We start from the raw sequence: 56,142 nt of genomic DNA, 5'->3' as shown, positions 1-56,142 counted from the left end.
AACCTGCGTTGTCGGCAAAGAATCGTAGTTTTTTAAATCCCAGTTCCAACCAGTTCTAAAAGACTTTTCACAAAGGAGTGATCATGCAAGCTTTCATCGCCAACATCCAGGGTCTGACCGCCATCGGTATCGGCATCATCATCGGCCTGGGTGCTATCGGCGCCTGTATCGGTATCGGTCTGATGGGCGGCAAGTACATCGAAGCATGTGCCCGTCAGCCGGAACTAATGAACCCGCTGCAAACCAAGATGTTCCTGCTGGCTGGTCTGATCGATGCGGCGTTCCTAATTGGCGTTGGTGTGGCAATGCTGTTTGCGTTCGCGAACCCGCTGCTCTCGAAGCTGGCAGGCTGAGGTTCCTCGGAGGTTTGCGCCTGAGCTATAACAGGTAAAGGCGCAGGGCGGAACGGGTACTGGGGCGCTGATCGAGCAGAATCGATGAGCGCCTTGCCGTTTCACTTTCCGAACAAGCAACGTTTAAGGAAACACCGTGAATCTCAACGCAACCCTGTTTGCGCAAATGGTCGTGTTCCTGATCCTCGCGTGGTTCACGATGAAATTCGTGTGGCCGCCGCTGATCAACGCTCTCGACGAGCGCGCGAAGAAGATCGCCGACGGTCTGTCCGCCGCGGAAAAGGGCAAGCAGGAACTCGAAGCCGCTCATAAGCGCGTCGACCAGGAATTGGCTCAGGCTCGCAACGATGGCCAGCAACGCATCGCGGACGCTGAAAAGCGCGCTGTCGCAGTCGCCGACGAAATCAAGGCTCAGGCTCAGGTGGAAGCCGCCCGCATCATCGCGCAGGCGAAGGCCGACGCGGAGCAGCAAGTCGTGAAGGCGCGCGAAGCGCTGCGTGGCGAAGTCGCTGCACTCGCTGTGAAGGGCGCTGAACAGATCCTGAAGCGCGAAGTCGACCAGGCAGCCCACGCTGACCTGCTGAATCAACTGAAAGCCGAGCTCTGATCATGGCCGAACTTGCAACCATCGCCCGTCCGTACGCGGAAGCGCTGTTTGGCGTGGCCGAAGCTGGTGACATCGCCGCCTGGTCCACGCTCGTGCAGGAGCTGGCACAGGTTGCGCGTCTGCCCGATGTGCTGTCGATCGCATCGAGCCCGAAAGTGAGCCGCGCCCAGGTTAGCGATCTGCTGCTGGCCGCGGTCAAGTCGCCGCTCAAGGACAACGCGCAAGCGAAGAATCTGGTGCAGATGCTGGTGGACAACCATCGCCTGCAGCTGCTGCCGGAAATCGCCTCGCAGTTCGAAGAGTTGAAGAACGCCCGCGAAGGGGCGGCGGATGTGCTGGTCGTCAGCGCATTCCCGCTCGAAGGTGCGCAGTTGAACGAACTCGTCGCAAGCCTCGAACGCAAGTTCAAGCGCAAGCTGAAGCCGACGGTCGAAGTCGATCAGTCGCTGATCGGCGGCGTACGCGTGACGGTCGGCGACGAAGTGCTCGATACCTCGGTCCGCGCGCGGCTCGCCAGGATGCAAACGGCCCTGACGGCCTGAAGCGCTTCGCGCTTTAGCGGCTGGCACGCAACAGAATTGACTATCAGGAGCGAATAATGCAACTCAATCCCTCTGAGATCAGCGAGCTGATCAAGAGCCGGATCCAGGGCCTTGAAGCGAGCGCAGACGTTCGCAACCAGGGAACCGTGATCTCCGTGACCGACGGTATCGTGCGTATTCACGGTCTGTCGGAAGTGATGCAGGGCGAAATGCTCGAATTCCCGGGCAACACCTTCGGTCTCGCACTGAACCTCGAGCGCGACTCGGTCGGCGCCGTGATTCTGGGTGAATACGAACACATTTCGGAAGGCGACATCGTCAAGACGACGGGCCGCATTCTCGAGGTGCCGGTGGGTCCGGAACTGCTCGGCCGCGTGGTCGACGCGCTCGGCAACCCGATCGACGGCAAGGGCCCGCTCAATGCGAAGATGACCGACGCAATCGAAAAGATTGCACCGGGCGTGATTTGGCGTAAGTCGGTTTCGGAACCGGTCCAAACCGGTCTGAAGTCGATCGACTCGATGGTGCCGATCGGCCGTGGCCAGCGTGAGCTGATCATCGGCGACCGTCAGTGCGGCAAGACCGCAGTCGCCGTCGACGCGATCATCAACCAGAAGGGCAAGAACCTCGTTTGTATCTACGTCGCGATCGGCCAGAAGGCTTCGTCGATCATGAACGTGGTGCGCAAGCTCGAAGAATCGGGCGCGCTCGAATATACGATCGTCGTCGCCGCTTCGGCTTCGGATTCGGCCGCGATGCAATACCTCGCGCCGTACGCCGGCTGCACGATGGGCGAGTACTTCCGCGATCGCGGCCAGGACGCGCTGATCGTTTACGACGACTTGACCAAGCAGGCTTGGGCATACCGTCAGATCTCCCTGCTGCTGCGCCGCCCGCCGGGCCGTGAAGCTTACCCGGGTGACGTGTTCTATCTGCACTCGCGTCTGCTCGAGCGTGCTGCTCGCGTCTCGGAAGAGTACGTCGAGAAGTTCACCAACGGCGAAGTGAAGGGCAAGAGCGGTTCGCTGACGGCGCTGCCGGTCATCGAAACGCAGGCAGGCGACGTGACCGCATTCGTTCCGACGAACGTGATCTCGATTACGGACGGCCAGATCTTCCTTGAAACCGACCTCTTCAACGCAGGTATCCGTCCGGCAATTAACGCTGGCGTGTCGGTGTCGCGCGTGGGTGGCGCGGCTCAGACGAAGGTCGTGAAGAAGCTGTCGGGCGGTATCCGTACCGACCTCGCGCAGTACCGTGAACTCGCAGCGTTCGCGCAGTTCGCATCGGACCTCGATGAAGCGACCCGCAAGCAGCTCGAGCGCGGCCGCCGCGTGACCGAACTGCTGAAGCAGCCGCAGTATCAGCCGCTGCAAGTGTGGGAACTGGCTGTATCGCTGTTCGCGGCGAACAACGGCTATCTCGACGACCTCGAAGTTGCTCAAGTCCTGCCGTTCGAGAAGGGCCTGCGCGATCACCTGAAGTCGAGCCATGCTGACCTGGTCAAGCGTATCGAAGATACCAAGGAACTCTCGAAGGACGACGAAGGCCTGCTGCACACGGCCGTCAAAGACTTCAAGAAGTCCGGCGCTTATTGATCCGCGAGTGATCCGCAAGGCATAAACGGACCTTGAAGCGGCGCGGGCCGCATGCGAATGCTCCCGCGCTGCTTCGATCAAGGAGCAAGCAATGGCTGGAATGAAGGAAATTCGCGGCAAGATCAAGAGCGTGCAAAACACGCGCAAGATCACAAAAGCGATGGAGATGGTGGCCGCATCGAAGATGCGCCGCGCTCAGGAGCGCATGCGCGCTGCTCGCCCGTATGCCGACAAGGTCCGCGACATCGCCGCGCACATGAGCCGTGCGAACCCGGAGTATCGTCACCCGTTCATGGTGTCGAACGAAGGCGCGAAGGCGGCCGGCATCATCCTCGTCACGACCGATAAAGGTCTGTGCGGCGGGATGAACACCAACGTGCTGCGCGCGTCGCTGCAGAAGTTCAAGGAACTGGAAAGCCAGGGCAAGACGATCGAGGCAACCGCGATTGGCAGCAAGGGTCTGGGCTTCCTGAACCGTCTGCAGGCGAAGGTCGTGTCGAACGTCGTGCAACTGGGCGATACGCCGCATCTGGAAAAGCTGATCGGCGCGGTGAAGGTCCAGCTCGACCTGTTCTCGGAAGGCAAGATTTCGGCGGTGTACCTCGCGTACACGCGCTTCGTCAACACGATGAAGCAGGAGCCGGTGATCGAGCAGCTGCTGCCGTTGTCGGCGGACCAGTTCGAGCGCACGGAAGAAGACGGTACGACGCCGAGCACGCAGTGGGACTACATCTACGAGCCGGATGCGCAAGCAGTGGTGGACGAACTGCTGGTGCGTTATGTCGAAGCGCTGGTCTATCAGGCCGTCGCGGAAAACATGGCATCGGAGCAGTCGGCCCGCATGGTCGCGATGAAAGCCGCTTCGGACAACGCAAAGACGGTCATCAGCGATCTGCAGCTCGTCTACAACAAGAGCCGCCAGGCCGCGATCACGAAAGAACTGTCGGAAATCGTCGGTGGAGCGGCGGCCGTCTGACCTCGGTCAGGGTCGTTGCGAGTGCGCCCGAGCGGCGCGCCCATCGGAGAAACTGCGCCTTTGCGCGAGTGAAGAATTGAGTATCTAAAGGAAAAGCGATGAGTACTACTGCTTTGGTAGAAGGCAAGATCGTACAGTGCATCGGCGCGGTGATCGACGTGGAATTTCCGCGTGAATCCATGCCGAAGATTTACGACGCGCTCATTCTCGAAGGTTCGGAGCTGACGCTCGAAGTCCAGCAGCAGCTGGGCGACGGCGTGGTCCGTACCATCTGTCTGGGCGCCTCGGACGGTCTGCGCCGTGGCACGATCGTGAAGAACACGGGCAACCCGATCAGCGTGCCGGTCGGCAAGCCGACCCTCGGCCGTATCATGGACGTGCTGGGTCGTCCGATCGACGAAGCGGGCCCGATCTCGAGCGAAACCACGCGCGCGATCCACCAGAAGGCTCCGGCATTCGACCAACTGTCGCCGTCGACCGAGCTGCTCGAAACCGGCATCAAGGTTATCGACCTGATCTGCCCGTTCGCGAAGGGCGGCAAGGTGGGTCTGTTCGGTGGCGCCGGTGTGGGCAAGACCGTGAACATGATGGAACTGATCAACAACATCGCGAAGGAGCACGGCGGTTACTCCGTGTTCGCCGGTGTGGGCGAGCGTACCCGCGAAGGGAACGACTTCTATCATGAAATGAAGGACTCGAACGTTCTCGACAAGGTCGCGCTGGTGTACGGCCAGATGAACGAGCCGCCGGGCAACCGTCTGCGCGTTGCGCTGACCGGCCTGACGATGGCCGAGCACTTCCGTGACGAAGGCCTCGACGTGCTGTTCTTCGTCGACAACATCTACCGCTTCACGCTGGCCGGTACCGAAGTGTCGGCACTGCTCGGCCGTATGCCGTCGGCAGTGGGCTATCAGCCGACGCTGGCTGAAGAAATGGGTAAGCTGCAAGAGCGTATTACGTCGACCAAGACTGGCTCGATCACGTCGGTTCAGGCCGTGTACGTCCCTGCGGACGACTTGACCGACCCGTCGCCGGCGACGACCTTTGGCCACCTGGACGCAACCGTCGTGCTGTCGCGTGACATCGCTTCGCTCGGTATCTACCCCGCGGTGGACCCGCTCGATTCGACCTCGCGTCAGATCGACCCGCACGTGATCGGCGAAGAGCACTACTCGATCACCCGCGGCGTGCAGCAAACGCTGCAACGCTACAAGGAACTGCGCGACATTATCGCGATTCTGGGCATGGACGAACTCGCACCGGAAGACAAGCTCGCCGTCGCGCGCGCTCGTAAGATCCAGCGTTTCCTGTCGCAGCCGTTCCACGTCGCTGAAGTGTTTACGGGTTCGCCGGGCAAGTACGTGCCGCTGAAGGAAACGATCCGTGGCTTCAAGATGATCGTTGAAGGCGAGTGCGATCACCTGCCGGAGCAAGCGTTCTACATGGTCGGCACGATCGACGAAGCCTTCGAAAAGGCCAAGAAGATCCAGTAAAGGTCGGGTGTAACGAAGCGGGCGCGGGCCTCGAGCATCACAACTACCAAGACGGTAGTGTTGCGCAAAGCCGGCGTCTCTGATTACGCTCAACCCGCCTTGCATGGGACGGGAGTCAGCACTAAAGCGCTAACTCTCGTCGACAGGAGTCGACACATATGGCAACCATTAAAGTAGACGTCGTCAGCGCGGAAGAGGAAATCTTCTCGGGCCAGGCGAAGTTCGTCGCGCTGCCAGGCGAAGCGGGTGAACTCGGCATTCTGCCGGGCCACACGCCGCTCATCACGCGGATCCGTCCGGGTGCGGTGCGCATCGAAGTTGAAAATGGCGAGGAAGAGTTTGTCTTCGTCGCCGGCGGCATCCTCGAAGTTCAGCCGGGCGCAGTGACGGTTCTCGCCGACACCGCGATCCGCGGCAAGGATCTCGACGAAGCTAAGGCCGAAGACGCACGCAAGCGTGCGGAAGAGGCGCTGCAGAACACGGGCTCGAACCTCGAGTACGCGACCGCACAGGCGGAGCTCGCATACGCGACGGCGCAGCTCGCGGCAATCCAGCGTCTGCGCAAGCTGCGCGGCCAGCACTAAAGCAGCACGTAGAAGAAGAAAGCAGCCCGCGCGGCTGCTTTTTTTTGATATCTGGTTGACGTTTACGTAAAGGTCGGCAAAATCCACGAGGTTGGAGACATAGGTGCCGGTCGGCGCGCTGCGGTGCGGGTAAGACTTGATGCCGGCCCGGTACTCGCGGGTGCACAATCGATTTCAAATTCATTTCAATAGAGCGCGCTTGCGCTCACGGAGACAACACCATGGCAACGCATAGCTCGGGTGAAGGTGCGCTCATCGAACCCGCGGATGGACTGTCGTATGTGCGCGGGTCGACTGAAAATCCGTTGAGCGAAGCGACCGTCGGCGAGTTTCTGCGCGACACCGCCGCGCGCTTTTCCGATCGACCGGCCGTGGTGTTTCGCGAGCAGCGCATTCGCTGGACGTGGAGCGAATTCGCGCAAGAAGTGGACGTGCTCGCGTCCGGGCTGCTTGCGCTCGGAATCGCGAAGGGCGATCGTGTCGGCATCTGGTCACCGAACCGCGTCGAGTGGCTGTTGACGCAGTTCGCGACCGCGCGTATCGGCGCGATCCTCGTCAATATCAATCCGGCGTACCGCCTCGCGGAGCTCGAATATGCGCTGAACAAGGTCGGTTGCAAGGCAATCATCACCGCCGAGCGCTTCAAGACGTCGATGTACCTCGAGATGCTGCAGGAGCTTGCGCCCGAACTCGCGACGCAGCCGCCGGGCGAATTGCATGCCGCGCGGCTGCCGGAGCTGCGCTACGTGATCCGCATGTGCGACACGGAGACGCCAGGCATGCTGAGCTTTTCCGACGTGATCGAGCGTGGCCGTGCGTCGTTCGACGCCGCCCGGCTCGATGCGATCGGCGCGACGCTGTCGTGCCGTGAACCAATCAACATCCAATTCACCAGCGGCACGACGGGCAATCCGAAGGGCGCGACGCTGACGCACCGCAACGTCGTGAACAACGCGCGCTATATCGCGATGGCGATGCGGCTCGGCGAGCAGGACGGCCTGTGCATTCCAGTGCCGTTGTACCACTGCTTCGGGATGGTGCTAGCGGTGCTCGCATGCGTGTCGGTCGGGGCGAACATGGTGTTCCCGGGCGAGGGCTTCGATCCGGCCGCGACGCTCGCCGCGACTGCCGAGGAAAAATGCACCGCGCTGCACGGCGTGCCGACGATGTTCATCGCCGAACTCGACCATCCGACCTTCGCCTCGTACGACTTCTCGCGGCTCCGCACCGGCATCATGGCGGGCTCGCCGTGTCCGATCGAGACGATGAAGAAGGTCGTCTCGAAGATGCACCTGAGCGAGATCACCATCGCCTATGGCATGACGGAAACCAGCCCGGTCTCGTTCCAAAGCTCGACGACCGATCCGCTCGACAAGCGCACGACGACGGTCGGGCGCATCCAGCCGCACCTCGAAGTGAAAATCGTCGATCCGCTCGGCAATATCGTCCCGGTTGGCGAAACCGGCGAGCTGTGCACGCGCGGCTACTCGGTGATGCTCGGTTACTGGGGCGACGAAGCGAAGACGCATGAGAGCATCGTCGACGGCTGGATGCATACGGGCGACCTGGCGACGCTCGACGCGGAAGGCTATTGCAACATCGTCGGCCGGCTGAAGGACATGCTGATTCGCGGCGGCGAAAACATCTATCCGCGCGAGATCGAGGAGTTTCTGTTCCGCCACCCGAAGATCCAGAGCGTGCAGGTCTTCGGCGTGCCGGATACCAGGTACGGCGAAGAAGTATGCGCGTGGATCGTGCTGCGGACGGGCGAACAGGCAACGGCAGAAGAGATCCAGCAGTTTTGCCAGGGACAGATTGCGCACTACAAGGTGCCGCGCTATATCCGCTTCGTCGACGAACTGCCCATGACCGTGACCGGCAAGGTACAAAAATTCGTGATGCGTGAAAGCATGATCAGCGAATTGAAACTCAGGGAGGACAAGACGGCATGACGCTGCCGCGGCACGCTTCGCAGCCAACACCAGCAACAGGTGAGGAGTAGGACTGTGGTTGCGCGGCGAGGATTCGTCGCGCGCAAACGTTTGAGCAGACGAAAAAAAAGCGGGCCTGGAGCCCGCTAAAAACCACACGCTACGGGGTTAGCGCGAGGAGACCAATGATGGGACGGTCATGCCGACGACCCTGCGTCGGTTACGGCCCCAGCAGGGATGCCCCCTTCACAGGGCTTCGGCAACCGCCGACCGGCAAGTGCATCGTATCCGCTCACACCACGCACACAGCCACATCCGTGTTGAAACCGTTGAGGGCATTGTGGGCGAATTAACTTACGAAGGCGGTAACAAAGTGTTTCAGGTTGTAACGCCCGCCGGATAAGGCGTTGCGGGATTTATTGCCAAAATAAAGCGGTTGAAAGGTAGTATTTACCGATACCTGCGACGCAATTCAAGCCGCAGGTTTGATGCCACTCGTGGCGTACATCGCAGTAGAAATTCGGTCACTCATCCGCGCGAAATGGTTGCATCTGCAGCTTTTGACCGACGGACTTCTTGTGAAGCAGGTACTGCGACCCTGCCCCGAAATATCTCGCAAGTCGGCGAAAATCAACGCTGCAATGCAGCGACGCGATGGCGCTTCCGCCACTAATAAAAAGGGGCGCATGTCAGCCTTATAGCGCTGATCCGGCAGTTATTACAGCCGCACAACGTCGCCCCTCGTTACATCTCGCCGATGCGACACCTTCAGCCCTGCACAAGCCGCCCTTGCCGCAACCAATTAGCAGTTGACGGCTTGCCACGGACACGGTCGGCTTACTTCAACCACTTGTCCGCAATGGCCTGATACTCGCCGGTCGCTCGAGCGAGGTGCAGCCATTGATCGACGTATTGCTGGAACGCGACGTCGCCGCGCGGCAGCAGCCATGCCTTCTCGCCGTACTGGAACGGCTTGTCCGGATGCACCGAGCATAGGCCGGGATTGAGCTTCTGCTGCAGCAGCGTTTCCGACGCATCCGTCACCATCACGTCCGCCTTGCCGGCGAGAATCTGCTTGAAGATTGTCACGTTGTCCGGATAAACCGTCACGTTCGCGTGCGTGAAGTATTGCTTCGCGAACTTGTCGTTGGTGCCGCCCGGGTTGACGATCACTCGCGTGGACGGTTGATCGATCTGCGCGACCGTCTGATATTTGTTGACATCGTCGCAACGGACGATCGGCGTCTTGCCGTCGACCATGTAAGCCTGAGTGAAGAACGCATGCTTCTGGCGCTCGAGCGTCGGCGACACACCGCCGATGCCGATGTCGCACTTCGCGACGAAGTCGTTCATCAGGTTCGACCACGACGTCTTGACGAACTCGACCTTCACGCCTAGCGACTTCGCGAGCGACTCAGCCATGTCGATATCGATGCCCTCGAACTGGCCATCGCCTTTGTAGAACGAGTACGGCTTGTAGTCGCCGGTAGTGCAGGCGCGTATCGTGCCGCGGCTGATGATGTCGTCGAGCCGGGACGGCGCGGCCGCGGCGCTTTGGGCGTTGGCCATGCCGACATGCATCAGGACGCCGGCGAGCGCGCCGAGCATTGCGAGTGCTGCCTTCTTCATCCAGTCTCCTATGGTGTGTAGTGTGTAATTCATCGGGAAAGCTGTGGGATAGTAGCTTGGCAGCGCGGGCTTGAACATCGGCCGTTCAGCCAGGGCGAGCCGGGCAGCAGAAGACAACGAGCCCGTAGCAGTGCACGCAGTGGCGCACGGCAGCTGGTGAGGTGCGCCCGAGCTGCACTCCGCCCGCTTCCCACGACGCGCCGTCGCAACATCGATTGCCCCGCGATGCGCGATGTCCGAGGCCGCCTCCGGTAAAATGCTCCTTTGCCCTCAGCTCTCCAGTCGCACGCAACGTGGCCCATCAACTCCTGAACGACACTTTCCTGCGCGCGCTGCTGCGCCAGCCCACCGACTACACGCCGATCTGGCTGATGCGGCAAGCTGGCCGCTATCTGCCGGAATACAACGCCACGCGTGGGCGCGCGGGCAGTTTCCTCGGTCTTGCGAAGAATCCGGCTTTCGCGACGGAAGTCACGCTGCAGCCGCTCGATCGGTATCCGCTCGACGCCGCGATCCTGTTCTCCGACATCCTGACCGTGCCTGACGCGATGGGCCTCGGCCTCGATTTCGTCAACGGTGAGGGGCCGAAATTTGCCCGTCCGGTGCGCACTGAAGACGACGTCGCGCGCCTCGCGGTGCCCGACATCGACGCCACACTGCGCTACGTGACCGACGCCGTGCGCGAAATCCGCACGGCGCTGAAGGACGCCCAAGGCCGGCAGCGCGTACCGTTGATCGGCTTCTCGGGCAGTCCGTGGACGCTCGCGTGCTACATGGTCGAAGGCGGCGGCTCGGCGGACTTTCGCACGGTCAAATCGATGCTGTACGCGCGTCCCGATCTGCTTCAGCGGATTCTCGACATCAACGCGCGCTCGGTCGCGGCATATCTGAACGCGCAGATCGAAGCCGGCGCGCAGGCAGTGATGATCTTCGACACATGGGGCGGAGCGCTCGCCGATGGCATCTATCAGCGCTTTTCGCTGCGCTACATCGAGCAGGGGGTCAGTCAACTGAAGCGCGAGCACGATGGCGAAAAAGTGCCCGTGATCGCCTTCACGAAGGGCGGTGGCCTGTGGCTTGACGACATCGCCGCGAGCGGTGTGGACGCGGTGGGCCTCGACTGGACCGTGAACCTCGGCAAGGCGCGCGAGCGTGTTGGTGGCAAGGTGGCTCTTCAGGGCAACATCGATCCGTCGGTGCTGTTTGCACCGCCTGCCGCGATCCGCATGGAAGCGCGCGCGGTGCTCGACAGCTTCGGCAATCATCCCGGCCACGTTTTCAATCTGGGTCACGGCATTTCGCAGTTCACACCACCGGAGCATGTTGCCGAGCTGGTCGACGAAGTGCATCGTCACAGCCGCGCTATCCGTAGTGGTGCACATACGCCCGCATGAGACTGTAATCGTTACCGTTTCGTGTTGCGTTGCAGCGAATTGGGCTCTGGGTCTAAGGACCGCAGTTCCGCGAAGAGGCCGTCAGATGGTGGTCTTACGAAAGTCAAGAGTTGACTTATGCACACTTCGCACGCTGCGGCGCAGTAGAGGGTTGAATCGTGGCCCGACCCTTGCCCATACTCGGTTCATTTGATCTGAGCCTTGTCGGGCAAGGCTTTGCGGGGAGCGGGACGAAATGTGCGGAATCCCACACAAGGCCGTCGCCACGCCGTTTGCGGCCCGTCGAAGCGAAGTTCTCAACAAAGTTATCCACAGGGCCACGAGCCGAGCGCAATTGTTCAGCCGAATCCAAAACTTAGCGGTGAAATTAAGGTTTTACTTTAACTTCGACGGGTTCGTGTCCCGCGCGAGCCACCCCGCGCCGCGATATGGCATCGTGCCCGCTCGTCCGCAGCGCCCCGCCGAGTGAACGAAGTGTTCGTCCGCGTCGCCCTCGATCATCCGCTGCCGACCCTGTTCGACTATCGCTGCGGCACATCCGAGGCGCCTGTCGTGGGCACGCTCGTCAGCGTTCCGTTCGGCAAACGGCACGTGGTGGGGCTGATCTGCGAAGTGGCCGCCCACAGCGAGGTGCCCGCCGAACGCCTGCGGGATGTGGATAAGGTCTGCTCGTCGTGTCCGCCGGTGTCGGCACATTGGCTTGCACTCGCCGCGTTCGCCGCGGACTACTATCAACGCGGTCTCGGCGAAGTGGCATTGCCCGCGCTGCCGCAGGCGCTGCGCGACGCGTCGCGCTGGTCGCGGCTGTTCGCGCCGGAAGAGCGCTATCGGTTGACGGCCGAGGGCCGCACGGCGTTGCCTGACGCGTTGCCGGCCCGCGCGACGGCGCTCCGAGCGCTCGCGCAAGCACTCGCGCAAGCCGACTTCCTGCTCGCCGCCGACGCCCGCGCGCTGCATCCGAAGGCGCTGGCGACACTCGACACATGGCAGACCGCTGGCTGGGTGACGCTCGACGCGATCGATGCCGCCGCTGTGCCCGCCGCGGCGGCGCTGCCGGACGCACCCGCGCCGGTCCTGCCGACCCTCACCGACGAGCAGGCGAGTGCCGTCGAAGCGATCCGCGACGCCGGCGGCTTCGCGCCGTTCCTGCTGCACGGCGTGACGGGCAGCGGCAAGACGGAGGTGTACCTGCGCGCGCTTGCCGCGATTCTGGCCGCCAAGCCTGATGCGCAAGCGCTCGTGCTAGTGCCGGAGATCAACCTGACGCCGCAGTTCGAGGCGGCGTTCCGCGCCCGCTTCGCCGCGCTCGACGCCAGCGCGATCGTCACGCTGCATAGCGGCCTCGCCGAAGGCGAGCGCGCCCGCAACTGGTTTGCCGCGCACACCGGCCGAGCGCGCATCGTGCTCGGCACGCGGCTCGCGGTGCTCGCGTCGCTGCCGCGGCTGGCGATCATCGTCGTCGACGAAGAGCACGATCCCGCCTACAAGCAGCAGGAGGGCTTGCGCTATTCGGCGCGCGATCTCGCAATCTATCGGGCGAAGCAGCTCGGCGTGCCGGTCGTGCTCGGCTCGGCGACGCCGTCGCTCGAGAGCTGGTGGCAGGCCGATCAGGGCCGCTACAAGCGGCTCACGCTGTCGCGCCGGGCCGTCGCCGACGCCGCGCTGCCGGCCGTGCGCCTGATCGATCTCGAAGACGAGCGCCGCCGCGGGCGGGCGTCGATCGAAGGCTTGTCGGGTCCGTTGATCGCCGCGATGAAGGCGCGGCTCGAACGCGGCGAACAGAGCCTTGTGTTCCTGAACCGTCGCGGCTACGCGCCGCAACTCGCCTGCGACGCGTGCGGCTGGGTGGCCGGTTGTCCGCGCTGCAGCGCCTACGTCGTGCTGCACAAGCCCGAGCGCGCGCTGCGCTGCCATCACTGCGGCTGGGAGTCTCGTATCCCGCGTTCGTGCCCGGAGTGCGGCAACGTCGATATCGCACCGCTCGGGCGCGGCACGCAGCGCGTCGAGGAAACGCTCGCGAGCGCGGTTCCGGGCGCCCGCGTGCTGCGTATCGATGCCGACAGCACGCGCCGCAAGGGCAGCGCGCAGGCGTTATTCTCGGACGTGCACGCGGGCGAGGTCGATATTCTGGTCGGTACCCAGATGATCGCGAAAGGACACGATTTCCAGCGCGTGTCGCTGGTAGGCGTGCTGAATGCCGATACCGCGCTGTTTTCGCATGATTTCCGCGCGAGCGAGCGCCTGTTCGCGCAGCTGATGCAGGTGAGCGGCCGCGCGGGCCGTGCCGGCCTGCCGGGCGAAGTGCTGGTGCAGACGCGCTATCCGCGTCACGCGCTGTATCACGCGCTTGGCCGTCACGACTACGTCGGCTTCGCCAACTCGACGCTCGCGGAGCGACGTGACGCGCACCTGCCGCCGTTCGTCTACCAGGCGCTGCTGCGCGCCGAAGGCCGCACGCTCGAAGCGGCGCTCGCGTTTCTGCAGCAGGCCGCCGCCGAGCTTGCGCAGATTCCGGCCGCCGAGCGCGTCACCGTCTACGACGCTGTGCCGCTCACGATCGTCAAGGTGATGCATGTGCATCGCGCGCAACTGCTGATCGAAAGCGCGTCGCGCGCTGCGCTGCAGGCCACGTTGCGCGCGTGGCAGCCCCTGTTGCGCGCGCTCAAGGGCGTGCTGCGCTGGAATCTCGAAGTCGATCCGCTCGACATCTGACGCCACGGCCCAGGTTACGCCGGCCTTACTTCTTTGAGTCATATCCATAGAGCGAATGATCGTTTCGCTTTGTGATAGCGCTGGCCTATATTCGCCAAATCGGCGCATTTTGCGGCTAAACAACAACTACTTCTCGCCGACACCACTCAACTTTCTCGGGGCATCTGCAATGAGCGACACCCATCATCCCGCACCGGCGGGCGCCGCACCGGGTCATCGGCAAGGTACACAAGATGCGCAAACCGCACGAGGCAGCGGCTTTTCGCTGACCGAAGATTGGCTCGCTGCTGGCGTTGGCCTCCTCGTGATCGTGATTGCGTGGGCGCTGTTCGCGTCGGGCAGCAGCATCAAGTGGCTCGCCGTCGCGCCGGCCAAATGGTCGAGCGTCTCACAGGCTGCGCAGGACATTGGCAAACATTTACCTAACTACCTCGCGCTGTTCGCGACCTTCGCGGTGCTGTTCGGCGCGAGCGTCGCTCTGCTCAGGCAGCGCGTCGGCGCTTTTCTCGCGGCGTTCGTCGTCGTATTCGTCGCTTCCGCGCTGATCCTGACGCTCGGCGCGTGGGTCGACGCGTCGAGGTACAACCTCGAACCGCCGCTGGTTGCGCTCGCCTTGGGGCTGCTCGTGTCGAACCTTTTCACGCTGCCGCAGTGGCTCGGGGCGGGGTTGCGCGTCGAGTTTTACATCAAGGTCGGGATCGTGCTGCTCGGCGCGACGCTACCATTCACGCTGCTCGTGTGGGCCGGGCCGGTTGCGGTCGTACAGGCGAGCATCGTGTCGTTGGTGACGTTCTTCGTGATCTTCCTCGTTGCGCGGGCGTTCGGGCTCGATCGGCGCTTTGCCGCCGTGCTCGGTGTCGGCGGCGCAGTGTGCGGCGTGTCGGCAGCTATCGCGATTGCCGGCGCGGTACGGGCGAAGCGCGAGCAGGCGTCGGTCGCGATCACGCTGGTCGTGCTGTGGGCAGTCGTGATGATCTTCGTGCTGCCGTTCGTGTCGCGCTCGCTCGGACTGTCGACGGCCGTCGCCGGCGCCTGGATCGGCACGTCCGAATTCGCCGACGCCGCTGGCATCGCCGCCGCCCAGGCCTATGGCGATTTCGCGCGACACGCGGGAGGCGCGATCGCCGGCGCGCCGGAAGCGTCGTTGCAGGCGTTCACGCTGATGAAGGTGGTCGGCCGCGACATCTGGATCGGCATCTGGGCGTTCGTGCTCGCCATCGTCGCGACAACGCGTTGGGAAGCGCAGGACAGCGGCGTCACCGCGCGCGCGAATGCCGGTGAGATCTGGGCGCGTTTCCCGAAGTTCGTGATCGGTTTCGTGATCGCGTCGGCATTGGTCACGTGGATCGCGAGCCATTATTCGCTCGCCGATTACCGCAAGGTCGTCACGCCGGAGTTCGTCGCGCCGATCACGGTGCTGCGCACGTGGGCGTTCACCTTCTGCTTCCTGAGCATCGGTCTGACGACGCGCTTCCGCTCGCTTGCCGCGACCGGTCTGAAGCCGTTCCTCGCGTTCACGGCGGGTGTCGTGGTCAATATCGCGATCGGCTATGCGCTGTCCGCGCACGTGTTCGCGTCGTACTGGAACAGCCTCGGATAACGCCCGTGAAGATTTCAATGGCTCGTGGAGTCGGCGCAAACCCATGCGCGGGCGCCGTAGAGCGCCGCGGCGCGGCGGACGTGCCATGCTGTGCCGGATGCCGGCATCGCGTGAGCGACCGGGATGCGCTCGAGCAGCGTATTCCCGGGCTTGTCGCGTTCAGTTCGGGGTTCGGCGCGAGCGTTGCCGATAGCAGGCTGTGTCGTCTGCACGACCAGCTGGTTTCACCCGGTGACGTCTGTGCGCAGTTCGAGTCGGCTGCGCCGTCACTGGGGCCGCGCTGACCCAACGGCGATCTTCAGGCGCCAAGCGCCCCGCGCGCCAATCGGATCGCAAATTCCCACATCCGCGCGCTTCCGGCTCTATGAGCCGTCGCGCGGGCTCCCCTGCCTCTCAGTCGTTCAGCGCGTTTCGCGTGTCGCCCGTCGATCCACGCGAGGCCGCGCTTGCCTGTTTGCGCTCCTCTTCGCGCTGATTCGAGCTTCTGGTCGCGCCTCGAATGAAAAATACCGCACAGGCCGCGCACATCACCCAGATGCCCAGTATTACCAGCCACTTTTCCATCACACCAACCCTCGGGAACCCCGTTTATCTTTTCTGCGCGCCCTGAAACCGACGTTTCGGGCCGTCCATCGTCGTGCTTCTGTATATCGGCGCGCGAAGTCGTTTGATAAGGCTTATTTCAAAAAGAATCACGCCAGGGAAAGTACCGATCGAAAACACGCCGCCCCGGCTCTCGCTCAGCTCCCGGAAACCCCCGCCGCATAAGGCTCGCGACGCGGTGCAACCGAGCTGTCGGATTGGTTGCACCTTTTTATTTGTAGGCGTACGATTCGCCCAACTTTTAGTCTTTCGCCAGGCTCACGCCCGGTATCAAAGAAGGAAACATGGCTAGCACCACCCTTGGCGTCAAGGTCGACGACCTCCTGCGTTCCCGGCTCAAAGATGCCGCCACCCGCCTCGAGCGCACCCCGCACTGGTTGATCAAGCAGGCGATTTTCGCCTACCTCGAAAAGATCGAGCACGGTCAGTTGCCGGCCGAACTGTCGGGCGCAACCGGCACGGCCGATCTCGCCGACGGCGCGGCGGTCGAGAACGAGGAAGATGGCGCGTCGCATCCGTTCCTCGATTTCGCGCAGAACGTGCAGCCGCAGTCGGTGCTGCGCGCGGCGATCACCGCCGCGTATCGCCGCCCGGAACCCGAGTGCGTGCCCTTCCTGCTCGGCCAGGCGCGTCTGCCGGCCAACCTAGCGGGCGACGTGCAGGCGATGGCCGGCAAGCTCGTCGAAACGCTGCGCACGAAGAGCAAGGGCGGCGGCGTCGAGGGGCTGATTCACGAATTTTCGCTGTCAAGCCAGGAAGGCGTCGCGCTGATGTGCCTCGCCGAGGCGCTGCTGCGCATTCCCGACCGGGCGACCCGCGACGCGCTGATCCGCGACAAGATCAGCAAGGGTGACTGGAAATCGCATGTCGGCCAGGCGCCGTCGCTGTTCGTCAACGCGGCGACCTGGGGTCTGATGATCACCGGCAAGCTGGTGACGACCAATAGCGAGACGAGCCTGTCGTCGGCGCTGACGCGGCTGATCGGCAAGGGCGGCGAGCCGCTGATCCGCAAGGGCGTCGACATGGCGATGCGCCTGATGGGCGAGCAGTTCGTCACCGGCGAGAACATTTCCGAAGCGCTCGCGAACAGCCGCAAGTACGAGGCGCGCGGTTTCCGCTATTCGTACGACATGCTCGGCGAAGCGGCCACCACCGAGGCCGACGCGCAGCGCTACTACGCGTCGTACGAGCAGGCGATCCACGCGATCGGCAAGGCCGCCGGCGGCCGCGGCATCTATGAAGGCCCCGGCATCTCGATCAAGCTGTCGGCGCTGCATCCGCGCTACTCGCGCGCGCAACAGGAACGCACGATGAGCGAGTTGCTGCCGCGCGTGCGTTCGCTCGCGATCCTCGCTCGCCGCTACGACATCGGCCTCAATATCGACGCCGAAGAAGCCGACCGCCTCGAACTGTCGCTCGATCTGCTCGAAGCGCTGTGCTTCGATCCGGAGCTGCAAGGCTGGAACGGCATCGGCTTCGTCGTGCAGGCGTATCAGAAGCGCTGCCCGTTCGTGATCGACTACATCGTCGATCTGGCTCGCCGCAGCCGTCACCGCATCATGGTGCGGCTCGTGAAGGGCGCGTACTGGGATACGGAAATCAAGCGCGCGCAGGTCGATGGCCTCGAAGGCTATCCGGTCTATACGCGCAAGGTCTATACCGACGTGTCGTACCTCGCCTGCGCGAAAAAACTGCTCGGCGCGCCCGATGCTGTCTATCCGCAGTTCGCGACGCACAACGCGCACACGCTGTCGGCGATCTATCACCTCGCCGGCAACAACTACTACCCCGGCCAGTACGAGTTCCAGTGCCTGCACGGCATGGGCGAACCGCTGTACGAAGAAGTCACCGGCCGCGACAAGCTGAACCGCCCGTGCCGCGTGTACGCGCCGGTCGGCACGCATGAGACGCTGCTCGCGTACCTCGTGCGCCGGCTGCTCGAGAACGGCGCGAATACCTCGTTCGTGAATCGGATCGCCGACGAATCCGTCGCGATCAAGGACCTGGTCGCCGATCCGGTCGAGGAAGCGTCGAAGATTGTGCCGCTCGGCGCGCCGCACGCGCGCATTCCGTTGCCGCGCAATCTGTACGGCGCCGAGCGGCTCAATTCGATGGGCCTGGATCTGTCGAACGAGCATCGGCTCGCGTCGCTGTCATCGGCGCTGCTCGCGAGCGCGCATCATCCATGGCGCGCCGCGCCGATGCTCGAAGACAACCAGATCGCCGTCGGTGCTGGGCGTGACGTGCGCAACCCGGCCGACCATCGTGATCTCGTCGGCACCGTCGTCGAAGCGACGCCGGAGCACGTGAGCGCAGCGCTCGGCCATGCGGTGGCCGCCGCGCCGATCTGGCAGGCGACGCCGGTCGAGGCGCGCGCCGATTGCCTCGCGCGTGCCGCCGATCTGCTCGAAGCGCAGATGCACACGCTGATGGGTCTCGTGGTGCGCGAAGCGGGCAAATCGCTCGCCAACGCGGTCGCGGAAATCCGCGAGGCGATCGACTTCCTGCGCTACTACTCGACGCAGATCCGCGACGAGTTTTCGAACGACACGCATCGGCCGCTCGGTCCGGTGGTCTGTATCAGCCCGTGGAATTTCCCGCTGGCGATTTTCATGGGCCAGGTGGCCGCCGCGCTCGCGGCCGGCAACACGGTGCTCGCGAAGCCAGCCGAGCAGACGCCGCTGATCGCGGCTCAAGCGGTGCGGATTCTGCGCGAAGCGGGCGTGCCGGCGGGCGCGGTGCAGCTGCTGCCGGGCAATGGCGAGACGGTCGGCGCCGCGCTGGTCGCCGATCCGCGCACGCGGGCGGTGATGTTCACCGGTTCGACCGAAGTCGCGCGTCTGATCAACAAGACGCTGTCCGGCCGGCTCGATCCGGATGGCAAACCGATCCCCCTGATCGCCGAAACCGGCGGCCAGAACGCGATGATCGTCGACTCGTCGGCGCTCGCCGAGCAGGTCGTCGCCGACGTGCTGCAATCGTCTTTCGACTCCGCTGGTCAACGGTGTTCGGCGTTGCGCGTTCTATGTCTGCAGGACGATGTTGCGGACCGCACGCTCGAAATGCTGACCGGCGCGATGCGCGAACTCGCGCTCGGCAACCCGGACCGGCTGTCGACCGACGTCGGCCCGGTGATCGACCTCGACGCCAAGCGCGGCATAGACGCCCACATCGCGGCGATGCGCGACAAAGGCCGCAAGGTCGAGCAACTGCCGCTGCCGGAAGGCGCGACGCAAGGCACGTTCGTGCCGCCGACGCTGATCGAACTCGACAGCATCGACGAGCTGAAGCGCGAAGTGTTCGGCCCGGTGCTGCACGTGGTGCGCTATCGCCGTAGCCAGCTCGACAAGCTGCTCGAACAGATTCGCGCGACCGGTTACGGTTTGACGCTCGGCATTCACACGCGCATCGACGAAACGATCGCGCACGTGATCAGCCGCGCACACGTGGGCAACATCTACGTGAACCGCAACGTGATCGGCGCGGTGGTCGGGGTGCAGCCGTTCGGCGGCGAAGGGCTGTCGGGTACGGGGCCGAAGGCCGGCGGCGCGCTGTATCTGCAGCGCCTGCTCGCGACCCGTCCGGCTGGTTTGCCGAAGTCGCTCGCGCAGGCGCTGGTGGTCGAAGTGCCGCAGGCGGCGCAGGCAGCAGAAAAGGGCGACAATCCGGCGGCCGCGTTGACCGCATTCCGCGATTGGCTGATCGACGAGCGCGAGCCGCAGCTTGCCGCGCGTTGTGACGGCTATCTGTCGCATGTGCCAGCGGGCGCAACCGCGGTACTGTCTGGGCCGACCGGCGAGCGCAATACCTACACGCTGGGCCCGCGCGGCACGGTGCTGTGCATCGCATCGACGGCGAGCGGCGCACGCGTGCAGTTCGCGGCGGTGCTGGCTACGGGAAATCGTGCGTTGTTCGAAGGCGCGGCGGGGGAACAATTGGTCTCGCAATTGCCGGCGTCGCTGAAGGCGCATGCGAGCGTGAAGAAGAGCGCCGACGCGCCATTCGACGCCGTGCTGTTCGAAGGTGACAGCGACGAACTGCTCACGCTCGTGAAAGAGGTCGCGAAGCGCGCGGGGCCGATCGTGTCGGTGCAGGGCGTCGCGGCCCGGGCGCTCGCGAGCGGCGACGAGGACTACGCGCTCGAGCGTCTGCTGACCGAGCGCTCGGTCAGCGTGAATACCGCGGCGGCAGGCGGTAATGCGAATTTGATGACGATCGGTTGAGCGAACCTCGGCGATTTCTTCAATAGAAAGGAAGCGGGCACGGCGACCCCGACACCGCTTCATCCACACCTGGTATCAAGGAGAAGCTATGCAACACAAAATGAAACAGCTGGCAGGCGCAGCTCTGGTTGCCGCTATGTCGCTGGCGGGGACGGCCAACGCTCAATCGACGGAAGACGTGAAGGTCGGCTTCGCCGGTCCGATGACGGGCGCACAGGCGCACTACGGCAAGGACTTCCAGAACGGCATCACGCTCGCGGTCGAAGAGTTCAACGCGACCAAGCCGGTGATCGGCGGCAAGCCGGTTCGCATCGTGCTCGACTCGGCCGACGACCAGGCCGACCCGCGTACCGGCACGACGGTCGCGCAGAAGCTCGTGGATGACGGCATCAAGGGCATGCTCGGCCACTTCAACTCGGGCACGACGATTCCGGCCTCGCGCATCTACGCGAACGCGGGCATTCCGCAGATCGCGATGGCGACCGCGCCGGAATACACGCAGCAGGGCTTCAAGACCACCTTCCGCATGATGACGTCCGACACGCAGCAAGGCTCGGTCGCTGGCACGTTCGCGGTGAAGAACCTCGGCATGAAGAAGATCGCGATCGTCGACGATCGCACCGCTTACGGCCAGGGTCTTGCGGATCAGTTCGAAAAGGCAGCGAAGGCGGCCGGCGCGACGATCGTCGATCGTGAATACACGAACGACAAGGCCGTCGACTTCAAGTCGATCCTGACCAAGCTGAAGTCGTCGAACCCGGATCTGATCTATTACGGCGGCGCGGATTCGCAAGCGGCACCGATGGTGAAGCAGATGAAGCAGCTCGGCGTGAAGGCGCCGCTGATGGGCGGCGAAATGGTCCACACGCCGACCTTCATCAAGCTCGCCGGCGACGCGGCGAACGGCACGGTGGCTTCGCTCGCCGGTCTGCCGCTCGAAGAAATGCCGGGCGGCAAGGCGTACGTCGAAAAGTACAAGGCGCGCTTCAACGAAGACGTGCAAACGTACTCGCCGTACGCGTTCGATGGCGCGATGGCGATGTTCACCGCGATGAAGAGCGCGAACTCGACCGATCCGGCCAAGTACCTGCCGGTGCTCGCCAAGACGTCGAAGCCGGCCGTCACGACGGCCAACCTCGCGTACGACGAGCGCGGCGATCTGAAGAACGGCGGTATTACGCTGTACAAGGTCGTCGACGGCAAGTGGACGACGCTGCAAAGCGTGGGCGGCAAGTAAGTTTCTTGCTGAACCACGTAAGCCACAAAAAACCCCGCTTGTGCGGGGTTTTTTGATTGACGGCGGCGCAATTTCACTCCCCCCGCATCTTCCTCCCCTGCTCACGAATCATTTCGAGCGTCGCCGCGGGCGTGCTCGCCTCCTGCGGCATCCGGATCTCGATCACGGCCGGCAGCTGCGATTCGATCGCGCGCTGCAACGCCGGCAGAAAATCCCCGGTACGTTCAACGGTCTCGCCATGCGCACCGAACGAACGGGCGAATGCCGCGAAGTCCGGATTCGTGAGACCGGTGCCATGCACGCGATGCGGATAGTGCCGCTCCTGATGCATGCGGATCGTGCCGAAATGGCTGTTGTTGACGACGATGAACAGCACGCGCAGGTCATACTGCATCGCGGTTGCCAGCTCCTGCGCGGCCATCATGAAGCAGCCGTCGCCGGCGAGCGCGACCACCGCGCGTTGCGGATACAGCGACTTTGCCGCGAGCGCCGCCGGCACGCCGTAGCCCATCGCGCCGCTCGTCGGTGCGAGCTGCGAACGGAAGTGTCGATATGAGAAATGCCGATGCAGCCACGTCGCGTAATTGCCCGCGCCGTTGGTGACGATCGCGTCCTCGGGCAAATGTGCGCGCAACTGCTGGATCACTTCACCCATCTGCACGTCGCCGGGAACCGGACGCGGCTTGCGCCATTCCAGATACGCGCGATGCGCTTCTTCAGCGGCACCCGCCCAGGCGAGCTTGCCGGACGACGACGGTTCCAGCTCTGCGAGCATCGCCGCGAGTTCAGGCATGCCGGAGACGATCGGCAGATCGGCCGCATAGACGCGCCCCAGTTCTTCCGCGCCCTGATGCACATGCACCAGCGTCTGTTTCGTCTTCGGGATATCGAGCAGCGTGTAGCCGTTGGTCGTCGCTTCGCCGAGGCGCGGACCGAGCGTGAGCAGCAGGTCCGCATCGCGAATGCGCTGAGCGAGCGCGGGATTGATGCCGAGACCGACGTCGCCCGCATAGTGCGGATGCTCGTTGTCGAAGGTGTCCTGGAAGCGGAACGCGAGGCCGATCGGCAGCTGCCAGTTTTCGATGAATCGCCGCAGGTCCGCGCATGCGGTCGCTGTCCAGCCGCTGCCGCCGGCGATCACCATTGGACGTTGCGCGCCTTCGAGCAACTCGCGCAGCTTCGTGATCTGCGCTGCCGATGGCGACGCCGCCACGCGTTGATAAGCGGGCGCGCCAGGCACCGCGTCGCAGGCATCGCTCAGCACGTCTTCGGGCAATGCCAGCACTACAGGCCCCGGCCGCCCCGAGGTGGCCGTATGAAACGCGTGGCTCAGATATTCGGGGATGCGCTTCGGGTCGTCGATCTGCGCGACCCACTTCGCCATCTGACCGAACATGCGCCGGTAGTCGATCTCCTGGAACGCCTCGCGATCGAGATGTTCGCGCGCGCACTGGCCGATCAGCAGGATCATCGGCGTGGAGTCCTGAAACGCGGTGTGCACGCCGATCGACGCATGCGTCGCGCCCGGCCCGCGCGTGACCAGCGCGACACCCGGGCGGCCGGTCAGCTTGCCGACCGCTTCGGCCATGTTCGCGGCCGCGGCTTCGTGACGGCAGACGATCGTCTGGATGCGTCCGGTTTCGTCATGCAGCGAATCGAGCACGGCGAGAAAGCTTTCGCCGGGAACGCAGAAAACACGTTCGACGCCGTGCGTGAGCAACGCATTGACGACGAGGCGCGCGCCGGTCGTGCGTGCGGTATGGGAAGCGGAATGGGCAGCGGGAGCATTCGGCAGCGACATTGCGAAGAAGCCTCCTGGCAGTGCGTGAGTGCGTTGGAATGGAGCCGCATCGGCGGAACCTGCAACAGCGGCCGATGGGCGATTCGACAGCTTACGCCGAGCACGTGGGCGTTGTCATGGCGCAGCGCAACTGTTCGACGGCGTAGGCGCAACGCGGTTGCCCAAATGAAAAACGCGGGCCACAGGGCCCGCGCTTTTCCGATTCCATCGCATGCAATTGGATGCCGCGCTCAACGCCTCAACACTCGACGATATTCACCGCGAGGCCGCCGCGCGACGTTTCCTTGTACTTGGTCTTCATGTCCGCGCCGGTTTCGCGCATCGTCTTGATCACCGAATCGAGCGACACGTAGTGGCTGCCGTCGCCGCGCAACGCCATGCGCGCGGCATTGACCGCCTTCACCGATGCCATCGCATTGCGCTCGATGCACGGAATCTGCACCATGCCGCCAACCGGATCGCAGGTGAGCCCGAGGTTGTGCTCCATGCCGATTTCCGCGGCGTTCTCGACCTGCTTCGGCGTGCCGCCCATCACGGCGGCCAGCGCGCCCGCGGCCATCGAGCAGGCGACGCCGACTTCGCCCTGACAGCCCACCTCCGCGCCGGAAGTCGACGCGTTCAGCTTGTACAGAATGCCGATCGCGGCGGCCGTCATCAGGAAGTCGATCACGCCCTGCTCGTTCGCGCCCGGCATGAAGCGCGTGTAGTAATGCAGCACCGCCGGAATGATGCCGGCCGCGCCATTAGTCGGCGCGGTGACTACGCGCCCGCCCGCGGCGTTCTCTTCGTTCACAGCGATCGCGTACAGATTGATCCAGTCGACCATCGACAGCGGATCCTGCAACGCGCGCTCAGGGTTGCCCGTCAACGCGCGATACAGCTGCGGCGCGCGCCGCTTCACCTGGAAGGGGCCGGGCAAGTGACCATCGGCGTCGGGATTGTTGATGCCGCAGCCGCGCGCGACGCATGATTGCATCACGTCCCAGATCTTCAGCAGACCCGCGCGCGTTTCCCCCTCGCTGTGCCAGACTCGTTCGTTTTCCCACATCAGCTGCGCGATGCTCTTGCCGCTCGACGCGCACAGCGCGAGCAACTCATTGGCGGTACGAAACGAGTGCGGAAGCTGATCGACGGCGCTCAGCACCTTCGTGTTCGGCGCGCCAGCCGTCACGACGAAGCCGCCGCCGACCGACAGATAGGTCGACTCGCGCAGCGTCGCGCCTTGCGCATCGAACGCGAACAGCTTCAGGCCGTTCGGATGCTCGGGCAATGCCTGGCGATAGAACGCGATCTGCTCTTTCTGCACGAAAGGCACCTCGTGCGTGCCGAGCAGCGCGAGTTTGCGCGACGTGCGCACCGCTTCCAGCCGTTGCGCGATCGTGTCGGGATTCACGGTGTCGGGCGCATCGCCCATCAGACCTAGCATCACGCCGCGATCGGTGCCGTGCCCCTTGCCGGTCGCGCCGAGCGAGCCGTACAGCTCTGCTTTCACCGCTGCTGTGGAATCGAGCAGCCCGTCGCGCTCGAGCCCCTGGACGAACATCAGCGCCGCGCGCATCGGCCCGACCGTATGCGAGCTCGACGGACCAATGCCGATTTTGAAGAGATCGAAGACGCTGACTGCCATGTACTGCTCCCTGCGTATAGATAAGAGTTTTAGCGCGCCGCCAGCGGCAGGCACACGGCGAGCCACGCGGGCGGCGTCGGTGCGAGCTGCAGCGCGACTGGCGTAAAGCGTCCATCGAGACGCGCCGCCAGGTGAAACAGTTCCGCCGCGTTCTTCGGATCCCACCGACCCGAATAACCGGGCAAGCCGGCCTCGCGACGTTTTGCATCGAACGCGACGTTCGAATGCACGAATTCCTCATGCGTCTGGGCGCCCATCGCAAAGGGCACGAGCCAGTTCAGCGCGGCGAGCAGCGTCGCGCCGTTCGCGCCCTTTTCCTGTAGCCAGTTGCGGTTGTGGCGGCGCGCGGCGAGCGCGGCCGTCACCAGCGGTTGCAGATCGTAGGTGACGTAGTGCAGTGCATCACGCTCGCCGAAGTCGATCGTCGAGCCGTCCGGCGCGATGTTGTCGCCGATATGCTCGACGAACAGCCGCTGCGCCGCGTTGATCATCTTGCGATTGTCGAGCGTGAACGCGGCCATCGCGATCAGCTTGATACGGTGGCTTTGCCAATTGTTGCGGAACGTGCCGGTGAGCGGCCGCGGCTGCGCGTCGATCTGTGCGATATAGCCGTTGGCGAACTTCGTCAGAAACGCCATCGCCGCGTTGCGCGTTTTGACGGGCAGCGCACTCGCGGTCATGTCATACGCGAGGATCAGCCCTTCGAAACCCGTTTCGTCGATCGGATTGAAGCTCGGCTGATAGGTCGTGACCCATACATACAGCAGACGATCGACGAGCTTCAGGAAGCGGTCGTCGCTGGTCGCGCGCCACGCGAGCGCGGCGTCGCGCAGCAGGTCGAGATCCTTCTGCGCTTCGACGCTCTGATCGTAGATGCCCTCGTGCGGCAGCGTGCCTTCGGTGTGCAGTTTCGCGAGCGCATGCGGCTGCTCGTTCAGATGCGCCTGCACGTTGGCGACGAGCGCCTTGACGCCGGGATCGGCATTGGTGCGCTCGCTCGTTTGCAGCGCCGGCGCCGCGCAAAAATTCATCGCGGCTTGCGCTTCGCGCAGCGGCAACAGCACGGCCGCACCGGCCAGCAGCACAGCGTAAGCCGGTCGCCACGGACGGACACCCGCCGCCTCGTCCCGGCTTTGCATCAATCGCACCTTTCGCGCCATGCGAAACTCCTCGTTAGGCTGATTCGGTGTGTGATGTTAGCCGGTTGCGGCTTTCAACAACAGGATCGCGCGCGCACGCTGATGGACCTTCGCAGCGCCGCGCGTGACGTGCGGCCGACTCGCTCTTACTCGTAATCGGCGATCGGCACGCAGGAGCAGAACAGGTTGCGATCGCCGTACACGTTGTCCGCGCGACCGACCGGCGGCCAGTACTTGTTCGCGATCAGCGTCTTCAGCGGATACGCAGCGGTCTCGCGCGCATACGCATGCTTCCAGTCGTCGGCGATCACGACCGCCGCCGTGTGCGGCGCGTGCTTCAGCGGATTGTCCTCGCGGTCCGAGCGGCCTTCCTCGACCGCGCGGATTTCCTCGCGGATCGCGATCATCGCCTCGATGAAGCGGTCGAGCTCTTCCTTCGACTCCGACTCGGTCGGTTCGACCATCAGCGTGCCCGGCACCGGGAAGCTCATCGTCGGCGCGTGGAAGCCGTAGTCGGCGAGGCGCTTGGCGACGTCGTCGACGGTGATGCCGCTCGTGTCCTTGATCGGACGCAGATCGAGAATGCACTCGTGCGCGACGAGGCCGCCGGGGCCCGAATACAGCACCGGATAGTGCGGCGCGAGCTTGTTCGCGACGTAGTTCGCGTTGAGGATTGCGGTTTCGGTCGCGGCCGTCAGGTTTTTCGCGCCCATCATCGCGATGTACATCCACGAGATCGGCAGGATCGACGCCGAGCCGTACGGCGCGCCCGACACCGCGCCGATGCCGTTCTCCGCGCGCTGATAGCCCGACGAAGTCTGGTTCGGCAGGAACTGCGCGAGGTGAGCGCCGACCGCGACCGGACCGACGCCTGGTCCGCCGCCGCCGTGCGGAATGCAGAAGGTCTTGTGCAGGTTCAGGTGCGAGACGTCGCCGCCGAACTGGCCCGGCGCGCACAGGCCGACCATCGCGTTCATGTTCGCGCCGTCCACGTACACCTGGCCGCCGTGCGCATGCACGATCTCGCAGATTTCGCGGACGTTCTGTTCGAACACGCCGTGCGTCGACGGGTACGTGATCATGATCGCCGCGAGCTTATCGGCGTGCTGCGCGGCCTTCTTCTTCAGGTCTTCGATATCGACGTTGCCCTGCGCGTCGCATGCGACGACCACGACCTGCATGCCGGCCATCTGCGCCGACGCCGGGTTCGTGCCGTGCGCCGACGCGGGAATCAGACAGACGTTGCGATGCGCTTCGCCGCGCGACGCGTGATATGCGTGGATGATCAACAGACCCGCGTACTCGCCCTGTGAGCCCGCGTTCGGTTGCAGCGACACGGCCGCATAGCCTGTCGCGGCGACCAGCATCTCTTCGAGCTGATCGATCATCTCGCGGTAGCCGACGGTCTGTTCGGCCGGTGCGAACGGATGAATATGGCCGAACTCGGGCCACGTGACCGGCAGCATTTCCGACGTCGCGTTCAGCTTCATCGTGCACGAGCCGAGCGGGATCATCGAGCGATCGAGCGCGAGGTCCTTATCCGACAGGCTGCGCAGGTAGCGCAGCATTTCCGTTTCCGAGTGATGACGGTTGAACACGCGATGCGTGAGGTACGCGCTCGTACGTTCGAGCGCGGCCGGCACCGACGCGGTCTTCGATGCGCTCAGCGCGGCGTCGAGCGCGTCGACTTGCGGCACGTCGCTCTTGAAGGCCGCTTGCGCGAACACCGCGAGCAGGTCGGCCAGATCCCGGCGCGTGGTGGTTTCGTCGATCGACAGGCCGACTTGTGTCGCGCTCACGTGGCGCAGGTTGATGCGTCTCGCCGTGGCCGCGTCGTGCAGCGCTTGCGTGCGTGCGCCGGTGTCGAACGTGAGCGTGTCGAAGAAAGTTTCGTTGACGAGCTTGTAGCCGAGTTGCTTCGCGCCTTCGGCGAGCAGCGTGGCGATGCGGTTCACGCGCAGCGCGATCGTCTTCAGGCCGCGCGGCCCGTGATAGACCGCGTACATGCTCGCCATGATCGCGAGGAGCGCCTGTGCGGTACACACGTTCGAGGTCGCCTTCTCGCGGCGGATGTGCTGCTCGCGCGTTTGCAGCGCGAGCCGCAGCGCCGGGTTGCCTTGCGCGTCGACGGTCACGCCGACCAGCCGTCCCGGCATCTGCCGCTTGAATTCATCGCGCACCGCGAGGTATGCGGCATGCGGGCCGCCGAAGCCGACCGGCACGCCGAACCGCTGCGTATTGCCGACGGCCACGTCCGCGCCCCATTCGCCCGGCGGCGTCAGCACCGTCAGCGCGAGCAGGTCGGCGGCGACGACCACATGGCCACCCGCCGCGTGGATCGCTTCGGTCAGTGCGCGGTAGTCGCGCACGTCGCCGTTCACGCCCGGGTATTGCAGCAGCACGCCGAAGGCGTTGGCGTTGGCGGCTTCGGCGGCCGGGCCGACCTTCACTTCGATGCCGACCGGCGTCGCGCGCGTCTTCACGACTTCGATGGTTTGCGGCAATACGTCGTCGGCGACGAAGAATACGTTCGACTTCGGTTTGCCGACACGCTGCAGCAGCGTCATCGCTTCGGCGGCGGCGGTCGCTTCGTCGAGCAGCGATGCATTCGAGATCGCGAGACCGGTCAGGTCGGTGACCATCTGCTGGAAGTTCAGCAGCGCTTCCAGACGGCCTTGGGAAATTTCAGGCTGATACGGCGTGTACGCGGTGTACCACGCCGGATTTTCCAGCACGTTGCGCAGGATCACCGTCGGCGTATGGGCGTTGTAATAGCCCTGGCCGATGTAGGAGCGGAACACCTGGTTCTTGTCCGCGAGTTCGCGCAAGGCCGCGAGCGCTTCGGCTTCGCTCTTCGGTTGCGCGAAGGGGCCGAGCGGCAGCGCTTCGGTGCGGCGGATCGTCTTCGGGATGACGGCGTCGATCAATGCCGCGCGCGACGCGAAGCCGATTGCTTCGAGCATCGCTTGCTGGTCGGCCGCATCCGGGCCGATATGCCGTTCGGCGAAGGCGTCGTGCACTTCGAGCGCGGCGAGCGAGAGAGGAGTGCGGTTCATCAGACGATCCGGGTGTTCGAGCTTCATGGGTGTTCCTGGCGGCGCGGCGCGCGCCGTGGTGCGAGCGCCGCGCCTGACGGTTAAAACGAAAACTGAATCAGGCAGTGAGTCAGGTCGTAACTCAGGCGCCGATCGACTTCGCGTACGCGTCGGCGTCGAGCAGACGCTCGAGCGACGCGTCGGCGGCCGGCTTGATCTTGAACAGCCAGCTGTCGTACGGCGTGCTGTTGACGGTGTCCGGCGAGTCGCCGACGGTCGTGTTCGCTTCGATGACTTCGCCCGAAACCGGCGCGTAGATATCGGAAGCGGCCTTCACCGATTCGATCACGGCGACGGTGTCGCCCGCGGTCACGGACTTGCCGAGTTGCTGGACTTCGAAGAAGACGATGTCGCCGAGCGCTTCCTGCGCGTGGTCGGTGATGCCGACCGTCAGCGTGCCGTCCGCTTCGGTGCGGACCCATTCGTGCGATTCGGTGTATTTCAGATCGGCCGGGATGCTCATTGGATGCTCCTGAACGGTATGTTCGGTAGTGGTTTGAATGTAGGGGCGTGCGCCGGCCGCTTAAACCGCCAGCACCTTGCCGTTGCGCACGAACGGCAGTTTTACCACGCTTGCGGGGCAGGCTTTGTCGCGAATCTGGACATGCACAGTGTCGCCCGGCTGCACGCCTTTCGGCACGCGCGCGAAGGCGATCGATTCCTGCATGGTGGGCGAGAACGTGCCGCTGGTGATTTCGCCGTCGCCGTGCGGCGTGATGACCTTCTGATGCGCGCGCAGCACACCGGCGGCCTTGCCGTTTTCTTTCAGCAGGATCAGGCCGACGAACGCGGCGCGCGAGCCGCCGGCTTCGAGGCTGCTTTTGCCGATGAAGTCGCGCGGCGAGGTGAGGTCCACGGTCCATGCGAGACCGGCGTCGAGCGGCGAGACATTGTCGTCCATGTCCTGGCCGTAAAGATTCATGCCGGCTTCGAGGCGCAGCGTGTCGCGTGCGCCGAGACCGGCCGGGCGCACGCCTTGGGCGGCGAGCGCATTCCACAGCGCTTCGACATGCTTAGCGGGCACGATGATCTCGAAGCCGTCTTCGCCGGTGTAGCCGGTGCGCGCGACGGTCAGCTCGCCGAACGGCGTGCCGTCGACGCGCGCGGCGTTGAACGGCTTCAGCGCTTCGGTCGCGGCGCGCGCGGCCGGCACGGTTTGCCAGGCTTTTTCGCGCGCGTTCGGGCCTTGCACGGCGACGATCGCCAGATCGCGGCGCGGCGTGATGGTGAGGCCGAAACCACCTTCGGCGTTGAGCTGGCCGAACCAGGCGATGTCTTTGTCGGCGGTGCCGGCGTTGACGACCACGCGGAAGTGGTCTTCGCCGAAGTAATAGACGATCAGGTCGTCGATCACGCCGCCGTTCGGATTCAGCATGCAGGAGTAGAGCGCGCGACCCGGGGTTTGCAGCTTCGCGACGTTGTTCGCGAGCGCGTATTCGAAGAACGCGCGGACGCGCTCGCCGGTGAAGTCGACCACGCACATGTGGGACACGTCGAACATGCCGGCGTCGGTGCGCACCGCGCGATGTTCCTCGATCTGCGAGCCGTAGTTGACGGGCATGTCCCAGCCGCCGAAGTCGACCATGCGGGCATTGAGCGCACGGTGAGCGGCGTGGAGCGGGGTGTGTTTGAGTTCGGTCATGGGGCCTCGGGCGTCTCGCGGAACAAAAAAGGCCATGCGGCGCACTGCCTCGCGGCCGTGTGCCTGCGAGCGTGGTTCTGCATGACCCCTCTGTCCTCGATACCTGAGAGATTGCGCCGCCGCGACGGGCTCAATGAGCTCGATTCGTCGCGGTGAAACGCGCGCCCCTTCGGTGGGCAGCCTGCCTGCGGTGCACGACGTGCGACGCGGATGGCTACTGCCGCTCTCCAGAGTGCGAAAAAGCCGCCGGAAGACGGGTTTTTCGACGCGGTCGGTCCTTTTGCCTGAGAGTTTGCGGGTGTGCCCCTTCGGCGGCGCGGCCTGCGATTTTTCGCTTGCCAGCACGCTCTCCCGACGCGTGCGGCGAATGTACGCGACGGGCCGGGGCTTGTCAAATAAAGGGCCGGGAGCGCAGTGAGGGCGACTGCGACTGTTTCGGGGTGTCAAAAAGAAAAGCGCGGAGCGTATGCCCGCGCTTTTCAGTTGCTCGTCCCGGCGCTATCCGTCACCGCACCATGAGTGGTAGTGGGTGCTCACCCGCTGCTCGCTTGCCAACTCGGTTTGCCGGCTTGCTCGCCGACTCACTCGCCGATCGCGTGAGCCGCATTGTCCAGCTCCTGGTTCAGCACGCGCTGTTCTTCCGCGGACAAACCGCCGCCATGCTGCGTGGCCATGTCGTGCGCTTCCTGGCGGATCGTCTCGAGGCGGTGATGCAGCGCGGCGCCTTGCGGCGGCGGGTAATAGCCCTGATTCACGCGAGTGTCGATACGGCGCGCGAGATTGTCGATGCGGCCCTCGACCTGATGCAGGCGCTGGTCCGCGATCTGCTGCGGAGTGGGGCTCGGGCGCGGGGCCGGCGGCGGCGTTACCACGCAGGCGGCGACGGAGCCGAGCAGCGCGCATGCAACAAGGGCACGGATGATTCGAGACATGGATTCTCCCGGAGTCGTTGTCGTATCGATTACTACCTCGCTAGCAACGGATGACGAGGAACGCCCGCTGACTCGGCAGCGGGCGAATTTGTAACGTTATGTTCCTTTCTGGAACGTCAGGAAAGCCCCCCGCCGACGGCCTGCGCGGCGCGAAAGGTCATCCCGTTTTCGGTACACAGACCGCGCGAGCACGGTGCGACGCACAGCGATGCAAGGCTCAGCGAATGCGCTCGAACGGCAGCCGCACGCCCTGCTCGGAGCTGCGCGCGGCCAGTTCGATGATCGTCATGACGTCGACCGCGTCGCGCGTGCTGACCGGGAATGCGACGCCGTTCTGGATCGCGTCGGCCAACGCAATATAGAAGCCTGCGTACTCGCCGTTGCGGGTCGGCAATTCGCGCTCGACTTCCTGGTCGCCTTCGAGCACGCGCAGCACGCCTGGCGTGTTGCCGGCGCCGAAGCCTGCGTCGCCGGGGCGCAGGCCGGCTTTCAGCTGATCTTCCTGGGTGTCGAGGCCGTGCTTCACATAGCTGCCGCGCGTGCCATGGATCGCAAAGCGCGGTCCCGGCAATGCGGTCAACGCGCTTGCATGCAGCACGACCTCGAACTCCCCATAGCCGAGCTGGATGTGCACGTAGTCGGGGGCGCTTGCGTCGTCGCGATGCGTGCGCACCGTCGCCGAGACGGTCTGCGGTGCGCCGAAGAGGGCGAGCGCCTGGTCGATCAGATGCGGACCGAGATCGAACAGCAGACCGCCGCCGCGCGTCGCGTCCTCGCGCCAGCGCTGACGCACGCCCGGCCGGAAGCGGTCGAAATGCGATTCGTAGTGCGTGACGCGACCGAGCTCCACGCGCGCGAGCAGATCGCGCACGGTCAGAAAATCGCCGTCCCAGCGGCGGTTGTGAAAGGGTGCGAACAGCTTGCTGCGGGCGAGCGCGATATTCGCGAGAGTGTGGGCGTCGGCGGCGCTCAGCGTGACAGGCTTGTCGACGACCACGTGCTTGCCGGCTTCGAGCGTGCGGCGCGCGAGGTCGAAGTGGGTGTCGTTGGGCGTCGCGATCACGACGCAGTCGATGTCGTCGAGCGCGAGCAGCGCGTCGAGATCGGCGACGATCTTCGCGTGCGGATAGTCGGCGTGCGCGCGCTCGGATTGCCCGGTCGCAATCGCGGCGACGCTCGCGCGTCCGCAATGTTCGATCACCGGTGCGTGAAACGTCGCGCCGGCGAAGCCGTAGCCCATCAATCCAACCTTCAGCGATGCGGACATGCGATTCTTCCTGGAGGAACGGCGCGCCGCCTTGCCACCGCGGCAGCGGCGCGCAATCACATCATTGTGGCATTTGCGGGCTGGACCGGGGGCTGAGCATCACCCCATTGCGGGGTCCATCGCGGTTGTCCATGTTAACATCGCACCTCTCGCGCGCATCGAGCCGCGCAGCATGCCCCGGGCCTTCGGCCGGCGCTTCCCGCCAGTCCGACCTCAGCGGCCCTCAACCGTATTACCCATCCACAAACGATGTCCGCAGGCCTGAACCCCGCTCAAAGTGAAGCGGTCCGTTATCTCGACGGTCCCTGTCTCGTGCTCGCCGGCGCCGGCAGCGGCAAGACACGCGTGATCACGCAGAAAATCGCGCACCTGATCGAAGCGAAGGGCTTCGAGCCACGCCACATCGCCGCCGTCACGTTCACGAACAAGGCCGCGGCGGAAATGCGCGAGCGCGTCGGCAAGCTGCTCGAGGGCAAGACGCTGACCGCCCCGGGCAAGGAAGGCCGCAAGGTGCCCGTGAACCAGCTGACGGTGTGTACCTTCCACTCGCTCGGCGTGCAGATTTTGCGGCAGGAGGCGGAACACGTCGGCCTGAAGCCGCAGTTCTCGATCATGGATTCCGACGACTGCTTCGGCATGATCCAGGAACAGGTCGGCTCGACGGACAAGGGCTTCATCCGCAAAATCCAGTCGATCATCTCGTTGTGGAAGAACGGCCTGATCATGCCCGAGCAGGCGATCGCGACCGCATCGACCGAGGACGAGCACCAGGCGGCGATCGTCTATCGCAACCACGTGGCGACGCTGCATGCGTATCAGGCGGTCGATTTCGACGATCTGATCCGCCTGCCCGCCGAACTGTTCGCGAGCAACGAGCAGGTGCGCGACCGCTGGCAGAACAAGCTGCGCTATCTGCTGATCGACGAGTATCAGGACACCAATGCGTGCCAGTACGAACTGGTGAAGCTGCTGGCCGGCAAGCGCGCGGCGTTCACGGCGGTCGGCGACGACGACCAGGCGATCTACGGCTGGCGCGGCGCGACCCTCGAAAACCTCGGCCAGCTCGGCAAGGATTTTCCGAATCTGCACCTGATCAAGCTCGAGCAGAATTACCGCTCGACGGTGCGCATCCTGACCGCCGCGAACAACGTGATCGCGAACAACCCGAAGCTGTTCGAGAAGAAGCTGTGGTCCGAGCACGGCATGGGCGACACGATCACGGTGACGGGCTGCAACGACGAGGAGCACGAGGCCGAGTCGGTGGTGTTTCGGCTGTCCGCGCACAAATTCGAGCGGCGCGCGAATTTCCGTGACTACGCGATCCTGTATCGCGGCAACTTCCAGGCGCGCATCTTCGAGCAGGTGCTGCGCCGTGAACGGATTCCGTACGTGCTGTCGGGTGGCCAGTCGTTCTTCGACAAGGCCGAGATCAAGGACATCTGCGCGTACCTGCGTCTGATCGCCAATGCGAACGACGACCCCGCGTTCATCCGCGCGATCACGACACCGCGTCGCGGCGTCGGCAATACGACGCTGGAGGCGCTCGGCGCGTTCGCGGGCCAGGCGAAGGTGTCGCTGTTCGAGGCGGTCTACATGGGCGGCATCGAAGCGCGGCTGTCGCCGCGTCAGATCGAGCCGATGCGCGCGTTCTGCGACTTCATGCAGCGCCTGACCGACCGCGCGGAGAAGGACGCGGCAGGCACGCTGCTCGACGAGCTGATGGAAGCGATCCACTACGAAGCGTATCTGTACGACGCGTTCGATGAACGCCAGGCGCAGGCGAAGTGGCAGAACGTGCTCGAGTTCATCGAGTGGCTGAAGCGCAAGGGCACGAAGGAGGAGCCGGCGGCCGGCAGCGAGGCGACCGGCTACGACACCGCCGACGGCCTCGGCGACACCGGCAAGAACCTGCTCGGCCTGATCCAGACGGTCGCGCTGATGTCGATGCTCGAAGGCCGCGAGGAAGATCCGGATGCGGTGCGGCTGTCGACCGTGCATGCGTCGAAGGGGCTCGAGTATCCGCACGTATTTCTGGTCGGCGTCGAGGAAGGCATCATGCCGCATCGCGGCGGCGCGGACGACGAGCCGATCGACGACGCGCGCATCGAGGAGGAGCGCCGGCTGATGTACGTCGCGATCACGCGCGCGCAGCGCAGCCTGCATCTGAACTGGTGCAAGAAGCGCAAGCGGGCGCGGGAAACGATCGTCTGCGAACCGTCGCGCTTCATCAACGAAATGCTGCTCGACGATGCGCCGCCGCCGACGCCGGAAGAAGCGCCGATGTCGCCGAAGGACCGGCTCGCGAGTTTGAAGGCGCTGTTGCAGAAGGCGTGAGCGGGCGGCGCTTCGAGTGGCCGCCCGGTGCGGTTGCTTGTCATTGCGTACAAAAAAATCCCTGCATCGCGTTAGCGCATGCAGGGATTTTTAGTTTAGCGGCCGATGCCGCCCGTTTTACTTCACCGCGCTGACCATATAGTCGACCGCGGCCTTCACGTCCGCATCCGATGCATTCGAGCCGCCCTTCGGCGGCATCGCGCCCTTGCCGTGCAGCGCGTAGTTGTAGACCGTGTCCATCGAGTCCTTCAGGCGCGGCGCCCATGCTTCCTTGTCGCCGAACTTCGGCGCGTTCAGCACGCCGGCCGCGTGACAAGCCTGACATACCGACTGATACAGCGCCTTGCCGGCCTGCGAAGCATCCGCGCTTTGTGCGCCGCCCGCTGCCGGAGCGGGAGTCTGCGGCACGCTCGCCATGGCGGCCATCGCCGCGGCGGCCTGGGCCGCGCCTGCATCCGATGCGGCTGCCGTGCCGGATGCCGCAGCGGCACCCGATGCCGCCGCCGCGCCCGCCGCCGGCTGCGCCGGCTCGGGGAAGCTCGCGCCCGAATTGTTCGCCATATAGACGACCGCGCGCGCGATCTCGAAGTCGCTGTAGTCGTCGGGGCTGGTGCCGCCGCGCGGCGGCATCGCACCCTTGCCGGACAGCGCGGTGTGCCACAGCGTGTCGAAGCCTTGCGCGATGCGCGGCGCCCAGTCGGCGGTGTTGGTGAATTTCGGCGCGCCTGCGGCACCCGACGCGTGACACGCCGAGCAGACCGCCTTGTAGACTTCCTCGCCGGTCTTGTAGACGCGCGGGGCGTTGGCGTCGCGGATCTCGACCTGGGCGATCGGATGGATGCGGGAGGTGACTTCGGCTTCGGAGAGGGAGTCGGTGCCGGCGCCGGTGCGTGTCGAATTATCGACGTAGACGGCGAGCAGAACGATGATGATGATCGGCACAGCAAACCCGGCGATGACCGCGGCGATGAGCTGTGCTGGGGTTTTGATCGGGGCTCCGTGTGGTGCTTCGCTCATGCTTGTCTCGTCTCCGTGGGTATGTGAGCGGTACAGCGCGACGGCAACTTCTTGTTCTTTGTCAGCCACGGACGATTATAGACGCAAGGTTTCGGCGGCGGCGAGGGGGCCTGGAGGGTGTTCAGCAGGCGTTTACCCGGATCGGCATGCACGATGACAGGGCTCGGGGAAGACGCTGAGGCGGGCGTCGGAGGCCGTCCGGTGGACGGTTCGGCTGAAACCGGGTATGCTTGCGGTCTCTCGCGTTGGCGTCGAGTCCATTCTGGTTGTCGCGCTTTCGTGTTAAGTCCCCGCAGTTTGTAGTGATGCGCCCGTAGCTCAATGGATAGAGTACTGCCCTCCGAAGGCAGGGGTTGCTGGTTCGATCCCAGCCGGGCGCGCCAAGCCTGATAAGGCTTTCAGCGGTTTCCCCTCTTCGTCGGGCTCCGACATTGCAGCTAGATTGCAGCTAACTTCGGTCCAGGCAGCTCCGTCAGCGGTGTCACCCAGTGCGTCAGGTGCTCGGCTGACAGATGCGCGTACCGCTGCACCATCTCCAGCGTTTCCCACCCACCGAGTTCCTTCAGCACCTGTAGCGGTGTGCCGCGCTGAACATGCCAGCTCGCCCACGTGTGCCGCAGATCGTGCCAGCGAAAATCGCGGATGCCGGCACGCTGCGATGCCTTTGTCCACGCGGCCGTGACGGTCTGATAGACCGGCTTGCCGTGGTAGACGAAGACACTGTCGGCGTACTCCGGCAAGCGCTTTTTGCCGATCTGCTTTCGCAGTACGGCGATCGCTGTGTCGGACAGCGGCACGGTGATCGCCCTGCGCGCCTTCGCTTGGTCGGGGTGAATCCACGCAACCCGCCTTACGATATCCACCTGCGACCACTGTAACCCCGTCACGTTGGATCGCCGTAGCCCAGTCTCGAGGCTGAACCGCGCCATGTCCGACAGATGCTGGGGCAGTTCGGCGAGCAGGCGCGCGGCCTCGGTTTGTGACAGAAACCGGATGCGCCTTGCGACGACCTTCGCGCGTTTCGTGACCGGCGCGCGGTCGATCCACTCCCATTCGACGGCCGCATTGAGCACGGCTTTCAGCACACCGATGACGCGATTCACAGTGCCGGCGCTGACGGTCTTGCCGGTTTCCTTGAGGCCGCGTTTTGTCCGTATGACGCGGCGTTCCCTCCTCTTGATCTGTGCGATCGCGTCGATGCGATCGCGGTCAATGTCGGCCAGTGCCACGCCCGACAGGTGCTGATCCAGCCATCGCAGATGGGTCTTCGACGTTTCCAGGCTTGGGAGCCCTTCGCGATCGCTGACATACCGGACAACGGCATCGTTCCAGGTGTAGCGTGGCTTCAGTCCCAACCGGGCCTGATTCCAGAGGTCCACCTTCAACCGGTCGTGGAACTCCTGGGCCTGTTCCTTGTTGCTGGTGCCAGTGCTTCCTTGTAGCGGCGTTCCGCCGCCAGGGGGGTACAGCTTGTATTGCCAGTTCGGACTGGACTTTCGTTTATAGAGCGACATTTCTTTACTTCCTCCTGCTGATCGCCCTGCACAACTCGCGGAATCCATTCTCCGGCGAGGTAGCGCTGCAGGGCAATCACCGAAAACATCCAGCGCTTGCCAACCTTCCGGCCGGGCAGCGCGCCGGCCTTCACCTTCAGGCGCACCGTCTCGGGGTGCGCGCCAAGGATCGTCGCCGCAGCGGGCAGGTCGACGGTGGCTGCCCGCGCGGTTTCGGCCGTTGGCGCAGGGGAGGCACACGCAGCGCAACTCGTGGACTGATGGTTTGCGTGGAATTGATCCATAACCGGCTGATTTTTAAAGATTTGTTGTGCCATCAATTGCCATCATTCAACCGTGGCAACCCCCGGAAACTCATGGCCCAAAAAATAGGCAGCGTGCGCGACTGATGGCAAAACAGCCCCGACTCGTGGCACGGGGTAATGGCCGATTGCTTGCTCTTCTTCGTACTCTTTCTTCTTCTTTTTCAATGAATTAGAGAGAGGGAAGAAAGGGGCGGCGGCGACATGCGCCGAAGCCGGACTCGTGGCAAAAGCCGCGTGACTCGTGGCAAATCCGGGGTGACTCGTGGCGGCACTCGCTTCAGGAATCAAGGACTTAGGTGCGTGCCCACCCAAAATCCACGGGTTTTCTGCGCTACCTGCCTGCCCCCAGCGGCAAAATCCGCTTGTTGCCCCGGTGCGGCGGTTGCCTCGGTTCTGTTGCGACGATTGGCGCTTCATGCGTGACCTCCCTGCAGGGCGTCGGTGGCCAGGTCCTCGCGCACCGAGACGTGTAGCCCGAACGCGGCAAGGCGCCCAAGCGAAACCGGCGTGAGATAGGGCACGCGGCGGGTGTAAATGCGTCGCTCGACCTCCTTCTCGCCGACCACGACGCCCGCGTGCTTGAGCTGCGCCTTGAACACACGGTCGGACTTCACCGGCAGGCCGTTCCACTTGTCGCGCAGCGCGCTCGTGTGGGCGATGTGGTCCATCACGTGGCCCGTGCGCAGCAGAAGACAGAACTCGCCATCGACGGTGTCGAAGGTGAATGGGTGCTTGTAATTGCCCCCGTCGATTTCCGAAAGGACGGTTTCCATGATCCAGACCCACGGCTCGCGATCGGCGCTCGTCTCGGCGATGTGGCCGTTCATTTCGGTCAACAGATCGCGCGGGAAATCGCCTTCGCTCGCGTCCATGCCGGCGAACTCGCACAGGTAGCGCCAGGCAAGTGCGACGGCCGCGTAGTTTCCTGCCATGCGCTTTGCGCCGTCGTCCTGGCCGCTCGCGCGGCAGTTGGCGAGCGCCTTGTCGCGCAGCGCCGCGTATTGATCGAGCACGGCGCGCTTGTCGAGACCCGCAAGGAATTCCAGCCACTGCCGGAGCGGGAAGCGCGGCAGGTCGTCGGGCAGCAGCGGCCCACGCTTGCCGGTGAGCGTGGTGCGCACAAGCTTGCCGAGCAGACTGCGCACCGGCACATCCTCGCCCGCGAGCATCACGGGCGCGCACAGCAGGTATTCCGTCATGTCGCTACCGCGGCGTGTCACCGTGTACTGGTAGTTCTCCTGCAGCAGCCCGACCGCCTTGTCGATCACGTCCTGCCGGCGCGCCGACAGCTCTTCCCATCCGACCGGGTGGCTGGTGTGGCTGATGCTGGTGAGCAACCGGAACTCCGTCTGCAGCGACTGCCCTGAGAACATCGTGAATGCCAGCGAGCGCTCAAGACGCTTGATGAGCGTCGACTTGCCTGCCCCCTTGTTCGCCTGGATGGTGATGTGCGGCCAGAAGCCTAGCAGCGCCTTCAGGTGCCCGCCGAGCGCCCACACAAGCGGGATGGTGGCCGCGTTCTGTTTGAACGTCGCCTGATAGGCCGTGATGACGCGTCGAGCGTCGCCAATCGGACCGCTCGGAAACGTCAGGTTGTGATACGGGCACTGCTTGTCGGCCTCGGTGAAGTAGCAGTCCGGGCCTTCGTTCACGATCAGGCTCCCGTCGCGCCAGGCGAGCCCGACGAAGTTCGCGGCCTGCCGCGCGCCGAGATCCGCGCCGCGCTCCAGGATGTTCACCATGCGTTTGAACGGCGCCGGCGCCCAGATCGGTCCGAACTTGCCCCACTGGTCGACGTTGTGCAACTGGTCGTCGAGCATCACTCGGCGGATGAGCTGCGCGCCGTGGCGCGGGGCCTGTACCGACACGGCGAAATAGACGGTGGGCGCCTGATCGGCATCGCCCGTCATCGTCGACGTTGCGCTCGCGACGGACACACGGCTGATGGCGGCGATGCGAAAGCCGCACAGATCGGTCGTGACGGGTGTCTCGACGCCGGATTCCTCGTTCCGGTCCATCTTCGTGATGTAGCTGGTGAAATCGGGGCGCACGCGGAAACGCCAGTACTGCGCGAAGTCGTGCGATGGCAGGAAGATGCGCGGCCGGCCGCGGCGCGTGGCATCGCCCGGCATGCCGGCGATGAGCCACGGCTCGATCTGTTCGAGTGCGCGCGCCAGCTCGGCAGCGCCGCGCAGCTGCAGGTAGTCGTTCACGTCGTTGATGGGCCGGCGGGTCTTTTCGCCGTCTGCCAGATCGGCGAGCCACTCGGCCTGGTCGACGAGCACGGCGCTGATGTTGAGCGCCGTAAGCCGTTCGTAGAGCGCCCATGCCGCCTCGGGGCCGGGGCGGTGGCCGGCGCGCGGGTGGTTGTCTGCGAACGGCTCGTCGTTGTCCATGCAGATGACGACCTGCCTGCCGCGCAGCGGCGAGAAGTCGACGGCGTCGACGTTGGCGAGGCCGCGCAGCGCGAACGCGGCAGTCCCGGGCAGCGCGCACGTATCGATCGATAGCGCGTTGATCGCGCTTTCGACGATGACCACGCGCCGGGCCTTGCCGAGGCGGCGGGGGTCGGCGGTCCAGAAGTATCCGGACTTGTCGCCCTGCGTTTGGGTTTTGACGCCGCCGTTCTGCGCGGGGTCGAGATAGCGCATGTCGACGGCTACGACGCGGGCCTCGCCGGGCGCGCGCACGATGAACGCGGCGGCCGGCCCGCCGTGACCGACCTCGCCGGCGGCGATCTTCGGGCTCGCCCACGTGTTGAATCCAAGCGAGCGGGCGGCGATCGCTGTGTCGATCGCCTCGGCCGAGATGCCACGGCCGGCGAGATACTCGCGCACGCGTTCTCGCTCGGCGAAACACCGGTCGGCGATGTATTCGACGGTCGATTTCTCGCGGCGCTCGCCTGATTCGGGACGGTCGGCCGGAATGCCATAGGCGTCGTGCAGATAACGCACGGCGTCGGCGACAGTGCCACCGCGCACGTGCATCACGAGATCGATGCACGAACCGCCGACATTCGCGCTGTGGTCACGCCAGCCGGTGCCGTGCTTCGGGTGATTCACGTAGATCGACAGGGACGGGCTCCTGTCGTCATGCAGCGGTGAATGGTAGAGCGCGCGGTCGCCGCCGCGGCCGCGCTTGAGGCCGAGGCGGTCTGCAAGGTCGTGCAGGTCGATTCGCTGTTTCAGTTCGTCGATTGTGGCCATCGTTACATGTGTTACTGAGGTTGCTGCGGGGATGTTTCAGCCGGGTTACCGCTTGTCGAGGGGCTGAACACGAGGGTATGAAGGGCGTTCGAGGACTCGGGGAACGCAAGGGCGAGACGGTCGCTCAGCGCGGCGACAAACAGGCCGAGCGTGCATTGGCGCTGCAGGCTGCCGGGCCGGTTGTCGAAGCGCAGCGTGTCGGCGGCCGCCTTGATCGCGGCCAGTAGTGCCGCGTCGTGCGGCGCGGTGTAAGCGGTGGGTTTCATACGTGTTTCTCTCCCAAGATTTCGAGCCGGTTGCGCGCGAGTTGGCAGCTGGCGAACTGGAAATCGGCGCGCGCGGACGTCGCCTCGTCGAGCATTTGCCGCAGGCGGCGGCGATTGCGCTCAAGGTTCGTCGTCGCATGCATGACCGCGGCGGTTCGCGTCGTGCCAGTGCCGGCCTGCATGCCCGACGCGAGGTGCGTGACGACCCACTTTTCAGGGTGGCCATCCGTAAGGTGGCGCTCGGCGTGGATGCCGAATGTGGCGCCGGCATCGTTCGGAATGACGACGTGCTCGCCGGAGACAGTGCGCGGGCCGGCGGAGGTGAGCAGCTCGTAGCGGATGGCAGGGGCGTATGTCGAGCTCATCGCATCACCCACGAGGCGGAACGGACCACGCCAGCGCGGTAATCAGCGTTACGAGCGCACAAGCCGCGAGCGCCAGCGACAGCAGCGGCGCATTGCGCAGCTCGAACTGCCGAAGCATGCTTCCGGCAGCGAGAGCCATGCCGGTGAAAGAAGAGCCGAGCATCAGCAACAGGCCGATGCTGAAAACGCAGGTTTTCATGATGGTGTCGTTCCCGAGAAAGTGCGCCGGCGGCCGGCGCGGAATATGAGGCGTCGTCGTTCGCAGCGAGGCGCTTCGCGTCGATTGAATGGCGCAAACGTGTCTGCACACGGTCCTGCATCGCGCGAGCGGCGGATTCCACGACAATGCGCACGGCGCGGTGGCGCATCGCCATGTCGAAATCGCCGACCATGCGCAGCCGATGCCAGGCCGCGCGCAACTCAAGGTCCGTGATCGGGGAGCGCATGCCATCAATGCAGGACGATGGGACTGAGAACCGGCATGCCAGCGTCGGCATCCCAACGGCAGCCGAGCACGTAGCCGAGACGGCGCGCGGTGCCGACGAAAACGAACGGATCGATGTCCGCATGCCAAAGCGTGCGCAGGTAATCGTGGCGCTGTTCGAGCGGAAGGCTCGCCGGATCGAACGGCATCACGATCGGCGTAGCGGCGAGTGTGGCCATGTGAATCTCCTTTCTTCGGGCAAAAAAAGCCCCTCGCGCCGCTAAGGCACGATGCGAGGGGAAACAGAGGAAGCGGGTTAGGGCGCTAGACGGGCAGCTCGAGCTGTTGCGCGAGGCGTTCGCGCACGTGCGGCGAGAGCGGTAGGCTGAGCGATAAGTTGGGCGTAGCCGACGGTGACAGCGTGCGGGCGAACTCCATGTTCACGACATAGGTGTGGCCGCACTCGGGGTTATTGCATTGATAGGTAACTTCGCGGAAGGTCAGCGACATTTCACGGCTGCTGCGTGCGGTGGCGCGCGCGCGGCAGTGGGGGCAGCGGTTCAGGATTCGCATGCGGACCTCCCAGGGCGGCATTCGCCGTAGCCGCGGCGGGCGCATTCGCAGTGCACGCCGACTTCGCCGAGCGTTGCGACGGCATCAAGATATTTGCGCGTGACGAGCACGAAGCCCACAGCGGCCACGAGGGTATCGATCTTGTCGATCACGACACCTTGCCCGCCGCTCAGGAAGCGACTGACCTGGGAATCGTCCCAGCCGAGTGCAGCTTGCACGTCTTGGCGTTTCGGGCCGTGCAGCGCCTGGCGCAGCGCAGGTTCTATGAGGGCAGGGGTACGCATGGTTCAATACCTCGCACAAAGCGTTGAGTGCGGTTGCGTTGCTTCGTTAGTAGTCTTTGCCTTGTAGCTTTCAATGCCTTCGAGATAGATCAGGCGCGCGACGCTGGACGTCGAGCGGTTCTGGGCGGCCGACAGTTCTTCGAGTTGTCGGCGCTCTTCCGGCATTAGCCTCATGTAGACGGGCTTGCTGGAGAGGACGCCGCGCGGCGAGCGCGTGACTGGGGTTTTTTTGCGAAGCATGGCGGTATACTTCCTGTCATTAACCTTGCACAAACCAGATATTACACACCGTTTGGTGTGTATGCAATATGTAAAGCAAACCAAATGGAAAGCGTCGGCGATCGGTTGCGCGCAGAGCGCAAGCAAATGAATCTGTCTCAGCGTGCATTCGGTGAGCGCGGTGGCGTCACGGAGAAGACCCAGGTGCTGTACGAGAAGGGGGAAAGGGCGCCGGATGCAAACTACCTTTCCCGAATCTCGGGGGTGGGGGTCGACGTGCTGTATGTCCTGACCGGTCGACGCGACACTTCAACTCTCACGGCCCTTGAGGCGGATTTGGTACGTCGGTTCCGTGAAGCGCCCGACGCAGTGCGTGTTGCAGCCCTAGCGGCCCTTGCGGCCGGAGCGGCACCCGCCAAATATCAGCAAGACTTCAAAGGCGCAAATATCGGACAACAGGTCAGTGGCGACGTGACCGGTTCGTTCTCGATCAATATGGGTTCCGGGCGGAAAAACCGGCGTAATGCCCAAAGCTAGGTACGGGTAGCATCAGCGGCAAGGCCAGCCGCAGGAGAACAAGAATCGATGGTGCAGAAGTTCAGCGGGGAGGTCGGGCAGGTTGCCGGCCGAGATGTGAAGTCCAGTAATGCACAAGCCAACGTCAATATCCACCTTCACAACGGAGCGGAGTCAAGGCGATACATCAGCGATCGCCAGCGACGCGCAATCGCGGCAAAGGTATTCGAGCTTGAGGCCCAGACCGGCGTTGAAAAGCTGATCGTTTACCGTCGTCTGATGACTCGGTTCAAGTTCCAGAGCATGGACGAAATGCCGCGCGATCTGTTTGAACGCGTGGTGCGCTATCTCGATGGGTGGCTTCGAAACGGAACTGCGGATCAGGCGGCGGCGTCGCATGCCGATCCGGCGAGTAAGGAAGGGATTCCCGCCGCTCCTTCACAGGTGGCTCCGATCGAGCAGCAAGCCAGCGGCGCCGCTCTGGCACCCTTGGTCATGGAGGCCGAGTTAGTGCATGCGCCGCGTCAGAAGAAGCAAACGCCCTGGCTTGCGATTTCGCTAACGGTAGCCGGGACGGTGAGTCTATTGGCCGTGTTGTCCGTTGTGGCACATCGCCCGAGACATGACACGCAACTTCAAACAGCCGCCCCGCCGCCGCATTGTGAGTATGCCGGCAACCGATACACGCTAGGCAGCATCGTCAAGCAAGAAGGTCTTCGGCAGCGTTGCGAGGCGACGGGAGATAATCCTGCCGAATGGCAGCCGCTAGCGTCAGTCGGCCGGCGATAGCCCGAGCCCGAGCGACAGCCACAATCGGCTCTTCCCTACCCGCCGCGGCGAAAGTGAGCGCGGTGCCGCTTGCTCGTCGGATCGTCGCGCACTTCGAGGTCGAGTTCGCACGTATAGCCCGCGTCTGTCAGCTCGTGCCGCACTTTTTTCACGAGCCATGATTCGTTGTCGATATCGGGCTTGAAGCCGTTGAGATAAACGGGCACTTCCGGGTAGAGGTCGGGCCGGCCGAGCGCGAGCGTGTAACTCATGGTCGCCTGGCTGCGCTGCGTGCGATTGAGTTCGGCCGTTGCAGCGGCGCGCGCCTCGGCCTCGGTCGGGTATGTCTCGGGCAAAACCTTGATGCTGTGATTGTTCTCGCCTCCGACGACGACAGACTTGCGTTTCGCGCGGCCGGTCGCGTGATACATCGCGCGCACGCCGGCATAGTTCTCGCGCTCCGATACGTGGTAACGGTGCCGGTCGCCTTCGCGGCGCGTCAGCTCGATCGACGTGAGGGGCTTGCCGCTTACGCTCGTGCCGTGTCCGATCGGCATGAAAAGCAGGTGCGAATCCTTCACGTTCATCACGGCGTCGTATCGCTTCGCGACGCGCGTGAGAAACGACATATCTGACTCGTGCGTTTGGTCGATGTGCGCGATCACGATTTTCGAGAGCGCATCGGCGACGGCCGCTTTCAGGTTGTGCGCGCCGGCGATCTTGCGCACGATCGCGCCGATCGTCTCGCCGTGCCAGCTCCTTTCCTTTCGCTCGCTCATGGCGTTCGTCATCGAGGCCGACCGCGCCTGAATGGTGATCGTGTCCGGTGCGCCGGCGTGTTCGACTTCGTTGATCGTGAAGATCCTTTATCGACGAGGCCGGTGTCGGCCCATCCGATCGACACGCGCACGACTTCGCCGCGCTTCGGGAGGGCGAGCCGGCCGTCTGTATCGTCGAGCGTGAGCATCAGCGTGTCGGCCTCGTCGCCGCGTGACTCGTCGAGCGACAGGCTCACGAGGCGCGGCGCGATCTTGCTCGTCAGGTCGTTTCCGTTGAGCGTGATTTGATAGATCGGAGTCGGTTGTTTCATTGCGCCTCGTCCTTCGCCGGCTCGGTTTTCGTTTTCACGAGGCCATCATCGACACGCATCAGGCTCAACGTGAATTCGACGCGCCTCGGCGTGCCGTCCTTCTGGTGCAGCGTTTGCCCTTCGTCGAGGCCTTCGATCACGAATGCGCCGTACACATTGCCCGAGCCATCGACGAGCGCATAGGCGTCGCCATCGTCGCCCATGTTGCGCAGCTCGGTAAGCGACGACAGCTTGCCGATACCTTGGCCGGGGGCAAACCAGCCCATTAGGGTGATTGCGTCGTCGCCCTGGCCGGTGTATTGCCGCGCGTCACGGCCGCCGACGCGCGAGGTGTTGCGATGCTTCCAGCTCGTGCGCCGTTGCAGCTCTTGATAGGCGAGGGTCGGCAGACTGAAAACGAACTGCCCGAGGGCCATCATCATTGCAATATCTCCGGTTAATCGGACAGGCGCGAGCTAACGCGCGAGGCCTTCTTGCGCTCGATTTGCTCGATCGCCTGGCGCACCTGATTCGCGATCTCTTTCGGGTCCGCGCCGGTGATGTGAAAAATGTATTGATCGCCGCCGGCCGCCGATGCCGCGCCAGCCGCAATGCCGGCCGCTTGGCGGGCTTGCAGGGGCGGCCGGGTGTCAATGGGTACGCCGGGGCCGCCGGCGGCCTGTGCGGCCCCTGTGCCGGCGAATGAGGTCGCCGCGAGCGTCGCGAGGCCGACCGCAGCTTTCGCGATGCGCCCTTGCTCGCCTTCCATGCCGATCGCCGCGCCCTGGGTGATGAACCCGCCCAGCTCGCCGAACACGCGCGACGGGCTATGAATGCCGAGCTTTTCCTTGAACCATGTGACGGTATTGCTCGCGACGTTGGTGATCGCATCTTTCACGGTCCCGAGGCCATTCGTGATGCCGTTGACGAGGCCCGAAATCAGGTTCGCGCCAAACTCCGAAAACTTCGCCGGCATGTCGATGCCGAACCATCGCAGCACGGCCGCAAAGGCCTGATAGAACAGGCCGAGCGGGGACCAATTGACGATCAGCGCGCCGATACCCGAAAGGCCGCCGGCGAACGCCTGTTGAATGTCGCCCCATAGGCCGGCGAAAAATGCCTTGATCGGCTCCCAATAGCGATAGATCAGATACGCGCCGACGGCGATCGCCGTGATCGCGAGGCCGATCGGGTTCATCAGCATCGCGCGGCCGGCAAACATGACGCTGCGCCCGAGGAATCGCCACGCGCCCGCCTGAAGTGCGAGCACGCGCGAAAGGATGCCGCCTTGCATGCCGAGCGCCGTCATGCTGAATTTGACGAGCGCGAGCGGGCCGAGCACGCCGGCGAGCGCGATCGTGAACATGCCGCCGCCGACGAGCATCGCGGCGAGCGCGGCGAGCGTCACGAGCACGACTTGCGCGGCCGTGCTGTGCTCTTTCATGAAACCCGTGACGCGATCGAGCAGGCCCGCCGTGAGCGACAGGCCGGCGTTATAGATCGGCGAAACCTTCTGGCCGATTTCGAGCTTGAGGTCGCGGATTTTCGCGAGGGCTTCGAGTTCGCGGCCTTGCGTCATATCGCGCGCCTTCGCCGCCCCTTCGTCGATGCCGTCAGCGCCGGCGTTGAGCCGTTCGTTTTTGTGGATTTGATCGCGCTGCATGTACATCGTCGTGAACAGGTTTGCAGCGGTGCGATTAGTGAAAATCGTTGCGATCGTGTCCTTGATCTTGTTCGGGTCGGTGATGCCTTTCGCGGTGAGGCTCGGCAACAGTACCTTTTCCATCCATTCGAGCGGCGAGGCCTTGAGGATGTCGCTACCCTTGAGCGCGCCCGTTTTGAAGTGGTTGACTTGCCCCATCTTGTTGTACTCAACGCCGTCTTTCGAGATGAGGCCGAGGCCGACGAGCTCGCGCGCGGCCTTCACGGTCGTCTTGCCCTGATAGACGTTGTTATAGGCCGACATGAGGCCCGTGCCGACAGCGTGCCCGCCCATTTCCTGAATAAGCGGCTCCATCTGGTAGAAAAACGCGTCCTTGCGCATCTGTTTCGCCGCGACGCCGCCGGTTTGGATGAACTGCATCCATTGATCGCCGCCGACGCGGCCGCCGGTCGCGGTAATCACCTTTTGCACCATGTTCGCTTCGTCCTTGAACGTCGCTTCATCCTTGGTGCCGCCGCGCAGCTCGATCACCTTCAGCATGTTCATGAACTTCTCTTCGTTCGCGTGTCCATCCTCCGCGCCGAACAGTGCTTCGTTCGTGAATTTCATTTTGGCGAGCGTCGGCATCACCATTTGCGCATGGTGCTCGTCGGCGAAAATCGTCAGAGAATCGCGCATGAGCGTCAGATTGTCCGTTGTGCTCGTGCCCATTTGCTTCATCGCTTTCGCGTACTTCACGGCGTCGGCCGTCGCGTGATCGCCCAGGCCGAGGGCCTTGATACGCACGGCTTCGCTTTCGAACGCCTTCGATTGGTCGAGCGTTTCGGACAGGTCGCCGATGATGTGCGAGCCGGCCGCCTTCGCGGCATAGCCGGCGACGGCCATATTCGCCGCGGTGCCTTGCAGTCGGCCCATTTTCGCGCGCGCCGCAGCCATTGCCTTTTCGCGCTGCGTGAGCTGTTCGAGCTTCGACACTTGCCCGTCGATGGTGCCGCTCGTCGCGGCGATGCTCGCGCGCAGCTCGCGCTCGTGCTGCGACAGGTTGCGCGTGCTGATACCCGCGCCGGCGAGGCGCGTGCGCAGCTCGTCAACCTTGGCGGCCTGTTGCTCGTGCGATCGCGTGAGCTGCGTAACGCTGCGTTTCGCCTTCTCAAAGTCGGCGATCATTTGCCGGCTCGGCGGCCCGAACGAGCGCAGGCCGCTGGCCAGTTCCTTCACGCGGGTTTGTGCTGCGCCCAGCTCGCGCGAGGTGCCGGCGAGGCCCGAGCGCATTTCGCGAAACGTTGCAACGTCCTTTTGCGCCTTGTTGAGCCGCCCGAGTTCGTCGCGTGACTCCTTGAGCGACTTAGCGAGGCCCTTGTTACCCGCCATGATGTTTTTAAGGGGCTTCGTCGCGCCGTCGATCATGTCGAACAGCACGCGCAATTTGAGGTCGTTGCCGTTTGCCATCGTGTTCTATTCCGTTCCGCTTCGTGCTCGCGCTCGCTCGCGCCATTCAGCCAATTCGACGAGGGTGAAGTCGTGCATATCGCGCGGTGTCCAGCCTGTGAAAACCGTCGCGATATCGGCCATCGCTTCTTCGACCCTATCGGGTATGCCGTGCTCTACAGAGCACGCTTCGGCAGCAAAAAACCGGCGAACACGACCCCCAGTTGAACGAGGTCGGCCGGGTCGAGCTGTTGCACGTCGAATTCGGTGAGCGTCGGCGACGAGATGCGCGGCAACACCTTGCCGAGCGCGTCAACGTCCAGATTCACGAGCGCGTTGAGCGACGTGCCGCGCAGCTCGCCGGACGCCGGCTTGCGCAGCGTGATTTCGGTGATGGACGGGCCGCCGTTGCGTTCGAGCGGGGCGTCGAGGGTGACGGTGTTCTGTTTGGCTTGTTCGGTCATTTGTTTCTCTGTTCTGTTTTGGTGGTGTTGTGCGCGCCCGGCATGTCAACCGGGCGCGCGGGGCAGGGTGTCGAGCTGGGCGATTACAGGCCGATCGCGTTGCGCAGCTCGGAAAGCAGATCAGCGCCGTTCACCTTCTCGATCATGTTGATAAGGTCGATTTCGACGAGCGTTTCGCCGTTGATGGACAGCTTGTAATAGCTGCACGAGGTCGATACCTTGAACGCCGTATCGTCGCCGGGTTTCGCGTTGCCGAAATCGAGTTCCTTGTGACGGCCGCGCACGACGATTTCAACGGCGTCGGGCTTCGCCGTATCCTCGGCGCGATACGCGCCGGCGAAGCGCAGTTGCACGCCGTCATGCGTCGTGATGCCGTACTGCGCGATAACCGAACGCATGAGGCCGCCGCACGTCCATTCGAGCGTGATCGCCTCTTGCCCTTGGTCGATATCGACGGGGCCATTCATGCCGCCCCCGCGATAGGCCTCCATCTTTCGCGTCAGCTTCGGGGGCGTGATTTCGGCCACCTGGCCAACGAAATTCTCGCCGTTGTGAAACAGGTTGAAGGCCTTGAGCTTTTTCGGCAGTGCCATGTTCTATTGCTCCTAGTTAGGCCGAAATGCGCGAGGCGAAATCGGCGAGGTAACGGTCGGTGATGCGTTGGCGCAGCATCAGGTTTTCGATCGGGGGCACGGGCGTATAGTCGTAGTCGATCGCGAGCTTGCCGGCCTTGAGCGAATCCTTGTCGTTCGCGCTTTCGTCGAACCATGCTTCGCCGCCGATGAGATAGCCGTTGCGGATCAGCTCGCGGAATTTCGCGTTGATGCTCTCGATCATGTCGCGCACGAGCGACGGGTGTAGATCCTTGTCCACATACAGCATGTGCGCCTCGGCCATCGTGTCGGCGAGCACTTGCGCGGTGCGCGTGTAGTTCTCGAACGCGAACAGCGGATCATCCGAACAGGTGCGCGAACCCCAGAAGCGATAGCCCTTCGAATTAACGAGCGTCGTCACCTGTTGCTCGTTCAGATAGCCCGCATCGGTCGCCGGGTCTTGCAAGTCCCAGAAAACATCGCGGCTGATACCCGTGACGCCGTTGACGCCGACATTCGAAAGCGTCTTGTGCCAGCCCGTTTCCTCGTCGATCTTGGCGCGCAGGCCGAGCGCGATCGCCGTCGCGTCAACCGTGTCATACGCATTCGTGCTCGTGTTCCAGCCGACGAAATCCGGCCAGATCACCATCAGCTCGCGTTGACTGAATTGCTTGCGGTACGTGGTCGCCGCTTCCTTCGTTTCGCAGCCGTTCGCCGACACATAGCCGAACCCGCGCAGCTTTTGCGCGAGCGTGCCGAGCGCAGTTGCGACGGGGTTCGTGTCGAGGCCAGGAGCGCCGAGAATGCGCGGCTTCACGCCGAGGCGCGATTGCGCGGCGAGTAGTGCTTGCATGCCGGTGAAACGGCCGCTCGCGTCGGTCTTGCCGATAACGTTGCTCGTCGTCGCGGCGTCGTCGTTGCCTTCTGCAACGCGCACGACGATCGTGACGGGCTTCGTTTGCGCCGAGATAGCGTCGAGGGAGCGCGCGAGCGTGCCCTTGTCGCCGGCCTTGCCGAGCGCCGCTTGCACGTTCGTCACGAGCACGGGCGTATCGAGCGGGAACATATCTTTGTCAGCATCGAGGCCGGTCGCCACGAGGCCGACAACGGCCGTTGATACAGTTTTAATCGGGCGCGTGCCTTCGTTGATTTCCAACACGCGTACGCCGTGGTGATAGTCGGTTGCCATGTGTGATCCTCGTTAGGGGCAGTGAAAGGGCGGGTTGCAGCTCGCGACGCTTGCGGCGTTACGCGGGTTCGTCCGGGGTTTCGCTCGGGGCGTCCGGTTCGGGTTCGGGTTCGGCCGGCTCGGCCGGGGGCACGTAGGGGGCGGGTTCGTCGGGCCACACAATCGCGTCGGGGAACGTGTCCAGCTCGAGCACGCGAACAAGGGCCATCTGATACGCCGACCATTCCTTGAAGTAATACTTTTGCTCGGCGTCGAGCAGGCCGGCCGCGAGTGCATCTGACTTGCCGGCGTTGCGGGTGCGAGCAGCCGAGAGGCGACGTTCGAATTCGGCCATTGCCGCCGCGCGCTTCTCAGCCGCGACGGCCGCCGGGTCGATTTCCCATTGATGGTTACCCCAAACGTATTTATCCGAGGGGCGCGGCGTCTCGGTGAGGCCGCTTTCTTCGGGCGTGATGCCAGCGATCAGGATTTCGGCCGCCGCGCCGGTGTCGCGGCGATACAGCAGCCGGCCGCGCCAGTCGGGCAGCAACTTCCATGCGCCGTTGAGGTAGAACGGCCATTCGAGCGGGCCGCGTGCCGGCAGCTCGTCGGCCGTGCTGAATGCGGGCACGAGCCAGCGGTCGAGGTTGAGCGGGTCGGCGTCGGCCAGGCGGCTAGAAAGGTATTGGCCGGTCTGATTGTCGTATTGGTGAATGAGCATGGGTTTCCCTTCAATGTCAGTAAGCGCGGATCATTGCCAGCATTGCGACGCTTCGCACGCGTACCTCGGTGCCGCCGTCTGCGTTGACGGTGATGCCGTGCGAGTGCCCGCCGGCCCCGTTCATGGAAACGTTGTGGGCGTGGTTGGCGTCGCCGTAAATGCCATGGTTGTGGTCGCCCTGCACGTCAGTTCCGATCCAGCCTCCGGGGCCGTTTCGCGCGATTTCCTGCCCTTCTCGGCCGAAATCGGAACCTTGGTTGACGATGCCTTTCATGTTCGTGTTGTGGCTGTGTGCGCCGCCGCCGGTCGTGCCGCCGCCGTGGTTGTGAAAGCCTTGTGCGTCAGTCCATGCGCTGTGCGCGTGATCGCCGACCCATGCCGAACTAGCGCCGTGTGCGTGCGAACGGTTCTGGCTGTCTTGCCACGCGCCGATAGCGCGCCCCGAGTCCACGCCTCGGCCGTCATCCCAAAAGCGCATGTATTCGCCGCGCAGCTCGGGGATTCGAAAGGTCGTCGTGCCATTGCCCGACGAGAAACAGCCGAAATTGTTCGCCGACCATTGCGCATCGGTGACGAGTGCGCCGCTCGCCTGTGCGTAGGCCCACAAGGCCGGATAGTCGGCGCGATTCAGCGTCGCGCCGTTGAGCTTGAGAAAGCCGGCGCGCGCGCTCGTGCGTGCCTCAATAACGATTTGCCCGACGAGCGCACTTGATACGGTTGCCAATACCCATTCAGTCGTTGCGACTCTCTTCGAGTTGTCGGCGGCCGGCGGTGTCTGTGCGGTAATCAGGCCGGCGACTTGGAGCAGGCCGACGCCATCATCGGCAGTAGAGCCGACGAGTACCTTGCCGCCCCACGGCGCAATGCCGATGTTCTTTTTCGTCAAGTTGCCGCTATCCATCGCTTCGATAGACAGGCCATCAAAGTTCGCGACAGAAAGGATTGATGCACGAGTCGCGCTTTGTATCTTCGCCATGCCTATAACGGCAGGGCCATCCGTCGAAAAATCCGTCGCTTTCACGGGGCCGGCGAAAGTAGCGCCCGTGAGAGCTGCGTATCGACTCGCGGCCGTCTTGGGCGTGAGTGCCTTTGCGGCATCTGCGCCGGCATCGACTTCGGCTTGCGTCGCGAGCTGGATCACGCCTTGGCGTTGCGTAGTCGCCGGCGGGTTCGTGAAAGTCGCGTCGCCGAAAACGAGCTGCGCGGCGTCGATCGTCGCGAACTGCACATCGGCCGAGAGCAGCAGCATCGCGGCCGGCGACTTCTCCATGATTGGCGTTGCTTGACCATAGGCCGCGAGCAGCACGCCGTTTTCGAGGTACAGGCCGAACCCGTACAGCGTGAATTGATCCTCGGTGTCGTCTTTCAACGTCACATGGATCGTGTCGGCCGCGACGTTCTCGCCGGCGAACGTCTTGATGCGCTTGCGCTCATTCGGCAGGGCTTTCAATCCCTTGTCGGCGGTGAAGGGGGCAGACACGAGGCCGATTTCGACGATCTTGCGTGCGGTCGTGCCGTCATTGCCTTGCGCAACGAGCGCGGCGCGGCCAATGTCGGTAACGGTGATGAGTGTTCCGGCCATGTTCAGATATCCGAGAAAGAAAGACGGCGATACAGCACGGGCCGAACGGCCGCCGCGACACGCTGCACGCCTTGCATCGAAAAGCCTTGCGTGAAGGTGTAGTGCGCGCGCACGGGCTTCGTGCGGTCGATTTCCGCGATGATGTCGGCGACGAGTTCAGCGGTCGGCGCTTCGCCGTTACGCGAACTGACTGTGAGCACAACGTCGAACGTGCCTGGCGTGCCGCGCGGCGTTTGCTCGAACCATTCGCGCAGGGCGATGTTTGCGCCGAACGCGGCGACAACCTGCCGAACGGCCGCGGCCGTGCCGTTCTTGCGCGCGATCGGAATCGCGGCCTTCACGCGGGCGCGCTTCGTTTGCTCGGGCCAGTAGTCTTTCCATGCGTCGATGCCGAGGTGCCACGCGAGCCACGGCAGCAGCGGCAGCGGGATCGCGTCGGGGTTCATCAGCACGGCGAGCGGCACGGGAATGTCGCTGATTCGTGCGCCGACGCGCGCAAGGTTGCGCTCGGCGGCCGACGAATTCGGGGCGAGCAGATCACTCATTGTTGTAAATGCCCCCGTCTTTCAGCTCGATAGACGTGCAGTAAGCGGCCTCCATCTTCGATATCGGCATGTCGGCGGCCGGCTCGTCGAGAATCACCTTTTGCACGCCGGCCGGTCGCGCAGCGGCATAGATGCCGTCTTTCGTGATTTCCATGCCGAGTTTGTGCATCTCGTCGGCGTAGGCCTTCACGCGCTTGTTTGCCTCGGCGAGTGCGACAGAGCGATCGGGGCCGGCGAAGAAAATGAGGGTCGCGCGAATCGCGTATCGCTTGATGGTCGCGCTGCGCGTCGTCACGAGGTCCGTGAGCGGGCGCTTGTCGTCGGCCGACAGCGCAGCTTGCACCTTGTCGAGCAAGTCGCGCTCGGCCGTGCCGTCGCCGAGGCGCGACAGGACCGTAACGACGACTTCGCACGGTGCAGGGCTAACCGCAGAGGCATCGAGCACGCGGCCGTCAGCGTTTCGGGCGAGCGAGATATATGCCCCCTCGGGACCGGCGACGGAAAACCCTTGCGGCGCGAGCTGCGTGCGCGCGCGCAAGTCGGTGTCATCCTCATATACGCCGTCGATATCGTTGACCGGATCAGGCGCGACGATCGTTTGCCGTTCGATTTCGAACAGCGCGGCGAGGTGTTCGAGGTCTGTGCCCTTCGCGTATGCCAGCATGACGGCGCGCGCGGAATCGTTGACGCGTTGGCGCAACACGACTTCGCGATAGGCGTTTTCCTGCAAAACGATGTTCATCGGCTCGGATTCGAGCGCGAGCGCCGCCGCTACATCGGCCTGTTGGTCGGCCGGGTAGAGCGACACGAGTTTCGCCTTGCGCGCGGCGAGCAGCGTTTCATAGTCGATCGTTTCGACGATATCCGGCGAGGGCAGGCGCGACAGGTCGATCGGGGTCGCGCTCATGCTGCACCCCCGTTCGTGAGCTGCACGCGCGTCGATACCGGATCGCCGGTTTCGGTAGTCCAGCCTTCAAGATCGACGTACTGCACGCCCTGGCCGGCTTCCGTCGCCTCGGTCGAGAGCTGCACGCGCGTCAGGCGCAAGCGTGGCTCCCATTGCATCAGCGCGGTCGCGGTCGCGGCATACAGGCGCACGCGCGTCGTGTCATTGTTCGGGGCGTCGATCAGCTCGGGCACTTCGGAACCAAAATCACGGCGCGCGAGGCGCGTGCCGAGCGGTGTCGTCAGAATCTTCGTGATTGACTGGCAAAGGTGGGCGAGGCCGGTCGTCGGGCGGCCGGTCGTGGCGTGCATTCCTCTCATTTGATCGGCTCACTCGTCGGGGCGTTAGCGCCCTGTGCTTGGTGTTTGTGTCCAGGCAGGCTCACGCCTTGCGATTTCACTTCGCCCGTGAAGTCGGCCGCGCCGTCGATCTTCACCGTCGAGCCGCCGCCGCTCCCGCCGGTGCCAGTCATTCCAGCTTGGAAAGCAAAGGGGCCTTTCACGGTCATCGAGCGCGTTACCTCAACGTCAGCGTCGAGCGTCATCTTGTCGGCCTTGACGGTCGCCTGTTTCGTGTTGACGTTGACCGCGCCGGGGGCCGTAATGTTGACGGTCGCGCCGGCGGGCAGCGTGACGTTAAGAACATGGGCGGCCATGTCGTAGGCGATGCTTGCGCCATCGCGATAGACGCGCATGTGTGTCGCCGGGTCGGTGCTCGGCGGGGGGAAATCTTCGGAATAGAACCCGCGCAGCGCGACGGCTTGCGCAGGGTCGCCGCTCGGGCACAACAGCATGACCCCTTCGCCGATCGAGGGCGCGAGCCACTCGATCGTTTCGCCGGCGAACGGGATGAACCATTGAATCCAGTCGGTATGTAAATCGCCGCTTTCCACGCGGCAGAGCGCGCCAGCGACGGCCTCAACCGTCCCTTTGCGGATACCGTTCTGAAATTGGCGTGAGGATTCGTTTGTGTTCATGTCGGCAATGTTGCCGACAGCTCGCGCGAGTTGCGAGCGACGCCGTTTGTGAGTGCTTCGGGTACAAAAAAGCCCCTAAATATAGGTAATGCCGTTCAGTTAAGGTCTTTCCGAAGATATCGAACGGTATAGCGAGCAGGACGGGACTTGACGGCCCGGTCGCATTGTCGACCGGGCCGTTTTACGTTGATGAGCAGCTTGAGGTGTTCAC

50 protein-coding genes, 1 tRNA gene, 2 pseudogenes and 2 riboswitches (1 of these 55 only partly in view) are annotated in these 56,142 nt (G+C 64.0%); of the genes and pseudogenes, 18 read left to right on the top strand and 35 right to left on the bottom strand.

The window, feature by feature from the left end:
- From atpB to ACLFKU_RS27715, 9 genes are all read left to right on the top strand, one after another.
- Positions 1-2: a 2-nt sliver of a F0F1 ATP synthase subunit A gene (gene atpB, locus ACLFKU_RS27755; RefSeq protein ID WP_013090956.1), read on the top strand. It extends 850 nt beyond the left edge of the window; only 2 of the gene's 852 nt are visible here; its start codon lies off the left edge, out of view; only part of the stop codon is in view: it crosses the left edge, with 2 bases visible at positions 1-2.
- An 81-nt stretch (positions 3-83) separates the two neighbouring features.
- A complete protein-coding gene (atpE, locus tag ACLFKU_RS27750) occupies positions 84-353 on the top strand; it encodes a F0F1 ATP synthase subunit C (RefSeq protein WP_007180033.1) in 270 nt (89 codons plus the stop codon).
- A gap of 136 nt (positions 354-489) precedes the next feature.
- Positions 490-960 (top strand): F0F1 ATP synthase subunit B, encoded by a 471-nt coding sequence (locus ACLFKU_RS27745; protein WP_013090955.1) that lies wholly within the window; start codon positions 490-492, stop codon positions 958-960.
- A gap of 2 nt (positions 961-962) precedes the next feature.
- Positions 963-1,502 (top strand): F0F1 ATP synthase subunit delta, encoded by a 540-nt coding sequence (locus ACLFKU_RS27740; RefSeq protein WP_368584876.1) that lies wholly within the window; start codon positions 963-965, stop codon positions 1,500-1,502.
- Between the two features lie 56 nt (positions 1,503-1,558).
- Positions 1,559-3,100: a F0F1 ATP synthase subunit alpha gene (gene atpA, locus ACLFKU_RS27735; protein WP_018432453.1), complete on the top strand. Its 1,542-nt coding sequence runs from the start codon at positions 1,559-1,561 to the stop codon at positions 3,098-3,100.
- Positions 3,101-3,191: 91 nt separating this feature from the next.
- Positions 3,192-4,076, top strand: coding sequence for a F0F1 ATP synthase subunit gamma (gene atpG / locus ACLFKU_RS27730; protein ID WP_368584877.1), 885 nt, complete (start codon positions 3,192-3,194; stop codon positions 4,074-4,076).
- Positions 4,077-4,174: 98 nt separating this feature from the next.
- Positions 4,175-5,569 (top strand): F0F1 ATP synthase subunit beta, encoded by a 1,395-nt coding sequence (atpD, locus tag ACLFKU_RS27725; protein ID WP_176109931.1) that lies wholly within the window; start codon positions 4,175-4,177, stop codon positions 5,567-5,569.
- A gap of 158 nt (positions 5,570-5,727) precedes the next feature.
- The gene (locus ACLFKU_RS27720; protein WP_008917918.1) at positions 5,728-6,153 is read left to right on the top strand and encodes a F0F1 ATP synthase subunit epsilon; all 426 of its coding nucleotides are present in this window, start codon (positions 5,728-5,730) and stop codon (positions 6,151-6,153) included.
- Between the two features lie 221 nt (positions 6,154-6,374).
- Positions 6,375-8,105, top strand: coding sequence for an AMP-binding protein (locus ACLFKU_RS27715; RefSeq protein WP_410851200.1), 1,731 nt, complete (start codon positions 6,375-6,377; stop codon positions 8,103-8,105).
- An 816-nt stretch (positions 8,106-8,921) separates the two neighbouring features.
- On the opposite strand, the gene ACLFKU_RS27710 is transcribed toward ACLFKU_RS27715, so the two are convergent.
- Entirely contained in the window at positions 8,922-9,713 is a 792-nt protein-coding gene (locus ACLFKU_RS27710) for a transporter substrate-binding domain-containing protein (RefSeq protein ID WP_410851199.1), read from the bottom strand.
- A 293-nt stretch (positions 9,714-10,006) separates the two neighbouring features.
- Here ACLFKU_RS27710 and hemE point away from each other — a divergent pair, with 293 nt between their 5' ends.
- The 5 genes from hemE to ACLFKU_RS27685 all read left to right on the top strand — a co-directional run bounded on the left by hemE (position 10,007) and on the right by ACLFKU_RS27685 (position 21,482).
- Positions 10,007-11,107 (top strand): uroporphyrinogen decarboxylase, encoded by a 1,101-nt coding sequence (gene hemE, locus ACLFKU_RS27705; protein ID WP_410851198.1) that lies wholly within the window; start codon positions 10,007-10,009, stop codon positions 11,105-11,107.
- 465 nt (positions 11,108-11,572) lie between these two features.
- Positions 11,573-13,819: a primosomal protein N' gene (locus ACLFKU_RS27700; RefSeq protein WP_410851197.1), complete on the top strand. Its 2,247-nt coding sequence runs from the start codon at positions 11,573-11,575 to the stop codon at positions 13,817-13,819.
- Between the two features lie 169 nt (positions 13,820-13,988).
- Positions 13,989-15,419 carry a YeiH family protein gene (locus ACLFKU_RS27695; protein ID WP_410851196.1) on the top strand — a complete coding sequence of 477 codons (1,431 nt, stop codon included), beginning with the start codon at positions 13,989-13,991 and terminating at the stop codon, positions 15,417-15,419.
- An 887-nt stretch (positions 15,420-16,306) separates the two neighbouring features.
- A complete protein-coding gene (putA, locus tag ACLFKU_RS27690; RefSeq protein ID WP_368585617.1) occupies positions 16,307-20,245 on the top strand; it encodes a trifunctional transcriptional regulator/proline dehydrogenase/L-glutamate gamma-semialdehyde dehydrogenase in 3,939 nt (1,312 codons plus the stop codon).
- A gap of 88 nt (positions 20,246-20,333) precedes the next feature.
- The gene (locus ACLFKU_RS27685) at positions 20,334-21,482 is read left to right on the top strand and encodes a branched-chain amino acid ABC transporter substrate-binding protein (RefSeq protein ID WP_368585618.1); all 1,149 of its coding nucleotides are present in this window, start codon (positions 20,334-20,336) and stop codon (positions 21,480-21,482) included.
- Positions 21,483-21,555: 73 nt separating this feature from the next.
- Here the strand turns inward: ACLFKU_RS27685 and ACLFKU_RS27680 are convergent, their stop codons facing one another.
- From ACLFKU_RS27680 to ACLFKU_RS27645, 8 genes are all read right to left on the bottom strand, one after another.
- Positions 21,556-23,283, bottom strand: coding sequence for a thiamine pyrophosphate-binding protein (locus ACLFKU_RS27680; protein WP_410851195.1), 1,728 nt, complete (start codon positions 23,281-23,283; stop codon positions 21,556-21,558).
- Positions 23,284-23,521: 238 nt separating this feature from the next.
- On the bottom strand, positions 23,522-24,910 hold the full coding sequence (locus ACLFKU_RS27675; protein WP_410851194.1) for an L-serine ammonia-lyase: 1,389 nt from the start codon (positions 24,908-24,910) through the stop codon (positions 23,522-23,524).
- A 29-nt stretch (positions 24,911-24,939) separates the two neighbouring features.
- Complete coding sequence (locus ACLFKU_RS27670) at positions 24,940-26,070, bottom strand: alginate lyase family protein (RefSeq protein ID WP_368585621.1); 1,131 nt, start codon at positions 26,068-26,070, stop codon at positions 24,940-24,942.
- 125 nt (positions 26,071-26,195) lie between these two features.
- On the bottom strand, positions 26,196-29,132 hold the full coding sequence (gene gcvP, locus ACLFKU_RS27665; protein WP_410851193.1) for an aminomethyl-transferring glycine dehydrogenase: 2,937 nt from the start codon (positions 29,130-29,132) through the stop codon (positions 26,196-26,198).
- Between the two features lie 94 nt (positions 29,133-29,226).
- Complete coding sequence (gcvH, locus tag ACLFKU_RS27660) at positions 29,227-29,607, bottom strand: glycine cleavage system protein GcvH (RefSeq protein ID WP_368585623.1); 381 nt, start codon at positions 29,605-29,607, stop codon at positions 29,227-29,229.
- Between the two features lie 60 nt (positions 29,608-29,667).
- Positions 29,668-30,786 (bottom strand): glycine cleavage system aminomethyltransferase GcvT, encoded by a 1,119-nt coding sequence (gene gcvT, locus ACLFKU_RS27655; RefSeq protein ID WP_368585624.1) that lies wholly within the window; start codon positions 30,784-30,786, stop codon positions 29,668-29,670.
- Between the two features lie 80 nt (positions 30,787-30,866).
- Positions 30,867-31,027: riboswitch (glycine riboswitch) on the bottom strand.
- A gap of 20 nt (positions 31,028-31,047) precedes the next feature.
- A riboswitch (glycine riboswitch) is annotated at positions 31,048-31,150 on the bottom strand.
- Positions 31,151-31,367: 217 nt separating this feature from the next.
- A complete protein-coding gene (locus tag ACLFKU_RS27650; RefSeq protein ID WP_368585625.1) occupies positions 31,368-31,718 on the bottom strand; it encodes a hypothetical protein in 351 nt (116 codons plus the stop codon).
- A gap of 217 nt (positions 31,719-31,935) precedes the next feature.
- Positions 31,936-32,985: an oxidoreductase gene (locus ACLFKU_RS27645; RefSeq protein ID WP_410851192.1), complete on the bottom strand. Its 1,050-nt coding sequence runs from the start codon at positions 32,983-32,985 to the stop codon at positions 31,936-31,938.
- Positions 32,986-33,234: 249 nt separating this feature from the next.
- Here ACLFKU_RS27645 and ACLFKU_RS27640 point away from each other — a divergent pair, with 249 nt between their 5' ends.
- Complete coding sequence (locus tag ACLFKU_RS27640) at positions 33,235-35,319, top strand: UvrD-helicase domain-containing protein (protein ID WP_410851191.1); 2,085 nt, start codon at positions 33,235-33,237, stop codon at positions 35,317-35,319.
- Positions 35,320-35,436: 117 nt separating this feature from the next.
- On the opposite strand, the gene ACLFKU_RS27635 is transcribed toward ACLFKU_RS27640, so the two are convergent.
- Entirely contained in the window at positions 35,437-36,336 is a 900-nt protein-coding gene (locus tag ACLFKU_RS27635) for a c-type cytochrome (protein WP_368585627.1), read from the bottom strand.
- Positions 36,337-36,643: 307 nt separating this feature from the next.
- On the opposite strand from ACLFKU_RS27635, the gene ACLFKU_RS27630 reads away from it, so the two are divergent.
- Positions 36,644-36,719, top strand: a tRNA-Arg gene (locus ACLFKU_RS27630).
- A gap of 54 nt (positions 36,720-36,773) precedes the next feature.
- Here the strand turns inward: ACLFKU_RS27630 and ACLFKU_RS27625 are convergent.
- The 12 genes and pseudogenes from ACLFKU_RS27625 to ACLFKU_RS27570 form a co-directional block, all read right to left on the bottom strand.
- The gene (locus ACLFKU_RS27625; RefSeq protein WP_410851221.1) at positions 36,774-37,805 is read right to left on the bottom strand and encodes a tyrosine-type recombinase/integrase; all 1,032 of its coding nucleotides are present in this window, start codon (positions 37,803-37,805) and stop codon (positions 36,774-36,776) included.
- Positions 37,718-38,134, bottom strand: coding sequence for a helix-turn-helix domain-containing protein (locus tag ACLFKU_RS27620; RefSeq protein ID WP_410851220.1), 417 nt, complete (start codon positions 38,132-38,134; stop codon positions 37,718-37,720). The genes ACLFKU_RS27625 and ACLFKU_RS27620 overlap by 88 nt, the downstream gene beginning before the upstream one ends.
- A gap of 42 nt (positions 38,135-38,176) precedes the next feature.
- Positions 38,177-38,572: a hypothetical protein gene (locus ACLFKU_RS27615; protein WP_410851190.1), complete on the bottom strand. Its 396-nt coding sequence runs from the start codon at positions 38,570-38,572 to the stop codon at positions 38,177-38,179.
- Entirely contained in the window at positions 38,569-41,361 is a 2,793-nt protein-coding gene (locus ACLFKU_RS27610) for a toprim domain-containing protein (RefSeq protein WP_410851189.1), read from the bottom strand. Before ACLFKU_RS27610 ends, ACLFKU_RS27615 begins: the two co-directional genes overlap by 4 nt.
- A gap of 11 nt (positions 41,362-41,372) precedes the next feature.
- Positions 41,373-41,627 carry a hypothetical protein gene (locus tag ACLFKU_RS27605; protein ID WP_410851188.1) on the bottom strand — a complete coding sequence of 85 codons (255 nt, stop codon included), beginning with the start codon at positions 41,625-41,627 and terminating at the stop codon, positions 41,373-41,375.
- Entirely contained in the window at positions 41,624-41,992 is a 369-nt protein-coding gene (locus tag ACLFKU_RS27600) for a hypothetical protein (protein ID WP_410851219.1), read from the bottom strand. The genes ACLFKU_RS27605 and ACLFKU_RS27600 overlap by 4 nt, the downstream gene beginning before the upstream one ends.
- A gap of 4 nt (positions 41,993-41,996) precedes the next feature.
- Positions 41,997-42,191 (bottom strand): hypothetical protein, encoded by a 195-nt coding sequence (locus tag ACLFKU_RS27595; protein WP_410851187.1) that lies wholly within the window; start codon positions 42,189-42,191, stop codon positions 41,997-41,999.
- Between the two features lie 55 nt (positions 42,192-42,246).
- A pseudogene (locus ACLFKU_RS27590) lies at positions 42,247-42,438 on the bottom strand (hypothetical protein); the annotation flags it as partial.
- A 4-nt stretch (positions 42,439-42,442) separates the two neighbouring features.
- Positions 42,443-42,655, bottom strand: a complete 213-nt coding sequence (locus ACLFKU_RS27585) for a hypothetical protein (protein WP_410851186.1) — start codon at positions 42,653-42,655, stop codon at positions 42,443-42,445.
- Between the two features lie 85 nt (positions 42,656-42,740).
- Positions 42,741-42,989 (bottom strand): ogr/Delta-like zinc finger family protein, encoded by a 249-nt coding sequence (locus ACLFKU_RS27580; protein ID WP_410851185.1) that lies wholly within the window; start codon positions 42,987-42,989, stop codon positions 42,741-42,743.
- Positions 42,977-43,273 (bottom strand): DNA-binding protein, encoded by a 297-nt coding sequence (locus ACLFKU_RS27575; RefSeq protein WP_410851184.1) that lies wholly within the window; start codon positions 43,271-43,273, stop codon positions 42,977-42,979. Before ACLFKU_RS27575 ends, ACLFKU_RS27580 begins: the two co-directional genes overlap by 13 nt.
- A 3-nt stretch (positions 43,274-43,276) precedes the next feature.
- Positions 43,277-43,513 (bottom strand): hypothetical protein, encoded by a 237-nt coding sequence (locus ACLFKU_RS27570; protein ID WP_410851183.1) that lies wholly within the window; start codon positions 43,511-43,513, stop codon positions 43,277-43,279.
- An 84-nt stretch (positions 43,514-43,597) separates the two neighbouring features.
- On the opposite strand from ACLFKU_RS27570, the gene ACLFKU_RS27565 reads away from it, so the two are divergent.
- Positions 43,598-44,029 (top strand): helix-turn-helix domain-containing protein, encoded by a 432-nt coding sequence (locus tag ACLFKU_RS27565; protein WP_410851182.1) that lies wholly within the window; start codon positions 43,598-43,600, stop codon positions 44,027-44,029.
- Between the two features lie 48 nt (positions 44,030-44,077).
- Positions 44,078-44,797: an alpha/beta hydrolase gene (locus tag ACLFKU_RS27560; RefSeq protein ID WP_410851181.1), complete on the top strand. Its 720-nt coding sequence runs from the start codon at positions 44,078-44,080 to the stop codon at positions 44,795-44,797.
- Positions 44,798-44,832: 35 nt separating this feature from the next.
- Here ACLFKU_RS27560 and ACLFKU_RS27555 read toward each other — a convergent pair.
- The 13 genes and pseudogenes from ACLFKU_RS27555 to ACLFKU_RS27495 all read right to left on the bottom strand — a co-directional run bounded on the left by ACLFKU_RS27555 (position 44,833) and on the right by ACLFKU_RS27495 (position 55,931).
- Positions 44,833-45,866: pseudogene (locus ACLFKU_RS27555) on the bottom strand (phage late control D family protein).
- Positions 45,863-46,288, bottom strand: coding sequence for a phage tail protein (locus ACLFKU_RS27550; protein WP_410851180.1), 426 nt, complete (start codon positions 46,286-46,288; stop codon positions 45,863-45,865). The pseudogene ACLFKU_RS27555 and the gene ACLFKU_RS27550 overlap by 4 nt, the downstream one beginning before the upstream one ends.
- A gap of 14 nt (positions 46,289-46,302) precedes the next feature.
- Positions 46,303-48,957 (bottom strand): phage tail tape measure protein, encoded by a 2,655-nt coding sequence (locus ACLFKU_RS27545; protein ID WP_410851179.1) that lies wholly within the window; start codon positions 48,955-48,957, stop codon positions 46,303-46,305.
- A 6-nt stretch (positions 48,958-48,963) separates the two neighbouring features.
- Positions 48,964-49,080 carry a GpE family phage tail protein gene (locus ACLFKU_RS27540; protein ID WP_028206605.1) on the bottom strand — a complete coding sequence of 39 codons (117 nt, stop codon included), beginning with the start codon at positions 49,078-49,080 and terminating at the stop codon, positions 48,964-48,966.
- A 32-nt stretch (positions 49,081-49,112) separates the two neighbouring features.
- A complete protein-coding gene (locus ACLFKU_RS27535; RefSeq protein ID WP_410851178.1) occupies positions 49,113-49,400 on the bottom strand; it encodes a phage tail assembly protein in 288 nt (95 codons plus the stop codon).
- Between the two features lie 83 nt (positions 49,401-49,483).
- Positions 49,484-49,993 carry a phage major tail tube protein gene (locus tag ACLFKU_RS27530; protein ID WP_410851177.1) on the bottom strand — a complete coding sequence of 170 codons (510 nt, stop codon included), beginning with the start codon at positions 49,991-49,993 and terminating at the stop codon, positions 49,484-49,486.
- A gap of 16 nt (positions 49,994-50,009) precedes the next feature.
- Complete coding sequence (locus ACLFKU_RS27525; RefSeq protein ID WP_410851176.1) at positions 50,010-51,182, bottom strand: phage tail sheath protein; 1,173 nt, start codon at positions 51,180-51,182, stop codon at positions 50,010-50,012.
- Positions 51,183-51,240: 58 nt separating this feature from the next.
- Positions 51,241-51,882: a tail fiber assembly protein gene (locus ACLFKU_RS27520; RefSeq protein ID WP_410851175.1), complete on the bottom strand. Its 642-nt coding sequence runs from the start codon at positions 51,880-51,882 to the stop codon at positions 51,241-51,243.
- Between the two features lie 16 nt (positions 51,883-51,898).
- A complete protein-coding gene (locus ACLFKU_RS27515; RefSeq protein WP_410851174.1) occupies positions 51,899-53,464 on the bottom strand; it encodes a phage tail protein in 1,566 nt (521 codons plus the stop codon).
- Positions 53,465-53,466: 2 nt separating this feature from the next.
- Positions 53,467-54,009: a phage tail protein I gene (locus tag ACLFKU_RS27510; RefSeq protein ID WP_410851173.1), complete on the bottom strand. Its 543-nt coding sequence runs from the start codon at positions 54,007-54,009 to the stop codon at positions 53,467-53,469.
- A complete protein-coding gene (locus ACLFKU_RS27505; protein WP_410851172.1) occupies positions 54,002-54,916 on the bottom strand; it encodes a baseplate J/gp47 family protein in 915 nt (304 codons plus the stop codon). The genes ACLFKU_RS27510 and ACLFKU_RS27505 overlap by 8 nt, the downstream gene beginning before the upstream one ends.
- Positions 54,913-55,275, bottom strand: coding sequence for a GPW/gp25 family protein (locus tag ACLFKU_RS27500; protein WP_410851171.1), 363 nt, complete (start codon positions 55,273-55,275; stop codon positions 54,913-54,915). The genes ACLFKU_RS27505 and ACLFKU_RS27500 overlap by 4 nt, the downstream gene beginning before the upstream one ends.
- Positions 55,272-55,931 carry a phage baseplate assembly protein V gene (locus ACLFKU_RS27495; protein WP_410851170.1) on the bottom strand — a complete coding sequence of 220 codons (660 nt, stop codon included), beginning with the start codon at positions 55,929-55,931 and terminating at the stop codon, positions 55,272-55,274. The genes ACLFKU_RS27500 and ACLFKU_RS27495 overlap by 4 nt, the downstream gene beginning before the upstream one ends.
- Positions 55,932-56,142: the final 211 nt, after the last annotated feature.

It is taken from the genome of Paraburkholderia sp. EG304, from assembly GCF_046543485.1.
Classification (GTDB): Bacteria; Pseudomonadota; Gammaproteobacteria; order Burkholderiales; family Burkholderiaceae; genus Paraburkholderia; species Paraburkholderia youngii.
This window is presented reverse-complemented; position numbering and strand designations above follow the sequence as displayed.

What these genes read in the sequence shown, in the direction of transcription:
- atpE (WP_007180033.1), top strand. Translation starts at nt 84, where the DNA reads ATGCAAGCTTTCATCGCCAACATCCAGGGTCTGACCGCCATCGGTATC.
- ACLFKU_RS27720 (WP_008917918.1), top strand. Translation starts at nt 5,728, where the DNA reads ATGGCAACCATTAAAGTAGACGTCGTCAGCGCGGAAGAGGAAATCTTC.
- ACLFKU_RS27620 (WP_410851220.1), bottom strand. Translation starts at nt 38,134, where the DNA reads ATGGATCAATTCCACGCAAACCATCAGTCCACGAGTTGCGCTGCGTGT.
- ACLFKU_RS27560 (WP_410851181.1), top strand. Translation starts at nt 44,078, where the DNA reads ATGGTGCAGAAGTTCAGCGGGGAGGTCGGGCAGGTTGCCGGCCGAGAT.
- ACLFKU_RS27530 (WP_410851177.1), bottom strand. Translation starts at nt 49,993, where the DNA reads ATGGCACTGCCGAAAAAGCTCAAGGCCTTCAACCTGTTTCACAACGGC.
- ACLFKU_RS27595 (WP_410851187.1), bottom strand. Translation starts at nt 42,191, where the DNA reads ATGAAAACCTGCGTTTTCAGCATCGGCCTGTTGCTGATGCTCGGCTCT.
- ACLFKU_RS27500 (WP_410851171.1), bottom strand. Translation starts at nt 55,275, where the DNA reads ATGAGAGGAATGCACGCCACGACCGGCCGCCCGACGACCGGCCTCGCC.
- ACLFKU_RS27635 (WP_368585627.1), bottom strand. Translation starts at nt 36,336, where the DNA reads ATGAGCGAAGCACCACACGGAGCCCCGATCAAAACCCCAGCACAGCTC.
- ACLFKU_RS27740 (WP_368584876.1), top strand. Translation starts at nt 963, where the DNA reads ATGGCCGAACTTGCAACCATCGCCCGTCCGTACGCGGAAGCGCTGTTT.
- gcvH (WP_368585623.1), bottom strand. Translation starts at nt 29,607, where the DNA reads ATGAGCATCCCGGCCGATCTGAAATACACCGAATCGCACGAATGGGTC.
- ACLFKU_RS27565 (WP_410851182.1), top strand. Translation starts at nt 43,598, where the DNA reads ATGGAAAGCGTCGGCGATCGGTTGCGCGCAGAGCGCAAGCAAATGAAT.
- ACLFKU_RS27570 (WP_410851183.1), bottom strand. Translation starts at nt 43,513, where the DNA reads ATGCTTCGCAAAAAAACCCCAGTCACGCGCTCGCCGCGCGGCGTCCTC.
- ACLFKU_RS27610 (WP_410851189.1), bottom strand. Translation starts at nt 41,361, where the DNA reads ATGGCCACAATCGACGAACTGAAACAGCGAATCGACCTGCACGACCTT.
- ACLFKU_RS27585 (WP_410851186.1), bottom strand. Translation starts at nt 42,655, where the DNA reads ATGGCCACACTCGCCGCTACGCCGATCGTGATGCCGTTCGATCCGGCG.
- ACLFKU_RS27710 (WP_410851199.1), bottom strand. Translation starts at nt 9,713, where the DNA reads ATGAAGAAGGCAGCACTCGCAATGCTCGGCGCGCTCGCCGGCGTCCTG.
- atpG (WP_368584877.1), top strand. Translation starts at nt 3,192, where the DNA reads ATGGCTGGAATGAAGGAAATTCGCGGCAAGATCAAGAGCGTGCAAAAC.
- gcvT (WP_368585624.1), bottom strand. Translation starts at nt 30,786, where the DNA reads ATGACCGAACTCAAACACACCCCGCTCCACGCCGCTCACCGTGCGCTC.
- ACLFKU_RS27685 (WP_368585618.1), top strand. Translation starts at nt 20,334, where the DNA reads ATGCAACACAAAATGAAACAGCTGGCAGGCGCAGCTCTGGTTGCCGCT.
- ACLFKU_RS27525 (WP_410851176.1), bottom strand. Translation starts at nt 51,182, where the DNA reads ATGGCAACCGACTATCACCACGGCGTACGCGTGTTGGAAATCAACGAA.
- ACLFKU_RS27545 (WP_410851179.1), bottom strand. Translation starts at nt 48,957, where the DNA reads ATGGCAAACGGCAACGACCTCAAATTGCGCGTGCTGTTCGACATGATC.
- atpA (WP_018432453.1), top strand. Translation starts at nt 1,559, where the DNA reads ATGCAACTCAATCCCTCTGAGATCAGCGAGCTGATCAAGAGCCGGATC.
- ACLFKU_RS27510 (WP_410851173.1), bottom strand. Translation starts at nt 54,009, where the DNA reads ATGAGTGATCTGCTCGCCCCGAATTCGTCGGCCGCCGAGCGCAACCTT.
- ACLFKU_RS27520 (WP_410851175.1), bottom strand. Translation starts at nt 51,882, where the DNA reads ATGCTCATTCACCAATACGACAATCAGACCGGCCAATACCTTTCTAGC.
- ACLFKU_RS27650 (WP_368585625.1), bottom strand. Translation starts at nt 31,718, where the DNA reads ATGTCTCGAATCATCCGTGCCCTTGTTGCATGCGCGCTGCTCGGCTCC.
- gcvP (WP_410851193.1), bottom strand. Translation starts at nt 29,132, where the DNA reads ATGAAGCTCGAACACCCGGATCGTCTGATGAACCGCACTCCTCTCTCG.
- ACLFKU_RS27680 (WP_410851195.1), bottom strand. Translation starts at nt 23,283, where the DNA reads ATGTCGCTGCCGAATGCTCCCGCTGCCCATTCCGCTTCCCATACCGCA.
- atpD (WP_176109931.1), top strand. Translation starts at nt 4,175, where the DNA reads ATGAGTACTACTGCTTTGGTAGAAGGCAAGATCGTACAGTGCATCGGC.
- ACLFKU_RS27640 (WP_410851191.1), top strand. Translation starts at nt 33,235, where the DNA reads ATGTCCGCAGGCCTGAACCCCGCTCAAAGTGAAGCGGTCCGTTATCTC.
- ACLFKU_RS27505 (WP_410851172.1), bottom strand. Translation starts at nt 54,916, where the DNA reads ATGAGCGCGACCCCGATCGACCTGTCGCGCCTGCCCTCGCCGGATATC.
- ACLFKU_RS27540 (WP_028206605.1), bottom strand. Translation starts at nt 49,080, where the DNA reads ATGGCCGATATCGCGACGGTTTTCACAGGCTGGACACCGCGCGATATG.
- ACLFKU_RS27515 (WP_410851174.1), bottom strand. Translation starts at nt 53,464, where the DNA reads ATGGCCGGAACACTCATCACCGTTACCGACATTGGCCGCGCCGCGCTC.
- ACLFKU_RS27615 (WP_410851190.1), bottom strand. Translation starts at nt 38,572, where the DNA reads ATGAAGCGCCAATCGTCGCAACAGAACCGAGGCAACCGCCGCACCGGG.
- ACLFKU_RS27715 (WP_410851200.1), top strand. Translation starts at nt 6,375, where the DNA reads ATGGCAACGCATAGCTCGGGTGAAGGTGCGCTCATCGAACCCGCGGAT.
- ACLFKU_RS27670 (WP_368585621.1), bottom strand. Translation starts at nt 26,070, where the DNA reads ATGGCGCGAAAGGTGCGATTGATGCAAAGCCGGGACGAGGCGGCGGGT.
- ACLFKU_RS27535 (WP_410851178.1), bottom strand. Translation starts at nt 49,400, where the DNA reads ATGACCGAACAAGCCAAACAGAACACCGTCACCCTCGACGCCCCGCTC.
- ACLFKU_RS27550 (WP_410851180.1), bottom strand. Translation starts at nt 46,288, where the DNA reads ATGATGATGGCCCTCGGGCAGTTCGTTTTCAGTCTGCCGACCCTCGCC.
- ACLFKU_RS27495 (WP_410851170.1), bottom strand. Translation starts at nt 55,931, where the DNA reads ATGAACACAAACGAATCCTCACGCCAATTTCAGAACGGTATCCGCAAA.
- ACLFKU_RS27580 (WP_410851185.1), bottom strand. Translation starts at nt 42,989, where the DNA reads ATGCGAATCCTGAACCGCTGCCCCCACTGCCGCGCGCGCGCCACCGCA.
- ACLFKU_RS27575 (WP_410851184.1), bottom strand. Translation starts at nt 43,273, where the DNA reads ATGCGTACCCCTGCCCTCATAGAACCTGCGCTGCGCCAGGCGCTGCAC.
- ACLFKU_RS27605 (WP_410851188.1), bottom strand. Translation starts at nt 41,627, where the DNA reads ATGAAACCCACCGCTTACACCGCGCCGCACGACGCGGCACTACTGGCC.
- ACLFKU_RS27675 (WP_410851194.1), bottom strand. Translation starts at nt 24,910, where the DNA reads ATGGCAGTCAGCGTCTTCGATCTCTTCAAAATCGGCATTGGTCCGTCG.
- putA (WP_368585617.1), top strand. Translation starts at nt 16,307, where the DNA reads ATGGCTAGCACCACCCTTGGCGTCAAGGTCGACGACCTCCTGCGTTCC.
- ACLFKU_RS27645 (WP_410851192.1), bottom strand. Translation starts at nt 32,985, where the DNA reads ATGTCCGCATCGCTGAAGGTTGGATTGATGGGCTACGGCTTCGCCGGC.
- ACLFKU_RS27695 (WP_410851196.1), top strand. Translation starts at nt 13,989, where the DNA reads ATGAGCGACACCCATCATCCCGCACCGGCGGGCGCCGCACCGGGTCAT.
- ACLFKU_RS27600 (WP_410851219.1), bottom strand. Translation starts at nt 41,992, where the DNA reads ATGAGCTCGACATACGCCCCTGCCATCCGCTACGAGCTGCTCACCTCC.